This is a genomic window from Pseudomonas sp. NPDC086251 (genome assembly GCF_044746405.1).
Taxonomy (GTDB): domain Bacteria; phylum Pseudomonadota; class Gammaproteobacteria; order Pseudomonadales; family Pseudomonadaceae; genus Aquipseudomonas.
Genome location: NZ_JBIVBY010000028.1, coordinates 1 through 56041, shown reverse-complemented (window position 1 = coordinate 56041; position 56041 = coordinate 1). Strand labels below are relative to the sequence as shown.

General features: G+C 60.4%; 52 protein-coding genes and 2 pseudogenes (1 of these 54 cut by a window edge). 24 read left to right on the top strand and 30 right to left on the bottom strand.

What is annotated here, in order from left to right; all coding sequences use genetic code 11:
- From ACIPL2_RS26715 to ACIPL2_RS26695, 5 genes are all read left to right on the top strand, one after another.
- On the top strand, nt 1-830 hold the 3' portion of the coding sequence (locus ACIPL2_RS26715; RefSeq protein WP_401361431.1) for an LLM class flavin-dependent oxidoreductase. Its footprint begins 496 nt before the window's first position; 830 of the gene's 1326 nt are visible here — the last part of the coding sequence; its start codon lies off the left edge, out of view; the stop codon is at nt 828-830.
- A 29-nt stretch (nt 831-859) separates the two neighbouring features.
- Nucleotides 860-1933 carry an ABC transporter substrate-binding protein gene (locus ACIPL2_RS26710; RefSeq protein WP_401361429.1) on the top strand — a complete coding sequence of 358 codons (1074 nt, stop codon included), beginning with the start codon at nt 860-862 and terminating at the stop codon, nt 1931-1933.
- Complete coding sequence (locus tag ACIPL2_RS26705) at nt 1920-2918, top strand: ABC transporter permease (RefSeq protein ID WP_401361427.1); 999 nt, start codon at nt 1920-1922, stop codon at nt 2916-2918. The genes ACIPL2_RS26710 and ACIPL2_RS26705 overlap by 14 nt, the downstream gene beginning before the upstream one ends.
- A complete protein-coding gene (locus ACIPL2_RS26700; protein WP_401361425.1) occupies nt 2912-3706 on the top strand; it encodes an ABC transporter ATP-binding protein in 795 nt (264 codons plus the stop codon). The genes ACIPL2_RS26705 and ACIPL2_RS26700 overlap by 7 nt, the downstream gene beginning before the upstream one ends.
- A 187-nt stretch (nt 3707-3893) precedes the next feature.
- Nucleotides 3894-6164: a molybdopterin guanine dinucleotide-containing S/N-oxide reductase gene (locus ACIPL2_RS26695; protein WP_401361423.1), complete on the top strand. Its 2271-nt coding sequence runs from the start codon at nt 3894-3896 to the stop codon at nt 6162-6164.
- Nucleotides 6165-6318: 154 nt separating this feature from the next.
- Here ACIPL2_RS26695 and ACIPL2_RS26690 read toward each other — a convergent pair whose 3' ends face one another.
- The 14 genes from ACIPL2_RS26690 to ACIPL2_RS26625 form a co-directional block, all read right to left on the bottom strand.
- A complete protein-coding gene (locus ACIPL2_RS26690) occupies nt 6319-8814 on the bottom strand; it encodes a TonB-dependent receptor plug domain-containing protein (protein WP_401361421.1) in 2496 nt (831 codons plus the stop codon).
- A gap of 36 nt (nt 8815-8850) precedes the next feature.
- Complete coding sequence (locus ACIPL2_RS26685) at nt 8851-9348, bottom strand: RidA family protein (protein WP_401361419.1); 498 nt, start codon at nt 9346-9348, stop codon at nt 8851-8853.
- Between the two features lie 162 nt (nt 9349-9510).
- Complete coding sequence (locus ACIPL2_RS26680) at nt 9511-11085, bottom strand: flavin monoamine oxidase family protein (RefSeq protein WP_401361417.1); 1575 nt, start codon at nt 11083-11085, stop codon at nt 9511-9513.
- Nucleotides 11086-11119: 34 nt separating this feature from the next.
- A complete protein-coding gene (locus tag ACIPL2_RS26675; RefSeq protein ID WP_401361415.1) occupies nt 11120-13252 on the bottom strand; it encodes a TonB-dependent receptor in 2133 nt (710 codons plus the stop codon).
- Between the two features lie 447 nt (nt 13253-13699).
- A complete protein-coding gene (locus ACIPL2_RS26670) occupies nt 13700-14659 on the bottom strand; it encodes a D-isomer specific 2-hydroxyacid dehydrogenase family protein (RefSeq protein WP_401361413.1) in 960 nt (319 codons plus the stop codon).
- Entirely contained in the window at nt 14656-15855 is a 1200-nt protein-coding gene (locus tag ACIPL2_RS26665; RefSeq protein WP_401361411.1) for an acyl-CoA dehydrogenase family protein, read from the bottom strand. Before ACIPL2_RS26665 ends, ACIPL2_RS26670 begins: the two co-directional genes overlap by 4 nt.
- 34 nt (nt 15856-15889) lie before the next feature.
- The gene (locus tag ACIPL2_RS26660) at nt 15890-16900 is read right to left on the bottom strand and encodes an ABC transporter substrate-binding protein (RefSeq protein WP_401361409.1); all 1011 of its coding nucleotides are present in this window, start codon (nt 16898-16900) and stop codon (nt 15890-15892) included.
- A 13-nt stretch (nt 16901-16913) separates the two neighbouring features.
- Nucleotides 16914-17597 (bottom strand): peroxiredoxin-like family protein, encoded by a 684-nt coding sequence (locus ACIPL2_RS26655; protein WP_401361407.1) that lies wholly within the window; start codon nt 17595-17597, stop codon nt 16914-16916.
- Entirely contained in the window at nt 17594-18940 is a 1347-nt protein-coding gene (locus ACIPL2_RS26650; protein ID WP_401361405.1) for an LLM class flavin-dependent oxidoreductase, read from the bottom strand. Before ACIPL2_RS26650 ends, ACIPL2_RS26655 begins: the two co-directional genes overlap by 4 nt.
- Nucleotides 18941-18967: 27 nt before the next feature.
- Nucleotides 18968-19930, bottom strand: a complete 963-nt coding sequence (locus ACIPL2_RS26645) for an ABC transporter substrate-binding protein (protein WP_401361403.1) — start codon at nt 19928-19930, stop codon at nt 18968-18970.
- Between the two features lie 288 nt (nt 19931-20218).
- Complete coding sequence (locus tag ACIPL2_RS26640) at nt 20219-22693, bottom strand: TonB-dependent receptor plug domain-containing protein (protein ID WP_401361401.1); 2475 nt, start codon at nt 22691-22693, stop codon at nt 20219-20221.
- A 197-nt stretch (nt 22694-22890) separates the two neighbouring features.
- Nucleotides 22891-23760: a TauD/TfdA dioxygenase family protein gene (locus ACIPL2_RS26635; RefSeq protein ID WP_401361399.1), complete on the bottom strand. Its 870-nt coding sequence runs from the start codon at nt 23758-23760 to the stop codon at nt 22891-22893.
- A 175-nt stretch (nt 23761-23935) separates the two neighbouring features.
- A complete protein-coding gene (locus tag ACIPL2_RS26630) occupies nt 23936-25519 on the bottom strand; it encodes a rhodanese homology domain-containing protein (protein WP_401361397.1) in 1584 nt (527 codons plus the stop codon).
- Complete coding sequence (locus ACIPL2_RS26625; protein ID WP_401361395.1) at nt 25516-26124, bottom strand: cysteine dioxygenase; 609 nt, start codon at nt 26122-26124, stop codon at nt 25516-25518. The genes ACIPL2_RS26630 and ACIPL2_RS26625 overlap by 4 nt, the downstream gene beginning before the upstream one ends.
- A 319-nt stretch (nt 26125-26443) precedes the next feature.
- On the opposite strand from ACIPL2_RS26625, the gene ACIPL2_RS26620 reads away from it, so the two are divergent.
- Nucleotides 26444-27349 (top strand): LysR family transcriptional regulator, encoded by a 906-nt coding sequence (locus ACIPL2_RS26620; RefSeq protein ID WP_059404219.1) that lies wholly within the window; start codon nt 26444-26446, stop codon nt 27347-27349.
- 124 nt (nt 27350-27473) lie between these two features.
- The gene (locus tag ACIPL2_RS26615) at nt 27474-28268 is read left to right on the top strand and encodes a class II aldolase/adducin family protein (protein ID WP_401361393.1); all 795 of its coding nucleotides are present in this window, start codon (nt 27474-27476) and stop codon (nt 28266-28268) included.
- A gap of 706 nt (nt 28269-28974) precedes the next feature.
- On the opposite strand, the gene ACIPL2_RS26610 is transcribed toward ACIPL2_RS26615, so the two are convergent.
- Nucleotides 28975-30063 carry an LLM class flavin-dependent oxidoreductase gene (locus ACIPL2_RS26610; RefSeq protein WP_401361391.1) on the bottom strand — a complete coding sequence of 363 codons (1089 nt, stop codon included), beginning with the start codon at nt 30061-30063 and terminating at the stop codon, nt 28975-28977.
- 383 nt (nt 30064-30446) lie between these two features.
- On the opposite strand from ACIPL2_RS26610, the gene ACIPL2_RS26605 reads away from it, so the two are divergent.
- From ACIPL2_RS26605 to ACIPL2_RS26595, 3 genes are read left to right on the top strand one after another with little or no spacing between them, the layout of a single operon-like run.
- Nucleotides 30447-31331, top strand: a complete 885-nt coding sequence (locus ACIPL2_RS26605; protein ID WP_401361389.1) for an ABC transporter permease — start codon at nt 30447-30449, stop codon at nt 31329-31331.
- A gap of 1 nt (nt 31332) precedes the next feature.
- Nucleotides 31333-32133 (top strand): ABC transporter ATP-binding protein, encoded by an 801-nt coding sequence (locus tag ACIPL2_RS26600; protein ID WP_401361387.1) that lies wholly within the window; start codon nt 31333-31335, stop codon nt 32131-32133.
- A 37-nt stretch (nt 32134-32170) separates the two neighbouring features.
- Nucleotides 32171-33196 (top strand): ABC transporter substrate-binding protein, encoded by a 1026-nt coding sequence (locus ACIPL2_RS26595; RefSeq protein ID WP_401361385.1) that lies wholly within the window; start codon nt 32171-32173, stop codon nt 33194-33196.
- 173 nt (nt 33197-33369) lie between these two features.
- Here ACIPL2_RS26595 and ACIPL2_RS26590 read toward each other — a convergent pair.
- From ACIPL2_RS26590 to ACIPL2_RS26580, 3 genes and pseudogenes are all read right to left on the bottom strand, one after another.
- A pseudogene (locus ACIPL2_RS26590) lies at nt 33370-33567 on the bottom strand (phage infection protein); the annotation flags it as partial.
- 123 nt (nt 33568-33690) lie between these two features.
- Nucleotides 33691-34266 carry a chorismate mutase gene (locus ACIPL2_RS26585; protein WP_401361383.1) on the bottom strand — a complete coding sequence of 192 codons (576 nt, stop codon included), beginning with the start codon at nt 34264-34266 and terminating at the stop codon, nt 33691-33693.
- A gap of 197 nt (nt 34267-34463) precedes the next feature.
- Complete coding sequence (locus tag ACIPL2_RS26580; protein ID WP_401361381.1) at nt 34464-34766, bottom strand: hypothetical protein; 303 nt, start codon at nt 34764-34766, stop codon at nt 34464-34466.
- 114 nt (nt 34767-34880) lie between these two features.
- On the opposite strand from ACIPL2_RS26580, the gene ACIPL2_RS26575 reads away from it, so the two are divergent.
- Nucleotides 34881-35270 (top strand): c-type cytochrome, encoded by a 390-nt coding sequence (locus tag ACIPL2_RS26575; protein ID WP_401361379.1) that lies wholly within the window; start codon nt 34881-34883, stop codon nt 35268-35270.
- A gap of 123 nt (nt 35271-35393) precedes the next feature.
- On the opposite strand, the gene ACIPL2_RS26570 is transcribed toward ACIPL2_RS26575, so the two are convergent.
- Entirely contained in the window at nt 35394-35585 is a 192-nt protein-coding gene (locus tag ACIPL2_RS26570; protein WP_401361377.1) for a helix-turn-helix transcriptional regulator, read from the bottom strand.
- Nucleotides 35582-35956, bottom strand: coding sequence for a hypothetical protein (locus tag ACIPL2_RS26565; RefSeq protein WP_401361375.1), 375 nt, complete (start codon nt 35954-35956; stop codon nt 35582-35584). Before ACIPL2_RS26565 ends, ACIPL2_RS26570 begins: the two co-directional genes overlap by 4 nt.
- Before the next feature lie 177 nt (nt 35957-36133).
- Here ACIPL2_RS26565 and ACIPL2_RS26560 point away from each other — a divergent pair, with 177 nt between their 5' ends.
- Together ACIPL2_RS26560 and ACIPL2_RS26555 are read left to right on the top strand one after the other, a co-directional pair.
- The gene (locus tag ACIPL2_RS26560) at nt 36134-37147 is read left to right on the top strand and encodes a GlxA family transcriptional regulator (protein ID WP_401361373.1); all 1014 of its coding nucleotides are present in this window, start codon (nt 36134-36136) and stop codon (nt 37145-37147) included.
- Between the two features lie 105 nt (nt 37148-37252).
- The gene (locus tag ACIPL2_RS26555; protein WP_401361371.1) at nt 37253-38926 is read left to right on the top strand and encodes a hypothetical protein; all 1674 of its coding nucleotides are present in this window, start codon (nt 37253-37255) and stop codon (nt 38924-38926) included.
- Between the two features lie 75 nt (nt 38927-39001).
- Here the strand turns inward: ACIPL2_RS26555 and ACIPL2_RS26550 are convergent, their stop codons facing one another.
- The 6 genes from ACIPL2_RS26550 to ACIPL2_RS26525 all read right to left on the bottom strand — a co-directional run bounded on the left by ACIPL2_RS26550 (nt 39002) and on the right by ACIPL2_RS26525 (nt 43180).
- The gene (locus ACIPL2_RS26550) at nt 39002-39532 is read right to left on the bottom strand and encodes a glyoxalase superfamily protein (protein ID WP_401361498.1); all 531 of its coding nucleotides are present in this window, start codon (nt 39530-39532) and stop codon (nt 39002-39004) included.
- 201 nt (nt 39533-39733) lie between these two features.
- Nucleotides 39734-40228 carry a PaaI family thioesterase gene (locus ACIPL2_RS26545; protein ID WP_401361369.1) on the bottom strand — a complete coding sequence of 165 codons (495 nt, stop codon included), beginning with the start codon at nt 40226-40228 and terminating at the stop codon, nt 39734-39736.
- A 116-nt stretch (nt 40229-40344) separates the two neighbouring features.
- Nucleotides 40345-40863: an isochorismatase family protein gene (locus tag ACIPL2_RS26540; RefSeq protein WP_401361367.1), complete on the bottom strand. Its 519-nt coding sequence runs from the start codon at nt 40861-40863 to the stop codon at nt 40345-40347.
- A gap of 298 nt (nt 40864-41161) precedes the next feature.
- Nucleotides 41162-41485, bottom strand: coding sequence for a hypothetical protein (locus ACIPL2_RS26535; protein WP_401361365.1), 324 nt, complete (start codon nt 41483-41485; stop codon nt 41162-41164).
- A gap of 691 nt (nt 41486-42176) precedes the next feature.
- Nucleotides 42177-42542 carry a hypothetical protein gene (locus ACIPL2_RS26530; protein ID WP_401361363.1) on the bottom strand — a complete coding sequence of 122 codons (366 nt, stop codon included), beginning with the start codon at nt 42540-42542 and terminating at the stop codon, nt 42177-42179.
- Between the two features lie 275 nt (nt 42543-42817).
- Nucleotides 42818-43180 carry a hypothetical protein gene (locus tag ACIPL2_RS26525; RefSeq protein ID WP_401361361.1) on the bottom strand — a complete coding sequence of 121 codons (363 nt, stop codon included), beginning with the start codon at nt 43178-43180 and terminating at the stop codon, nt 42818-42820.
- A gap of 187 nt (nt 43181-43367) precedes the next feature.
- On the opposite strand from ACIPL2_RS26525, the gene ACIPL2_RS26520 reads away from it, so the two are divergent.
- Together ACIPL2_RS26520 and ACIPL2_RS26515 are read left to right on the top strand one after the other, a co-directional pair.
- On the top strand, nt 43368-43982 hold the full coding sequence (locus tag ACIPL2_RS26520) for a cupin domain-containing protein (protein ID WP_401361359.1): 615 nt from the start codon (nt 43368-43370) through the stop codon (nt 43980-43982).
- Nucleotides 43983-44088: 106 nt separating this feature from the next.
- Nucleotides 44089-44550, top strand: a complete 462-nt coding sequence (locus ACIPL2_RS26515; RefSeq protein WP_401361357.1) for an anti-virulence regulator CigR family protein — start codon at nt 44089-44091, stop codon at nt 44548-44550.
- 55 nt (nt 44551-44605) lie between these two features.
- Here the strand turns inward: ACIPL2_RS26515 and ACIPL2_RS26510 are convergent, their stop codons facing one another.
- Nucleotides 44606-45040, bottom strand: a complete 435-nt coding sequence (locus ACIPL2_RS26510; RefSeq protein ID WP_401361355.1) for a GFA family protein — start codon at nt 45038-45040, stop codon at nt 44606-44608.
- Between the two features lie 75 nt (nt 45041-45115).
- Nucleotides 45116-46057 carry a carbon-nitrogen hydrolase family protein gene (locus tag ACIPL2_RS26505; protein ID WP_401361353.1) on the bottom strand — a complete coding sequence of 314 codons (942 nt, stop codon included), beginning with the start codon at nt 46055-46057 and terminating at the stop codon, nt 45116-45118.
- 102 nt (nt 46058-46159) lie between these two features.
- On the opposite strand from ACIPL2_RS26505, the gene ACIPL2_RS26500 reads away from it, so the two are divergent.
- The 4 genes from ACIPL2_RS26500 (at nt 46160) to ACIPL2_RS26485 (ending at nt 50722) form a co-directional block, all read left to right on the top strand.
- Nucleotides 46160-46849: a winged helix-turn-helix transcriptional regulator gene (locus tag ACIPL2_RS26500; RefSeq protein ID WP_401361351.1), complete on the top strand. Its 690-nt coding sequence runs from the start codon at nt 46160-46162 to the stop codon at nt 46847-46849.
- Between the two features lie 90 nt (nt 46850-46939).
- Nucleotides 46940-47431 carry a hypothetical protein gene (locus ACIPL2_RS26495; RefSeq protein ID WP_401361349.1) on the top strand — a complete coding sequence of 164 codons (492 nt, stop codon included), beginning with the start codon at nt 46940-46942 and terminating at the stop codon, nt 47429-47431.
- 294 nt (nt 47432-47725) lie between these two features.
- Nucleotides 47726-49180, top strand: a complete 1455-nt coding sequence (locus ACIPL2_RS26490) for a DUF1254 domain-containing protein (RefSeq protein ID WP_401361347.1) — start codon at nt 47726-47728, stop codon at nt 49178-49180.
- Nucleotides 49181-49228: 48 nt separating this feature from the next.
- The gene (locus tag ACIPL2_RS26485; RefSeq protein ID WP_401361345.1) at nt 49229-50722 is read left to right on the top strand and encodes a DUF1254 domain-containing protein; all 1494 of its coding nucleotides are present in this window, start codon (nt 49229-49231) and stop codon (nt 50720-50722) included.
- 81 nt (nt 50723-50803) lie between these two features.
- Here the strand turns inward: ACIPL2_RS26485 and ACIPL2_RS26480 are convergent, their stop codons facing one another.
- On the bottom strand, nt 50804-51433 hold the full coding sequence (locus tag ACIPL2_RS26480; protein WP_401361343.1) for a LysE family translocator: 630 nt from the start codon (nt 51431-51433) through the stop codon (nt 50804-50806).
- A gap of 170 nt (nt 51434-51603) precedes the next feature.
- Here ACIPL2_RS26480 and ACIPL2_RS26475 point away from each other — a divergent pair, with 170 nt between their 5' ends.
- Nucleotides 51604-51939: a hypothetical protein gene (locus tag ACIPL2_RS26475; protein ID WP_401361341.1), complete on the top strand. Its 336-nt coding sequence runs from the start codon at nt 51604-51606 to the stop codon at nt 51937-51939.
- A 44-nt stretch (nt 51940-51983) separates the two neighbouring features.
- Nucleotides 51984-52064 (top strand): annotated as a pseudogene (locus tag ACIPL2_RS26470) (transposase); the annotation flags it as partial.
- Between the two features lie 28 nt (nt 52065-52092).
- Here the strand turns inward: ACIPL2_RS26470 and ACIPL2_RS26465 are convergent.
- Complete coding sequence (locus ACIPL2_RS26465) at nt 52093-52893, bottom strand: SDR family NAD(P)-dependent oxidoreductase (protein ID WP_401361339.1); 801 nt, start codon at nt 52891-52893, stop codon at nt 52093-52095.
- Nucleotides 52894-52999: 106 nt separating this feature from the next.
- Between ACIPL2_RS26465 and ACIPL2_RS26460 the strand changes: the two genes are divergently transcribed.
- From ACIPL2_RS26460 to ACIPL2_RS26450, 3 genes are all read left to right on the top strand, one after another.
- Complete coding sequence (locus ACIPL2_RS26460; RefSeq protein WP_401361337.1) at nt 53000-53524, top strand: MarR family winged helix-turn-helix transcriptional regulator; 525 nt, start codon at nt 53000-53002, stop codon at nt 53522-53524.
- 136 nt (nt 53525-53660) lie between these two features.
- Nucleotides 53661-54401: an SDR family NAD(P)-dependent oxidoreductase gene (locus tag ACIPL2_RS26455; RefSeq protein WP_401361335.1), complete on the top strand. Its 741-nt coding sequence runs from the start codon at nt 53661-53663 to the stop codon at nt 54399-54401.
- A gap of 86 nt (nt 54402-54487) precedes the next feature.
- Complete coding sequence (locus ACIPL2_RS26450; RefSeq protein ID WP_401361333.1) at nt 54488-55672, top strand: MFS transporter; 1185 nt, start codon at nt 54488-54490, stop codon at nt 55670-55672.
- The last annotated feature ends 369 nt before the right edge of the window (nt 55673-56041 follow it).

The following is a 56041-nucleotide window of genomic DNA, read 5'->3' as shown; positions in this document are numbered from 1 at the left end:
ACGTGGCGTTGAAGCTGTGGCGCAGCTGGGGAGCGGATGCGCTCAAGCTCGACCGCGAGCGCGGGGTGCTGGCCGACCCGTCGAAAATCCATTCGGTGCAGCACCACGGCGAGTGGTTCAAGGTCGAAGGGCCGCTGAACATTCCGCGCACACCGCAAGGTCGACCGGTGCTGATCCAGGCGGGTTCGTCCGGTCGTGGTCGGCGTTTCGGCGCGCGTTGGGCCGAGGCGATCTTCACCATTCACCCGCACTTGAGTGCCATGCGCGCCTTTCGCGACGACGTGCGTGCGCAGGTCGTGCAACAAGGGCGCGCGGCCGATAGCTGCAAAGTGCTGACGGCGGTCATGCCGTTCATTGGCGGCACCGAAGCCGAAGCGCGGGCCAAGCGTGATCGGCACAACGCACTGGCGCGTCCCGAATTGGGGCTGGTGACGCTGGCCTCTCAGTTGAATGTCGACCTCTCGCCGTTTCCGCTCTCGGCGACGCTGGCCGAGATCGCTCAATCGCCGCTGATCCATCCCGCTGCCGCCGAAAAACTGCTGATGCAAGGCGCCGAGACCACGTTGGAGCAACTGGGACGGATTTTCGCCAGCAGCGTGCGCGTGCCGCAACTGGTGGGCACCGGCGCACAAATCGCCGATCAACTCGCCGAGCTTTTCCTGGGCGAAGGCTGCGACGGTTTCGTGATTTCGCCGGGCTACCTGCCGGGCTCGTTCAGCGAATTCGTCGAAAGCGTGATTCCCCACCTGCAACGCAAAGGGTTGTTCCGTCGCGCCTACGAAGGTTCGACCTTGCGTGAGCATCTGGGGCTGGCCGAGCTGAAGGACTGAGCACCTCCACTAACCAAAGGGATATTTGAATGGCTGTTTTCAATCGATTGACCCGTCGTCGCTTGCTGGGGCTGGCCAGCGTTGCCTTGGCGAGCCCACTGCTGATGTCGTTGCCGCGCTCCAGTTGGGCGACGGATGAACACGCTGGGCACGCTGTCGATACCGGCGCCGAGCCCACCGGCACGGGCGAATTCATTCGGCTCGACACGCCGCGCGCGCTGAAGCTGGCGGTCAATCTCAACGCGGTGTGCCTGGCGCCGGTGGTCATTGCCCATGGCCAGGGTTTCTTCAAGAAGCACAACCTCGATGTCGAGCTGGTCAACTTTGGCAACTCCACCGAAGTGCTGCTCGAAGCCATCGCCACCGGCAAGGCCGATGCGGGCGTGGGCATGGCGTTGCGCTGGCTCAAGGCGCTGGAACAGGGCTTCGACGTCAAGCTCACGGCCGGTACGCATGGCGGTTGCCTGCGTTTGCTCAGTGCGGTCAACGGCAACGTGCATAAACTCGAAGACCTCAAGGGCAAGACCATCGGTGTCACCGACATGGCCAGCCCGGACCGCAACTTCTTCTCGATCCTGCTGAAAAAACACGGCATCGATCCGGTACGTGATGTCGAGTGGCGGCTGTACCCGGCCGACCTGCTGGGCACCGCGCTGGAACGCGGCGAAGTCCAGGCGGTCAGCGGCAGCGACCCGTTCATGTACCGCCTGATCAAGACCGGCAAGGCTCAGGAATTGTCGACCAACCTGGTCGAGGAATACGCCAATCTCAGCTGCTGCGTCGTCGGCGTCACCGGCAAATTGGTACGCGAGGAAAAACGCGTCGCGGCAGCACTGACCCAGGCGATTCTCGAAGCCCACGATTACTCGGTGAAAAATCCCCAGGCCGTGGCCAAGGGCTTCCAGGCTTACGCGTTGAATACCTCCGTCGAAGAAGTCGAGGCGATCCTGCACGACCATACCCACGGTCATCATGCGGTGGGCGCACTGCTGACCAAGGAAATCACCACCTACGTCACCGACCTGCAAACCGTGGAAGTCATTCGCCCAAGCACCCACGCCGGCGAGTTCGCCCAGGAGATCACCGCCGATGTCTTCAGCTGAGGTTTCGACACTGGCCACACCGGCGACGCCGTGGGCTTTCAAGGTGTGGCGCCAGGGCGCGCTCGCGGTAACGGTCTGGGTCGTGGTGGCGCTGTTGATCGCCTATTGGCCCAACGCCACGCGTGTTTGGCCGATGACCCTGGGCCTGGTCAATCTTTGCCTGGCAGTGGCGGCACTGATTGGTTTGTTGGGCATCGTCGGTCGCTGGTCGACGAAGGTCGCCACGCGCATTCGCGCAGCGGGCGCCTGGTTGATTGCATTGCCGATTCTGCTGGGCATCTGGGAGCTGCTGACCGCCAAACTGGGACTGCTGCCGGTGCCGTTCTTCGCACCGCCGCAAGCGTTGCTCGCGGTGTACGTCGAAGACTGGCCGCGCCTGGCCGACAGCTTGCTGCATTCGGCACTGTTGCTGGGCAGCGGCGTGGCACTGGGCGCGGCGACCGGGTTTGTTGCCGGGGTGGCCATCGGTTGGTCGAGCAGCATTGGCTACTGGCTGCATCCGGTGTTGCGCATTCTCGGGCCGGTGCCGTCGACGGCGTTGTTGCCGCTGTGCTTTTTTCTGTTTCCCTCCAGTTGGAGTGCCAGCGTTTTTCTGATCGCCCTGGCGACCTGGTTTCCGGTGACGGTGCTGACCTGGTCCGGCGTGGCCAGTGTCGATAAAGCCTATTACGACGTCGCGCGGACTCTGGGCGCGAAGCCGGGTTTTCTGATTTTCAAAGTGGCGATCCCGGCGGCGTTGCCCCATGTGTTCGTCGGTTTGTTCATGGGCTTGGGCGCTTCGTTCTCGACCTTGGTGGTTGCGGAAATGATGGGCGTCAAATCCGGCATCGGCTGGTACTTGCAATGGGCCCAGGGTTGGGCGGCCTACGCCAACATGTACGCGGCGTTGTTGATCATGGCGCTGGCCTGCTCGGGGCTGATTTCCGCGCTGTTCCTGGTCCGTGACCGACTGTTGGCCTGGCAAAAAGGAGCGATGAAATGGTAGCGCTGGCACCCACGACAACGGCTGCGGCGTCAGCAGGGTTGGCGCTGCGCATTGAGAGCCTGAGTCACGGCTTTGCCCTGGACGGCCAGCACTTGCCGGTGCTGGAGCGGGTTTCTCTCGATGTGGCGCCCGGTGAATTCGTCGCGTTGCTCGGGCCTTCGGGGTGCGGCAAGTCCACGCTGCTGCGGCTGGTGGCCGGGCTGGAGCCGGCCGACGCCGGCACGTTGCTGGCCGATGGCGTGCCGATTACCGGTCCGGACCCGAGCCGGGTCGTGGTGTTCCAGGACCCGACGCTGTACCCGTGGCGGCGCGTGTGGGACAACGTCGCCTTGGGTCTTGAAGCCCAAGGGCTGTTGAAAACCCATTCCGCCAAGGTCGATGTCGCACTGGAAAAAGTCGGCCTCAGTCAGTTTGCCCGCGCTTACCCACGACAGCTTTCAGGTGGCATGGCCCAGCGCGTTGCGTTGGCCCGAGCACTGGTCAACGAACCGCGCTTGCTGATTCTCGACGAGCCGTTGGGCAAGCTGGATTCGTTGACCCGCATCACCATGCAGAAAGAGCTGATCGACCTGTGGCAGCGCCAGGGCTATACGGCGTTGCTGGTGACTCACGATGTCGAAGAAGCCTTGCTGCTGGCCAATCGGGTGATCGTGTTCAGCGACCGACCGGCAGCGATCAAGGCACAGCTGACCATCGAACGGCCTTATCCGCGCCATCGCGACGATCCCTATCTGGTGGACCTGCGCCGCCAGATAATGGGCTTGCTCGGGTTGGGAGAAAGCTGGTAATCATCGGTTGAATGCCCACGCACTCACTGCGATACAACAAAGATCTAATGTGGGAGCGGGCTTGCTCGCGAAGGCGGTGTATCAGTTGACACATGCATAGACTGACACACCGCCTTCGCGAGCAAGCCCGCTCCCACATTAGATCAGCGGTGTGTTACTGATCTCATTCCATAAGGGGTATCGCGCCATGAGTTTCACTTCGTTGCATTGGGGCGCGTACCGTCCGCAGGTTGTCGATGGAAAACTGCAGGCCATGGTCCCCGTGGAATGGGACCCGGATCCGTCGCCCATCGGTGCCTCGATCCCTGAGGCCATTACCTCGCCGACGCGGATTCTGCGGCCGGCGGTGCGCCGCAGTTTTCTCGCCGAACCCGGCGCTCACCCCGAGCTGCGCGGTCAGGAACCTTTCGTCGAAGTGTCGTGGGACATCGCCCTGGACCTGGTCGCCCGGGAGCTGAAACGGGTCAAGACCGAGCAGGGCAATCAGGCGATTTTCGGCGGCAGCTACGGCTGGGGCAGTGCCGGGCGTTTCCACCATGCGCAGAGTCAGTTGCACCGCTTCCTCAATCTGTTCGGCGGCTATGTGTTCAGCATGGACAGCTACAGCCTTGGCGCCGGAAGGGTGCTGATGCCGCACATCGTCGGCAACATGGATTGGCTGCTGGCGGCGCATACCTCATGGAAAAACCTCGCCCAGCATTGCCAATTGTTCGTGGCCTTCGGCGGCCTGCCAGCGAAAAACGCCCAGACCAGCCCCGGTGGCGCCAGTGAGCATCTGTTGTCCCGCGCACTGCAAGACATGTCCGAGGCCGGCGTGCAGTTCGTCAACGTCAGCCCCTTGCGCGAGGACCTGACCGGGCCGAAAAACATTCAATGGTTGCCGGTTCGCCCCGGCAGTGACACCGCGCTGATGATGGCGTTGGCCTTCGTGCTGGTCAGCGAAGGTATGCACAACGAGGGCTTCGTTCAGCGCTACACGGTCGGCTATGAGCGGTTTCGCGAGTACCTGCTCGGTCAGGTCGATGGCCAGCCCAAAGACCCGGAGTGGGCCCAGGCACTGACCGATATTCCGGCACAGCAAATCACCGACCTGGCGCGACGCATGGCCAGTCAGCGGACCTTGATCAACATCGCCTATTCCCTGCAGCGTTCGGTGCACGGCGAACAGCCGTTCTGGATGACCGTGACCCTGGCCGCGCTGCTCGGCCAGATCGGCCTGCCGGGCGGTGGTTTCGGTTTGGGTTACGGCTGCATGAACAACACCGGCAGCGGTCGCAAAGCGTTTTCCGGGCCGCGCTTTTCCCAAGGGGTCAATCCGGTCAAGGATTTCATTCCGGTGGCGCGGGTGACCGACATGCTGCTCAACCCCGGCGCGCCGTTTGACTACAACGGCAAGCAACTGCATTACCCGGACATCCGCCTGGTGTATTGGGCGGGGGGCAACATCTTTCACCACCATCAGGACCTCAACCGTTTACTGGAAGCCTGGAAACGTCCGCAGACCATTATCGTTCACGAGCAATTCTGGACCGCCCAGGCGAAGTACGCGGACATCGTCCTGCCGGCAACCACGGCCCTGGAGCGCAACGACATCGGCAGCTCGGCGTCGGACCGTTTCATGATCGCGATGCAGCAAGCGATCGAGCCAGTGGGTGAGTCTCGGGATGACTATTCCATCCTCGCGGACATCGCCGAGCGCCTCGGTTTCGCCGAAGCCTTCACCGAAGGCCGCGATGCCGAGGCCTGGTTGCGCTTTACCTATGACGAGTCTCGGCGCAGGGCGCAGGAACACGGGATTGAACTGCCGGACTACGACACGTTCTGGCGCGATGGTTTGTTCGAAATTGCCTACCCCGAGACCGATACCGTCTTGCTCAAATCCTTCCGCGAAGACCCGGTTGCGAACCCGCTGCCAACCCCTTCGGGACGCATCGAAATCTTTTCCGAGCGCATCGCCAGTTTTGGCTACACCGACTGCCCCGGGCACCCGGTGTGGCTGGACAAACCGCCGGCAGCATTCCCGCTGCAGCTGATTTCCAACCAACCGAAAACCCGCCTGCACAGTCAGTACGACCACGGCGCCTACAGCCGTGCCTCGAAGATCCAGCAGCGTGAACCGTTGACCCTCAACCCCGACGACGCGCGGGCTCGGGGCATTGTCGAGGGCGACGTGGTCAAGGTATTCAATGAGCGCGGCGCCTTCCTGGCCGGGGTGATTGTCTCGGACGGAATCCGCCCCGGCGTGGTGCAAATCGCCACCGGGGCCTGGTTCGATCCGCTGGTGCATGGCGAGCGACACAGCCTGGAAAAACACGGTAACCCGAACATGGTCACCGCCGATATCGGCTCGTCGAGTCTGTCCCAAGGCTGCTCGGCGCAAACCGCGTCGGTGGAGATCGAGAAGTGGGATCAGGCGTTGCCAGCCGTTACGGCGTTCGAGCCACCGGCGATGGTTTGACTGTACCGGATGCATGCCATGGCGAAGACCTGTGGGAGCGGGCTTGCCCGCGATAAGGTCGTGTCGGTCGATAGAGATGTCGACTGAATGATCGCTATCGCGAGCAAGCTCGCTCCCACAGAATTTGCGTGAACCGGCCAACCTGGCGCAGCACTCAGAACGCGTATTGCACCCGACTGTAGTAATACCCACCCGTAAAACCGAACGGTGAATAGCTGCCCCAGTTGTCGCCAAACGACGAGTTGGGTACACCAATATGGTCGGGGTATTTGTCGAACAGGTTCTGCGCACCGACGGCGACGGTCAGTTGTTTGGTAAGCGCATACGCCACGTCCAGATCGGTAATCCACTTGGCCGAATATTCGCGGTCCAGGCTCGGATCGCTTGAACTGTTGACCTCGGTGTACGTGCCATAACGGGTCAGCCGCAGGTTCACGTCGAAGTCGTGGATCGCCCAGTCGGCGGAGAAGATCATCTTGCTGCTGGGCGAGGTCTTGGTGATCAGTGCTCGTGACTGGCGCCCGAGCAACTGGAAGTTGCTGCCCACGGCCGTGAGTTGCGAGGGGGTTTCGTTGACGCTGAGGATTTGCGTGTGGTTGTAGTTCAGCGCCGCGGTCCAGCGCACCGAGCCGAACTGGTTCAGGTTCTGCCGGTAATTGCCGACCACATCGACCCCTGAGGTGCGGGTGTTGGCGCCGTTGGTGAAGTACTGCGCCCCGGCCGTGGCGGGCACGCCGATGCTGTCGAGCAGCGCCGCGACGCCCGGCCCCTGGAAGCGTTCGCTGAGCACCAGGCGGTCGCGCAGGTTGATCACGTAGCCGTCGACGGTCAGGCTCAGGTCGTCACTGGGTGTCAGGGCGAAACCGAGGCTGAAGTTGGTCGAGCGTTCCGGTTTCAACGCGCTGGCACCGAGTGCCTGGGCGCCGGCCGAGTCCACCGGCAGGATCACGTAGTTGTAGGACTGGTAGACGCCATTGATGGTGTCGAACCCGGTCGAGCGCGCGGTGAAGATCTCGTTGGCCAGCGACGGTGCGCGAAAGCCATTGCTGATGGTGCCGCGCACCGAGAACACCGGGTTGAATTCGTAGCGGGTGCTGAGCTTGCCGCTGCGAGTCGCTCCGACGCCTTCGTTGTAATGCTCGTAACGCGCAGCGACGCCGAGGTACCACTGTTCGACGGGATAGAAACCCAGGTCGATGTAGCTGGCGACGCTGTTGCGACTGACTTTCTGCGCGTCGTCAGGGGTAATGCCGTTGGTGACCTGCGCCCCCGGATCAGGCCGTTGCCCGGCACGCGGATGGCCGGCCGGAAACACGTAGCCGCCATCGATGTACGAGGCTTCCGAGCCGGCGCGGGTCTCGTAGCTTTCACGCCGATGCTCGAAACCGAAGGCCACATCCAGCGGCTTGGCCAGACCGATCTCGTAGCTGTTTTTCAGGTCCAGGTTGCTGGTCAACTGGTCGGCGATGTAGATCCCGGAGGTGAACTTGTTCGGGGTGCTTTCCCCCAGTGACGGGTTCTGATTGTCGTAGGTGCGTTGCTTGGCGTAGTTGCGCCCGTAGGTGCTGCTCAGGTCCCAGGCCCAATCGCCGATGCCGATGTTGTCGCCCTTGGCGCCGAACGCGGACTGGAAGTCGGTTTCATTGACCAGCCAGTACGGGCTGTAACCATCAGGAAAACCATTGGGCCCGGTGGTGATGGTATTGCGGCCACTGGGCAGGCGGAAGTTCTGGCCGTCGTTGTTCTCCCGCGTGGCCACGGTTGAGAACGAGTACAGCGTGACGGCATCGTTCAGCGGCAGGTCGAGGTTGTAAGCGGCATCCGCCAACTGACTGCGCGGCAAGCCATAGCCTTTGTAGGTGTGATGGCTGGCGGTGGCCTCACGCGGATCGGGTGAACCGTCGGCCAGTGGATAGTAATGCGAGCTGTAGCCGTTGCTGCCGGCCTTGTTGTCCCGTTCCTGATAGCGGGTGTCGAGCGAGAGGTTGAGCACGCCGGCGTCGCCGACTTCAAAACCATAGTTGATCGCCTCTTGCCCGGTCCCGCGTTTGCCGTCGTAACCCTGGCCGAGGGTGGTGTCGGAGCTGCCGCCGGTGGTCTGTTTGAGGATGATGTTGATCACCCCGGAAATCGCGTCCGAACCGTACTGCGCGGCGGCGCCGTCACGCAGCACCTCGATGTGATCGATGGACGCCACCGGGATCAGGTCGAGGTCGCTGGGCGCGGCACCGCTGTTGATCCCGTTGATGTTCAGCGTGGCGCTGGTGTGTCGGCGTTTGCCGTTGACCAGCACCAACACGTGGGAGGCGGTCAGTCCGCGCAACGTGGCCGAACGCACCACGCCGCTGGCATCCCAGCCGGCGCGGTCGGGCAGGTTGAAGGACGGGATGAATTTACTCAGCGCCTCCAGCAGGCTCGGTTTGCCCACCGAGCGCAGCTGTTCGCCGGTGACCACGTCGATCGGTGTCGGGCTGGTGGTGACGGTGCGTTGCTCGGTGCCACGGTTGCCGGTGACGACTACCGTGTTGAGGGTCGGTGAGGTGGTTTCAGCGGCCTCGATGCTGAAGGAGGCGAGACCGCAGGCAATCGACAAGGGCAGTAATAGTGGGCGGTACGTCGGCGCTAAGCGGCGCTCTTGGTGATTGAACATAAACGTGAAGCTCCTGAAGGTCGGGTGATTTCCATGTCACTTCTTGCGCGCGGCGACGGCCTCGATTTCCACCAGGCCACCGGGCAGTGGCAGGGCCACGACTTGAATGGCGGTGCGCGCCGGTTTGTTCGGTTGCGCGCTGCTGCCGAAGAACGGCGTATAGCCTTCTTGCAGCCCGGCGAAGTCGAGCTTGCCGCCCTTGGCCGGATCACCCACCAGGAACACTCGAAGTTGCACCACATCGCCCAACCCCAGACCCTGGCTTTCCAGTACACCTTTGAGCTTGTTCAGAATCGAAGTGGTCTGGGTCGCGGTATCGCCGTAGGCGGCGAAGGAATCCTTCGCAGCTTTCGGGTCATGCAGGTCGGCGAGCAGGCCGCTGACAAACAGCAAGTCGGTTTGCGCCGGCACCGACACCGCCAGTGAAATCGGGAAGTTCGAGTTGGGCAGGGCGACGCGTTTGATCTCGTCGGCGTGGCTGCTGAGGGCGGTTGCGGTCATGAGGAGTCCTGTCAGTAAAGTGATGGCTTTCATCGTTCAGTCCTTTATGAAAAAAGTCGGGTGGTAACGCTAATGCCAGTTAGTTGAGATGAACCTGTGGGAGCGGGCTTGCTCGCGAAGGCGGCGGCACCGTCAACATTGATGTCGCCTGACACACCGCTTTCGCGAGCAAGCCCGCTCCCACATTGATCGCCATCAGGCGGCAACGCCCGGTTGCTGGCGTTCGGCATGCCGGCCAATCAGTGCAACGATGCGTCGCGCCGAGTCGGCGGCGCTGTTTTGCCAGATACCGACGCCGCCATGAGCGAGGGCATCGCTGGCCAGATACGTACGGCCCTGCGGTTCGTTGAGGATTTGATAGGCGCTCTCGCCGACCTCGTCGTTGACGATCCACGGGCCTTTGCTGAAGGGCACCTTGGCCCAGTTGATCGCCACCGGTTTTTGCAGCTTGGTGCTGTGGCCGGGGTGCAGCAGTTCCACGGCCTGGCGGGACGAGGCGAACTGTTCGGCGAGGGATTTTTTGCTGAAGGCCTGGGCTGATTCGCTGGTGTTGTACGCCGCGACCAAAATGCCCTGGGCACTGTTGAGGCGATCGCTGGGATACCACAACCCTTTGACTTCATGGTCGAGGTAAGAGAGCCCGCCGTAGATGTTGAAGTCGGTTTCCCAGAAGCGCGGCGACTGCCAGGCCACTTTGTTGGCCTGATCGCTTTGCGCGCTGAGAATCGCTTGCTTGAACGGCGCGCTGAAGTTGCTCGGCAACTTCGCCAGCAGCGGCAGGGGCACGGTGACGATGGCGTAATCGGCGTTCAGGGTTTGCGTGGTGCCGGTCTTGCGATCACGGTAGGTGATGCGGCTGCCTTGTTCCGAGGTCTGGATATCACTGACTTCAGCGTTGAAGCGCACCGCGTCCTTGAGCTTCTCGTAGAACGCATAGGGAATCCGGTCCATGCCACCGACCGGCTGGAACATGGTCGAGGAGAACTCCGGAATCTCATCGAACACCAACGCACCCCACAGCTTGGGATTGAGCAGGGTTTGCAGTTCCAGCGGCGCTCGCGTGACTCCGGTTTGATCGCCGGCGCCGGGCACGCGGTCGTAACCCGAGCGCACCGAACCCTTGTATTTGAAGTCGGCGTTGAGGTCGCCGTAGACCTTGAGGAAATTCAGCAGGGCCTGGCGATCGTCGGCGCTCAAATCCTGGTCGAGGGCTTTGCGGCTGACGGTGCGCGCCAGCAGTTCGGACAGTTGTCCGCGGGTGTCGTTGACCGCCTGGCGCAACTGGAACGCCGGTTTTTTCGGGTCAGGCAAGGCCAATGCATTGCGGCTGCTGTTGACCAGCACTTGCAACTCGACACCCAACTCACGGCAGTAACCGAGGATCGTCTGGTGATGGCTGGGAATGCGCGCGGGGCCGGCGTTGAAAAACTGCCCGTCATCGAAGTCGACGGTCTGGCTGACACCGTCGTCGAAATCGATTTTAGTCCCGCGACGCAACGTCCAGTTGCGCCCGCCAACCCGCTCGCGGGCTTCGAGAATGGTCACGGTGAAGCCGGCCTTGCGCAGCTCATAGGCACTGACCAGCCCGGAAATGCCGGCACCGACCACCACCACATTTTTACCTTTGCCACTGTTGCCCAGTTGCAGCGGGTTGAAACTCGACGCCACCGCCTGAGGTGTCAGCCCCAACGCGCCGAGGGCGCTGACTGCGGCGGAATAGCCACCGACGGCGGCAATACGGGAAATCAGTTCCCTGCGAGTGAAAGCCATAGTGATGCTCCTTGGCATGCTTGCCTGTATCGGGTTAGAGGTCGTAGCGCACCGACAACAGGACGGTGCGCGGATCGTTGATCGAGTAGAAACGGGCGCCACTGGAAGGCACGAAGCCGACCGATTGCGGGTAGGCGCGATCGAGCAGGTTTTTCACCGCGAGGGTGGTCGTCCAGTGACCGTCGCTGGAGAGGTAGCGGGTGTTGGCGTTCCAGAAGGTCTGCTGGGGGATTTCCTGGACATCGTCGTTCAGCGCATTGGCGTAGGACTTGGTCTGGAACTGCGCATCCGTGCCGGCCAGCCAGACGCCGGGCAATCCGGCCGGGATCGTGTAGTTGAGGCCGACGCTGGCGTTCCAGCGTGGCGAGAACACCAGCTGTTTGCCGTTGGCATCGACGCCGGCGCCGCTGGCGTTTTCGAAGTCGTCGTACTGGCTTTGCAGGTAGCCAACGTTGGCGGTCAGTTGCAGGTCGTTGGTCAGTGCGCTCAGGGTTTCCAGCTCGACACCGTAGGTGTGCGCTTGGCCGACGTTAGTCCGCAGGCTGACACCCAGCGCCGGGTCGTAGGCGTTGGTCTGCAGGTCCTTGTAGTCGTTGTAGAACAGCGCAAGGTTGGCGCGCAGGCGCTGGTCGAAGAAGTCGCCCTTGAAGCCGGTTTCCCAGGTGGTCACGTCCTCCGGCGAGAACGCCTGTTCAGCAGCGGCCTGGGTCGGCGCACGGTTGTCGAAGCCACCGGCCTTGAACCCTTTGGCCACGTAGGCGTACTGATTGAGGTGCGGGGTCCAGGCGTATTCGAAGCCGAGTTTGGGGCTGGTGGACTGCCAGGACTTGCTCGAATCGGCGCTGAAGTTGGTTCCGGTGATTTGCCGGTCGGTGGTGATGGCGTAGTTGGTGTAGTCGAAGTTCTTGTGCTCGCGGGTAAAGCGCAGCCCGGCGATCAGCGACAGTTGTGGGGTGATCTTGTAGCTGCCCTGGCCGTACAGCGCGTAGCTCTCGGTGTTGGTCGTGCTGTATTGGCCCTGGCCGATCACCCGATTGCGTGCGACGGAGAACGTCAGGTTGTCGCGGTCCGCCTCGAATTTTTCACGGTACAGGTACAGGCCGGTGCTGAAGCTGAACTTGTCGTAATCGCCGTTGAGCTGGAACTCCTGGGTGGCGTAGTCCTGCTTGTACAGAATCAGGTTTTGCTGGATCAGCGCCGCTTGCCCCGAGTTGTCGTAGTTCACCGGTTGATGGAACGCCGAATAGGCGGTCACCGATTTGAAGTTCAAGTGGTCGTCGATGGCGTAGATCGCGCGCAGCACCGAGCTGCCCTGATCGAGACGGTTCTTCGGGTTGAGGCTGCTGTAACTCTTGAACTTATCGAAGTGGCCGTCGGCATCAAACGGCGTGTAGCTGGTGGTGTCGCCACGGTCGAATGTGCCGGCCAGGGTCAACTGCACATCCCACGGCGAATCGTCGGGCTTGAAGCGCAGCTTTCCGCGGTAGGACTGGATGTCGACGTTGTTCACGTCCGAGCCGCGAGTCGGGTTTGAGACGGTGCCGTCACGGGTCAGGCGAATCGCCGAAAAGCTGCCGAACAACGCGTTGTCCACCAGCGGGCCGCTGATCAGCAGGCGGCCGTTCTGGGCGTTGTAATCGCCGGCACCGAGCTCGAAGAAACCACGGGTTTCCTGGGTCGGGTCGCGAGTGATCACACGGATCGCGCCGGCGCTGCTGTTGCGTCCGTACAGCGTGCCTTGCGGGCCGCGCAGGACTTCGACGCGCTCGACGTCGTTGAAGTCGAGCATCGAGGAAATGGCCCGTGGGATGTACAGGTCATCGGCGTAGACCGCGACGGCCGACTCCTGGATCGGATCGGTCTCACCGATGCCGCGAATCCCGTAGGTCTGCGCGCTGTAGGAGATCGACTGGCGACTGAGGGTCAGGTTCGGCACCTGCCCGGAGAGGTCGCGAATGCTTTTGATCTGTTTGTCGTCGAGGGCTTTTTCGTCGAACGCTGAAATCGCCAGCGGGGTTTTTTGCAGGTCTTCGCTGTGGTGTTCAGCGGTGACGGTCACAACAGGCAGGGCACCATCCTTGGTGTTTTCGTCGGCGTGGGCCGACAAGCCGAACATCGCCAGCGATACCGCCAGCGTCAGGCGGTTGGAACGGAAAGTGGTGTGCATGGTGAGCCCCAGGTGTGTCAGTGCGGCGTTGATGTCGTTATGTTTTTTTAGGCAAAGCGTTGCCGGGGCCAGGGTTCGAAAGCCATGGCGGGGCGGGCTTGAGCCGGTTTCAGGTTTAGGTATGGCGGTTGACCGTGGGGTGGTGTCGGCCGGAAAAACGAGCAGTTCCGTGGGCCTCCACCTGGTCAGGGGTCGGTGATGGTTGTAACAGTATTTGTATAAACAGAGGCTGTAAAAGTCCGATTAGTTATAAGGTAATTATAAGAAATAGGTATTAAATTAATAAAATAAATGCGTAAAGCTGATGTTGTGTTCTGCCGGATGCGCAGAACCAATGTGGGAGCGGGCTTGCTCGCGAAGGCGGTGTATCAGGCAACATTGATGTCGCCTGACACTCCCTCTTCGCGAGCAAGCCCGCTCCCACATTGGATTGCGTTTGACTGACGTTCAATACCCGCGCTGGACGTTCGCCGGATTCTCCAGCGTCAGGCCATTGAGGAAGCGCTCAAGGTTGGCCAGGAAACTGTCGGCAATCTCATGGCGACTGTTGCTGGAGATCGCCGAGGTATGCGGTGACAGGCGCACCCGTGGATGGGCATAGAGCGGGTGCCCATCCGGCAGCGGTTCGGGCTCGGTGACGTCCAGTGAGGCGAGGCCGATGTGGCCGGTGTCCAGCGCTTCAAGCAGGGCGCCATGATCGAGCAAGCCACCCCGGGCGATGTTGATCAGGTGCAGGCCGGGTTTGGCGCTGGCTAGCACTGCGCTGTCGACGATGTGCCGGGTCGAGTCGGTCAGGGGCGCGGCCAGCACCAGGTGATCGGCGCGGGCAAACAGGTCATGGATATCCGTCGCCGCTTCCACACCCTCAACCTCGAACGGCGTCTGACTCTGACGCAACGCCACCACCTTGATGCCCAACGCATGGGCCTTGGTCGCCAGGCTGCGGCCAATGGCACCGAAGCCGAGAATCCCCAGAGTGCTGCCCTTGAGCGGTGTCAGCGCGGTGAAATTCCATTGCGAGTCATGCACCCAGATGTCCGGCAGGCGCTTGGCCGCAGCGAAGATTGCCGCCAGGGCGAACTCGGCAATGTTCTCCGCCGCGCTGCCCCGCGACGTGCTCACGGGCGGACCGTTGAACAGCCACTTCGGGTAGAAGTCGATGCCCGAAGACACCACTTGAATCCATTGCAAGCCGTAGGGCCAGCCCGGTGGCGGTGTGTCCGGCGCCTGATAACCGCGCACATTGATCGGCCGCGCGAGCAGGATGCCGACTTCCGCCGGCAGGTCGCTGGGCACGCCGGCCGGCACGCCAATGACCCGGGCGCCGGGGTGCGATAGCGCGAGGCGTTGGCGGATCACTTCGTTGAAGTCTTCATCCAGTTGGCTGGCGATAACAAATTGGCTCATGGGCGTTCCCCAGATTGGAATGCAGACTGGCGCTGGGCGAAGACCGCTTTGCCGACGCCTTGCAGAACGGCGTCGTTTTGCGGCGTGTGAACGCGACTGCACAACACGTCGCGGTAATGCCGTTGCAGCGGATTGTGGCGTGACAGGCCGGGATTGCCGGACGCCTCGATGGCCAGCTCGACAGCGCGGATGGCGTTGCCGGTCACCAGGTATTTCAGTTGCGCCGCGTTACTCGCGGGCGTGTGACCTTCAGCGGCGGCATCGAGCAGGCTGCGGTTGGCGAACAGCAGGGTGTCGATGTGGCCGACGGTTTCCTGGAAGCGTGGCAGGGTCGACAACGCCGCGCCGAGGTTGGACGGCTTGCGTGTTTCCAGCCAGCCCACCAGCCAGTCGCGCGCGGCTTGGGCGACGCCGTCGTAGACCGATGACAGCAACACCGACATCCACAGAAACCCATCGCCATCGAGTTCGGGTTGCGGAGCGCTCCTCGGGCTGACGCTGACGGCGTGATCCAGCGGCACCAGCACATTGTCGAACACCACTTCATGGCTGCAGGTGGCGCGCATGCCCAGATGGTCCCAATCCTCGATGATGCTGATGCCGGGCGTGTCCTTGTGCACCAGCCAGGCACCGACCAGCGGGTCCTCATCGGTGCTGCGCGCCCAGACGCTGAACCAGGTCAGGCCATGACTGCCGGTGGAGTAGATTTTCCGGCCGCTGATGCGCCAGCCTGCGGCGGTGCGCCTGGCGATGGTCGCGGGCAGGCCGCCACGGGCCGGGGTGCCGAGGTCGGGTTCGACGCGCAAGGCGTTGATCAATGCGCCGTTCTGAACAGCGTCTTGAGCCACCTGCAAGCGCAGCGCTTCGGGCCAGTTTCTACTGTCTTGCAGGCGCGCGTGCTGGATGTATTGCATCACCAGAATCAACGCGGTCGACGGCTCACCTTTGGCGATCGCGCTGATGGCCTTGCGCGCCTGCGCCAGATTCGCGCCGCCACCGCCAAGGGCTTTGGGCACAGTCAGTGCGACCAGGCCGTGTTCATGCAACAGCGTGAAGTTGTCCTGCGGGAAGGCACCGCTCTCGTCATAAACGTGGGCGCTGGCGGCCAGTTGTTGACCAATGTTTTCCAGCAGTGCTTCGAAGTTGGCCGCTTCGATCGATCGCAGCAAGGGCGGGTGTTGAGAAGAAAGGCTCATGGTGAATTCACTCGATCAAAAAATGGAAGTCAGCTCATAGCGGCAATAACGGGAAGTTTTTGTCCCACAACGGACTGACATCGAGCCGTTCGCTCAACACGCCGGCGTCGAAGAACAAATCAGCCACTTCCTGCTGCGAGGCAACGGCCTGGTCGCTCACTTCGATGATTCTCGATGCCTGGCTGCGGTTGTTGTACATGTCGAGAAACACTGCTTTGTCGACGCCCAGCAGTTGCGCCGATTTCGCCGCCCAGGGTTCGGGGTTGTTGTTGATCCATTCCAGCGTGCGTGCCTGGCGTTGCAGGTAGTCCTGAATCGCTTGCTTGCGCAACGGGTCTTCCAGTGCGGCGGGGCGTGCGGCGATCAAATAATTGCCGGACAGATAACCCAGCGCGGTTTTCAAGACCCGGGCGCCACTGCGGAATTTCGCCAGTTGGATAAACACCCCGTAGATCACCCAGGCATCGAGCTGACCACTCTGGAAAGCGCTGAAACCATCCTGCGGCGTCAGCGCCACGGGCGTGATGTCCTTCATGGTCAAGCCTTGCTCCTTCAGGGCCTTGATCAGGAAATAGTGCGACGTGGTGGAGCGCACGTAGCCGACCCTTTTGCCGCGCAACTGCGCCACCGATTCCAGTGTCGAGTCCTTGGGGATCAGGAACACCTGGTTGTTCACGTCGCCTTGCAGCACCGCGATCAGCCGCGGTTGCCGATGGCTCTGGATCGAAAAGATCGGTGGGATCTCGCTCATCCCGCCCACGTCGAGGCTGCCCGAGGCCAATGCTTCGACGATCAGGTTGCCGCCGGCGAATTCCGAGTAATCGACTTTGTAGGGCGTGTTGGCGGTGCCGGCATCCTCGGTGAAATACGAGTCCTGGCCCCGGTAGGTGGCGACGCCCAGCGTCAGGTCCGAGAGCCTGGTATTTTGCGCGAACGCACGCGGAGTCAAGCCGAGCGATGACAGCCCCAACGCCCCAAGGGCGATGGAGCTGGCAGTCAGGAAGCCGCGACGATTGAACTGTCCCTGTGTGATCTTTTTCGTCATGGTCAGGCTCTTGTCAGATGGCAACGTGCAAGGCGGTTTGCCCGAGCAGCTGTTCGACCGCGCGCAACACCGGCGCGGCCTCGGTACGCACTAGCCAGTCCGGGCTGACTTCGGCAAAGGCCACCGTGCCGTCCTGGGCGATGACCACCACGGTCGGTTGCGGCAATTCCCAGGTGCCGGTGCCGGTGGTTTCGCCGATGCCCTTGCCCTTGGCCAGTGCGGCTTTGCGCGAGGCTTCGTCGAAGCTGTAGAGAATGCCCAGGCGTCGGCCGAGGTGATTGTCCGGGTCGCTGGCCACCTGCAAGTCGAGGTTGTGCCGGGTCTTGATCTCCACCAGCTTTTCCGGCACTTGCGGGCTGACCGCCACCAGCGGCACGCCCAGCGCATGCAGTTGCGGATAAAGCTGGCGTTGGTAATAGGGCAGGGCGATGTTGCACGCCGGGCAGCCAGCGAAGCGGAAGAAAATCAGCACCGCCGGACCGTTGGCGAGCAACTCGTCACGGCTCAGGCTGCCGCCTTCGACCTTCAACAAGGTGAACGGCTCAAGCGAGTCGCCGGCTCTGACGAAGTCGTCGATCCGGGCTTCATTCACCAGGCGCTGACGCTGATCGATATTGACTTGCAGGGCCGCCGGCTCCCAGGTCGCCAGACGCTCGGCATGCAAGTTCGCCAACAGGTGGTTGAGGGATTCGCTCATGCCAGTGCCTCGCTTTTCTCTTCAACTTGAGTGGTGGTGTGACGGTTGATGGGGACGTCGAGGCCGAGGTTGTCGCGCAGGGTTTTGCCGCTGTACTCGTCGCGAAACAGCCCGCGCTGTTGCAGGATCGGCACCACCAGTTCGGTGAAATACTGCAGGCCATCCGGCAACAACGAATTGATGATGAAACCGTCCGCAGCCCCTTGTTCAAACCATGTCTGAAGTGCATCGGCGACCTGCTCGGGCGTACCGACAAAATCGCGCCGTGGCCGGGAGAAACGCAGGGCGACTTCGCGCAAGGTCAGGCCTTCGTCCCTGGCCAGTTGCTTGATGCGGTCCGAGCCGCCTTTCTGGCTGTTCGAGCCCAGATCGCCGAGCTCTGGGAACGGTGCATCCAGCGGGTATTGGCTGAAGTCATGGTCATTGAACGGGCGGCCGAGGGCGACGATCGCGTCTTCAATGGTCACCAGCTCTACGGCTTGCTGGTAGCGGCTTTCAACTTCCGCTTCATCACGCCCGACGATGGGACGGATGCCCGGCAGGATCGACAGCTTCTGCGCCTCCCGACCGAAGCCGCTGGCGCGTTTTTTCAGGTCTTGATAGTAGGCGCGGGCCTCGTCGAAGCCTTCAGGGCTGACGAAAATCGCATCGGAGTTTTTGGCAGCGAAATTACGCCCGGCCTCCGAGGTGCCGGCCTGGAAAATCACCGGCTGACCTTGGCGCGAGCGGGCGATATTGAGCGGGCCTTTCACCGAGAAAAACTCACCCTTGTGTTCCAGGGCATGCAGTTTGCCGGGGGTGAAAAACTCGCCGCTTTGCTTGTCGTAGGCGAAGGCATCGTCTTCCCAGGAGTCCCACAAGCCTTTCACCACATTCACGTGTTCCTTGGCGATGCGGTAACGCACGGCGTGCGGTGGGTGTTCGGCCTTGCCGAAGTTATCGGCGGTGCCGCTGAGCCATGAGGTGACCACGTTCCAACCGGCGCGACCGCCGCTGATGTGATCCAGCGAAGCGAATTGGCGCGCGACCTGGAACGGTTCGGTGTAGCTGACGGTGACGGTCGCCACCAGGCCGATGTGCTGCGTAGTCGCGGCCAGGGCCGAGAGGATGGTCAGCGGTTCGAAGCGATTGAGGTAGTGCGGGCTGGATTTTTCGTGGATGTGCAGGCTGTCGGCGATGAACACGAAATCGAACTTCGCGCCCTCGGCCAATTGCGTCTGCTGCTTGTAAAAGTCGAAGTTCACACTGGCGTTGGCCAGGGCCTGTGGGTGGCGCCATTCGCCCCAGCCATGACCGACGCCATGGACCATCGCACCGAGTTTCAGTTGCCGTTGTTTGCTCATGGTTCTACTCCTGAGTCAGTCGCATCGTTATCGGGATGCCTGGTTTTGTTGGGCACGCTTGGCGTTAAAGCTCTTGTCGAAGCCTTGGGAGACGTCGATGTGTTGGGTGAGAATGCCTTCTTCCTGATAGATGTCCGCGGTGGTTTGCAGGCCGCCGATGACCGTGTCGTCGATCTCCACCGGTTCCATGTGCGTGCCTTTGGCCACGGCGACATGCACGGCCAGCGGCAAGCCGGTCACGCGGGCCTGGGCGGCGGCGTATTCCTCGGGATGGGCGTTGGTCCAGCGATAGGCGCGGTCGACCCGGGCGACGAAATCGTCGAGCTGCTGGCGTTTGCCGGCGATGGCCTGGCTGGTGGCGGCGAGGTACAAATGGTTGGTCAGCAGGGTTTCGCCGCTGGCCAAGACCTTGGCCTGATTCTGGGTGGTGGAAATCGTGGTGTACGGGTCCCAGGTCGACCAGGCGTCGGCACTGCCGTTGTCCAGGAGGATGCGCGACTCGCTCGGCAGCAGGTAGATGAACTGCACGTCGTGGGTGCTCAGGCCGGCGCTGCGCAAGGCTTTGATCGCCAGGAAATGGCCGATGGAGCCGCGAGTGGTGACGATGCGCTTGCCCTTGAGATCGCTGGCGTTGTTCAGCGGCGAATCCTTGGGTGCGAGGATGGCCGTGGTGTAGCGACCCTCGGCGTGGATGATGCTGACGACCTTGATCGGCGCGCCGGCCCCGAGGGCGAAGACGTAGGGCGCATCACCCAGGGCGCCGATGTCCACAGCGCCGGCATTCAGCGCTTCGCCGAGCGGCGCGGCGGCAGGGAATTCGGAGAACTGGATCTCGTAAGGCACGTTCTTCAGCTCGCCGGACACCTCCAGCAGCACCTTGATCGACGACTTTTGATTGGCCACCAGCAGCGGTTGAAGGTCGCTGGCCTGGCTGGATGCAGCGAAGCCCAGGGTGCAGAAGAGGCTTAACAGCAGAGGTTTGAGTGACATGGGAAACTCCAGGCGGTGGTTGCGTTTCGTGGGGCCTCCGCCTGGAGAAGGGGTCGGTCTGGAGTTGACGTTATATCTATAAAAAGTCTCTGTGAAATTCTTTATGGTTATAAGCTAATTATTAAGTTGTCTGATTTTAATATTAACTATTATTAAATAAATGCATTAAGTGATGCGTAACCTGTAGGAGCGAGGCTTGCCCGCGAAGAACGATAACGCGCAACGCCTGGCAAACCGTGGTGTCTGCTTCGCGGGCAAGCCTCGCTCCTACAGGGCAGCGGCATACCGTCAGAAGTTGTAGGCCAGACGTGTGTAGTAATAGGCCCCACCAAACCCGAAGGGCGAGAACTGCCCGTATTTGTAGCCTCCCGCCCAATCCTGGATGCCGTTCTTGTCCGGGTACACGTTGAACAGGTTGTTCGCCCCCAGTGCCACTGTCAGGTGCTGAGTCAGGTCGTAGGCGGCGTCCACGTCAGTGATCCACTTGGCGCTGAATTTGCGATCGTTCACCGGGTTGTTGTCACCCTCGATGTAACTGCCAAAACGCGTAACGGCCAGGTTCAGGTTGTAAGCGGTGACTTTCCAGTTCGCCGCCAGGATCAGTTTCGACTGCGGCGTGGCGACGGTCAGGTCCTTTTGCAGGCGCCGGTCGAACAGTTGATAGCTCGGCCCCAGGCCGCTGAGTGCGGGTGGGTTGTCCTGGAGTTTTTCGATCTTGGTCTGGTTCCAGTTATAGGCCGCGCTCCAGCGGATCTGGCCGTATTCGTCCAGTTGCTGGCGGTATTCGTTGACGATGTCGACGCCGCGAGTTCGGGTGTCGACCGCGTTGGTGTAGTACTGGGCAAACAGGCCCGGAGACAAGCCGTTGGCGACGAGAATTTGCGAGACCTCAGGGCCGCCCAGCAGGCTGGTGGAGACGATGCGGTCGCGAATGCCGATCTGATAGAAGTCGGTGGTCAGTCGATAGTTTTGCGTCGGCTCGTAGGTGAAGCCGAAGCTGTAGTTCAAGGATTTTTCAGGCTTGAGTTTTTCTGCGCCCAGGGCCTGGGCCTCGGTGGTGTCCACCGGCAACACCTTGACCGGCACCGAGACCTGCTGGCCGTTGACCACACCGCCGGAGGTGAACGTCGACGAGGCATAAATGGTCTGCGCCAGGGACGGTGCACGGAAGCCGTTATTGACCGTGCCGCGCAGGGCGAAGGCGTCGGTGATTTTATAGCGGGTGGAGAACTTGCCGCTCCAGGTGCTGCCGATGTCCTGGGTGTAGCGCTCGTAGCGAGCGGCCACGCCGACGTACCATTTATCGGTCACGTCGAGGCCCAGATCGAGGTAACTGGCGACGTTGCTGCGGCTGATTTCCCCGGCATCGGCGGGGCTGGTGCCGTTGTAGGAGGCGAGGCCGGGCAACGGCGTTCTGCCGGCAAACGGTCCGCTCGGGATGACGTAGTTGCCCGGGGTATAGGAGGCGAAATCGCCGGGTTCGATCTGGTATTTCTCCCAGCGATACTCGAAGCCGAAGGCGGTTTGCAGCGGGTTTTTAAAGCCAATGTCGAAGCCACGATGGAAGTCGAGGTTGTTGGTCCACTGATCGAAAATCTGCGAAGCGAGATGGAACGAGGTCGGGCTGGTCGGTCCCAAGGATGGATTAAGGGTATTGCTGGCATTGAGCGTCGAGTCGTCCTCGCCCCAGGTTGAACTGGCGTCGTAGCTCCAGCCACCGACCTCGCCCTTGAAGCCTCCGGCCACCTGAAAGTCTTTGGTGCGGTTGTGCCGTTGGGCATGGATGCCGTCGGGGTAGGGCGTATTCGGGTCGCCGGCCAGGGACGTGATGTCGTTGGGCCGATAGTTGCCGGTGACTTTGGTGGTCTCCATGTAGCTGGCGGTGGAAAAGGAATAGAACGTCAGGTCGTCCTGGATCGGCAGTTCGAGGTTGTAGCTGGCATTGGTGACCTTTTCCCGGCCCAGTCCATAGCTGGGGTTCCAGCCGTGGCGATTGACGGTCTGGTCGCGGCTGTCGGGGAAACCGGGCAATGAGTAGAGGTTGCCGGTGGCACTGCCGGTGCGGTCGAAGGGTTCCTGTTCCTTGCTGTCCAGCGCCAGGTTGGCGAAGCCGTCATTCGGCAGCGCCAGGCCGTAGTTGACCGTCTGGTGCACGGTGTCGCCATCGCCGCTGCCGTAGCGCCCGAATGACGTTTCAGCGCTGCCACCGCTGTCGTTTTCCTTGAGGATGATGTTGATCACCCCGGCGATCGCGTCCGATCCATATTGCGCAGAGGCACCGTCGCGCAGCACTTCGATGTGATCGATGGCCGAGACCGGAATCAGGTCGAGATTGACCGGTACCGCCGCCGTGCCAATACGCGCCAGGTTGTTGATCAGCGCGGTGTTGTGCCGCCGCTTGCCGTTGACCAGCACCAGCACTTGGTCCCCGGACAAGCCGCGCATGGTCACGCCGCGCACCGACCACGAAGTCCCGCCGCCATTGATCGCCGGCAGGTTGAAGGAGGGCAGCAGGCGGGCGAGCAGTTCCTTGAGGCCGACTTTGCCGCTGGCTTGCAATTGCTCGGCGCTGATCACATCGATCGGCGAGGGGCTGTCGGTGATGGTGCGGGGTTGACCGCCGCGATTACCGGTCACCACCACGGTGTTCAGGGTCTTGTCCGGTTCAGTGTTTTGCGCCTGGGCCTGGAGGCTGGCGGCGAGCAGGCTGAAGGCGGCGGCCGCGTAATAATCGTATTTCACTCGGGGGCTGGATGAGCTCATGACGCGAATTCCTGAAAGAGTGCACGCACAGGCAAACCCCTTCGCGCATGTTCGCGAATAAGGGTTAACCAATACCGATCTGTAGGAGCGACCTCGCTCGCGATGCACTCGACAGCGCCGCGTTCAGCCAGTCAACACGCGTTATCGTTGACGACCATCGCGAGCGAGCTCGCTCCTACGGGTTGGGGGGAGGGCGGTCAGGCCGCGTTGACGCGTTTTACCCGATGAGGAATGTCGTCATAAGCGATCAGTACTCGCTCCATGCGGCGCGGGTAATCGCCGTAGTTGTAGACCGGGTAATGCAGCGTCGAGCGGTTGTCCCAGAACGCCACCGAGTTTTCACGCCATTTGAAGCGCACCTGATGTTCAGGCTTGTTGAACTCCAGCAGCAGCCGATCAATCAGTTGCTTGCTCTTCTCGGGCGTCCAGCCGATCACCGAAGGGTTTTGCGAAAAGTTGATGAACAGGCCGTCCTCACCGGTTTCCGGGTGGGTGCGCACCAGCGGGTGGGCGAGAATCGGGTAGTCGTAGCCGACCTTGTCCAGCGAAGACTTGAAGTCGTGGACCACGTGCAGGTTATCGATTTCGGCGCGCAGCTCGTCGGGCAAGGCGCGATAGACCGCGCCGGTATCGGCCCACAGCGTATCGCCGCCCACCGGTGGCAAATCGACGGCGCGTAAGACGGCACCGAGGGTGGGGCGTAACTGCCAACTGGTGTCGGTGTGCCAACGGCCGCTGATCCTCGGGCCGTACAGCTTGCGTTCATCCTGCGCTTGAATCAGGTGCGCTTGCGGTTGCGTCGGGTCGTTTTGCTGGGTGGTCGGGTGGACGTAGAGTTCGCCGAATTCCCGTGCGAAAGCAATCTGCTGTTCAGTGGTGATGAGCTGGTCGCGGAAGAAAATCACTTTGTGTTCGAGCAGCAACTGGCGCAGTTCATCGCGCAGCGCCGGAGTCAGCGGCTGGCGCAAATCGATGCCGCTGATTTCTGCGCCGAGGGTCGGTTCCAGGCGGGTGACGTGAAGGGTTTCGGTGGGGTGTGAATCGGTACGGTGCAAGACAGCAGACATGATGTAAAACCTCTCGATTGTGGGTTCAGCCTCCGCCTGGAGAGGGGTCGGATGTTTGATGGGTGAAGCATTTTTGGTGCAGCACAATCCCTGTAGGAGCAGCCTCGCAAGCTCGACAGCTCCTACAGGGTCGAACACAGCCTCGCAGGCTCGACAGCTCCTACAGGGATTTTTGCTAGATTACATAGAAGCCATGCGTGCCATCGCGGGCCAGTTGGTCGACCAGGCCGAACTCCCAGTCCAGGTAGGCTTGCATGGCTTCGCGAGGGTTGTCGGTGCCTTCATAAGGGCGGCGATAGCGGTCGATGCGCGGTGAGGCCAGATGACTTTCGCCTTCCTCCAATGGCAGCTGCGCGGCGAGCCAGCTGGCCGTGCCATCCTTCAGCAGAAACACATCCTTGCCGGTCAACGCCGCGACCTCGGCGACGGCCAGTCGTGCCAACTGGCTGCTGCCGCAGGTCAGCACATAGCGTTGCGCGCTCGGTACCTGGGCCAGGGCTTCACGCAGTTGCCCACGCAGCACCCACCACGCACCGGGGATATGCCGCTTGACGTAATTGGCGCTGCTGGTGAAATCCAGCACCACGCTGTCGCCATGAGTCAGCCATTCGGCCAGGGTCTCGGGGCTGATTTCCTCGGCCTGCTGCGGCGCGGGGACCGGCGCCTTCCAGGCCCCTGTTTCGCTGAAGTGCGCAGGTTGCACATCATCCAGCACGTGCACTTCCCAGCCCAGTTGCGCGAGCCAGGAAGCCGACATGTTGGCGCGCACGCCATCGTCGTCGACCAGCACCAGACGTGCACCGCGCACACTGGCAAAGTGATCGGTTTCCTGCACCAGTTGGCCGCCGGGCGTCGAGCGGGCGAAGGGCAAGTGGCCGGCTTCGAATTCTTCCGGAGTGCGCACGTCGAACAGGTAAGTGCTGCGGGTCGGTTCCTGTTGCCAGCGTTGCAGGTCGGCCAGATTGGCGCGACCGACCAGGGCTTTATCGGCCACGCGGCGGGCATCCTGGGCAGCAATTTGCCGATGTTCTTCACTGGTCGGTGCGAATCGGCGCGACTGGCCGTGCTGCAGTTTTTGACCGGCCAGGGTCCAGCCGATGGTGCCGTTGCGCAAGGCTGAAACCGGGTTGGCGATACCGGAGTTGATCAGCGACTGAGTACCGATGATGCTACGCGTACGTCCGGCGCAGTTGACGATAATCCGCGTCGCCGGGTCGGGTGCCAGCTCTCGGGCGCGCAACACCAGTTCCGCCCCCGGTACGCTGATGCCGGTGGGAATGCTCATGGTCTGGTATTCGTCGAACCGCCGGGCGTCGAGCACCACCACGTCGGCCTCGCTGTCGAGCAGCGCCTGCACCTCTTCCGCCGCCAGTGACGGCGTGTGGCGCTGGCTTTCCACCAGTTCGCCAAAGGCTTTGCTCGGCACATTGACGTCGATGAAAAGTTCGCCACCGGCGCGACGCCACCCGTCCAGCCCGCCTTCGAGCAGGCTGACATTGACGTAACCCAGGTCTTGCAAACGCTGGGCAGCGATGCTCGCCAAGCCTTCGCCGTTGTCGTAGACGGTCACCTGAGTATCCAGCCTTGGAATCCGCGAATACACCTCAAGCTCAAGTTTTGACAAGGGAATGTTGGCCGCGAACAGCGGGTGCGCCTCGGCGAAAGGCGCTTCTTCGCGCACATCGACCAGCGCCAGTTCTTCATGTTTCAACAGTGCCTGACGAATCTCGGCGTAGGAGCGGGTAGGTGCAGTGCTCATAGGGCTTGGTTCTCTTTGGACAAATCCCAGATGTTGGGGAGATAGGCGTTGGAATAACCGGAGATAAACAGTTTCTCGCTGCCGTCGGGCTGGTACACCGCGCGGCGCACGGCACCGATGTTGGCGCCATAGACATGGATGCTGATGGAGACCTGATCATCGAACGCGTTGCTGACTTGATGAATGTCGCCGATCTTCGGTGACACGGCCTCGACCTGGCCTGGCAGCAGTTGTACCCGCTGGCCCTCGGGCACCAATGTGCCGTCAGGGTTGCGCGCGAAACCTTGCGCGAACTCCGCACCGCGCAACATGCCGATCAGGCCCCAGACTCGATGATCGTGGATCGGCGTGCTTTGCCCCGGCCCCCAGACAAAACTGACGATACTGAAGCGCTGCCGTGAATCGGCATGCAGCAGGAATTGCTGATAGCGCTCCGGGTCTGGCTGGGCAAAATCGTCCGGCAGCCAGTCGTCATGGCTGACCAATTGCGCAAGCAACTTGCCGCCGCGATGCAGCAGATCGCCCTCGCGCGGGTTGCCGTCGATCAATTCCGCCAGGGCGCCTATAAATGCTCTGAGTCTCTCCGGGTGTCGGGCCTGGGTCATGGCGATTCCATTGTTCGTTGTGAAAGATGACCCCTTGATTTAAGCATAATGTTTTAGATCAATATGCGATTGTTTAATGATTAGGTTATAGCTGAATGGAATTTGAAACCTTGATGCAGGACTAATGTGGGAGCGGGCTTGCTCGCGAAAGCGGTGTGTCAGTCGATGTTAATGTTGAATGTCAGTCTGCATTCGCGAGCAAGCCCGCTCCCACATTTGATCTCCATAGCGGCTCGCAAGCGCGGTGGGCTATCCAGATCCGAACAATAGAACTATGCTTTTCAGACATCTTATTGACTGTTCTCTATGTGCGGGCCAAATGAAAATTGACGATATCGATGCCTTTGTCGAAGTGATTCGTTGCCAGTCCATCAGCCATGCCGCCGAGTCGCTGCAGCTGACTCAGCCGGCGATCACGCGGCGCGTGCAGAACTTTGAGCAGGCGTTGGGCGTGGAGCTGTTCGACCGCAATACCAAACCGCTCAAGCCGACGCTGATTGGTACGCGGGTGTATGAACAGTGCCGTTTGATCCTGCGGGAAATGGATGCGCTGCGTGAACTGGTCGCCACCGACGCGCCGCCCACCGGGCTGTTGCGCCTGGGCGTTCCGCAAACCATCGGCGACGTGGTGCTGCTCGATGCACTCAAGCACCTGCGCATGGAATACCCGGATTTGCGTGCCCAGGTGGCCACGGGTTGGGGCAGCCAGTTGGTCGGCAAGATCGAGCGTGGAGAGCTGGACGCGGCAGCGGCGCTGTTCCCGGCCGGGAAGATTTTCCCCGACAACATTGTTGGCGAGTCGATCGGCAAGATGGAGTTGGTGGTGGTCTGCGCCAAGGCCCAATTGCCCAAGCGTCCGTGCAAACTGGCTGACGTTTACCAGAGCGGCTGGATTCTCAACCCCGATGGCTGCGGCTTCCGCGCCGGCTTGCAACGCACCCTGTCGGATCAAGGCCTGGCGCTGCGGGTCAACCTGGAAACGTTCGGTACCGAATTGCAGTTGGGCCTGGTCGCCGATGGTCTGGGCTTGGGCCTGGTGCCGCGTCCGTTGCTGGAGCGCAGCGCTCATTTCGAGCAGCTGGCGGTCATGCCCCTCAAGGATTTCAAACCGGTGATGGACCTGTGGCTGATCTACCCGCACTTTCTCGGCAACCTGCAAGGGCCGGTCGATGCCTTTGGCAAACTGGTCGCTGGGTCGCTGCAAAAGATCAAGAGTGCAGCGTGATGAGAGAGAGTGGGGATATCATGAAAAAAAATGATAATTAGCTTAGATTAAAATGTGCTTTTTATTATTTTTTGGCTTCCCATAGGCTGGCTGGAATTCTTAAGGCCATCCAGGAAGTTTTGCCATGAGTAGCGTCAGTCCGTTATCCAGCCCTTCGAAAACTGTTCGCCAGCGCGTCAGCCCGGAAGAATGGGAAGTGCGCGTCAAATTGGCCGCGGCCTACCGGTTGGCGGCCTTGTTCAAGTGGACCGATCACATCTACACGCATTTTTCCGCACGGGTGCCGGGGCCGGACGAGCATTTCCTGATCAACGCCTTCGGGCTGTTGTTCGATGAAATCACCGCCTCCAACCTGGTCAAGGTCGACATCGACGGCACCATTGTCGATGACCCGACCGGGCTGGGCATCAACTACGCCGGCTACGTAATTCACAGTGCAATTCACGGTGCGCGTCCCGACTTGCAAGCGGTGTTGCATACCCATACCCGTGACGGCATCGCGGTGTCGGCGCAGCGCGGTGGGTTGTTGCCGATTTCCCAGCATTCCATTGGTTTTTCCGGGCGCGTGGCCTATCACGGCTACGAAGGCGTGGCGCTGGACCTCGACGAGCGCGAGCGACTGGTGGCTGACCTGGGCGATAAGAGCGTGTTGATCCTGCGCAACCACGGACTGTTGACCGCCGGCATCAGCGTTGAACATGCCTTCCAGCAACTGCACGGCCTGGAGCGCGCCTGCAATATTCAGATCGCCGCCCAGGCGGGTGGCAACGCCGAATTGATCTTCCCGCCGGCCGACGTCGTGGCCAAGGTCGAGAAGCAGGCCGAGGTGTTCAAAAGCGGCGACGGGCCGGGTGTCGCACGGCACTGGAATGCGCTGATCCGGCAGCTGGAACGCACTGATATCGAGTACAAGAACTGAGGCACTCCCACAAAGATCCGTGGTGATCACGACCCCTGTGATCACCCGAAGCAAAATGTGGGAGCGGGCTTGCTCGCGAAAGCGGTGGGTCAGCTGGCAGGGATGTTGGCTGTGCTGCCGTCTTCGCGAGCAAGCCCGCTCCCACAGGGATTTGTAGTGGACACAAAATCTCTTGCACGACCGCGATCAAAAATGTGGGAGTGAGCCTGCTCGCGAAAGCGGTGGTTCAGCTGGCAGGGATGTTGGCTGTACGGCCGCCATCGCGAGCAGGCTCGCTCCCACAGGGGATCGGTGGTGGACACAAAATCCGTGCACAACCGCGATCAATGTGGGAGCGGGCTTGCTCGCGAAAGCGGTGGGTCAGCTGGCAGGGATGTTGGCTGTGCCGCCGCCATCGCGAGCAGGCTCGCTCCCACAGGGGATCGGTGGTGGACACAAAATCCCCTGCACGACCGCGATCAAATTGTGGGAGCGGGCTTGCTCGCGAAAGCGGTGGTTCAGCTGGCCGGGATGTTGGCTGTGCGGCCGCCATCGCGAGCAGGCTCGCTCCCACAGGAGGGCGGTGGTGGACACAAAATCCGTGCACAACAGCGATCAAATGTGGGAGCGGGCTTGCTCGCGAAAGCGGTGGTTCAGCTGGCAGGGATGTTGACTGTGCTGCCGTCTTCGCGAGCAAGCCCGCTCCCACATTGAATTGTTGGTGTGTCTATGCGACTTTCTCTGCCGCCTGCCGTTCACGCTCGGCCACCAGCTGTCGCGTCAGCGGGATCAAACGCTTGCCGTAGTCGATGGCATCCTCGAGCGGGTCGAAACCGCGGATCAGGAACGTGGTGATGCCCAGGTCGTAGTAATCGAGCAGGGCTTCGGCCACTTGTTCCGGGGTGCCGACCAGTGACGTCGAGTTGCCTTGTGCGCCCAGCAAACCGGCGATGCCGGTCCACAGTCGCTTGTCCAGGCGCGAGCCTTGGGCGGCGGCCGCCAACAAGCGGCGGGAACCTTCGTTTGGTGGTTCGCGACGGACAAAACCATTCTGCTCGGCCAGTGCGGTGGCCTGTTGCAGGATGCGCTCGGCGCGTTCCCACGCCTGGTCTTCGGTGTCCGCCAGAATCGGTCGCAACGACAAACTGAAGCGAATGCTGCGCCCGTGCTTGGCGGCCTCTGCACGCACCTGATTCACCACTTCGCGCACCTGCTCGTAGGTTTCACCCCACAGGGCATACACATCGGCGTGCTTGCCCGCGACCTCGATGGCTGCCGTCGACGAGCCACCGAAATACAGCGGAATGTGCGGCTGTTGCGGCGACTTCACGGTCGAGTGCGCGCCTTCGACCTGGTAATACTTGCCCTGATAATCGAAAGGTTTTTCGCTGGTCCATTCCTGACGCAGCACGTCGAGGTATTCGTCGGTGCGGGCATAGCGTTCGTCCTTGCCGATATGACTGCCATCGGCCCGCAACTCGCGGTCATCGCCGCCGGTGATGATGTGCACGGCCGTGCGCCCGCCATTGAACACATCGAGGGTGGTGAACTGGCGTGCGGCCAAAGTCGGCGCGGCAAAACCCGGCCGGTGGGCAATGAGGAACTTGAGTTTTTTTGTCACGCTGGCGGCGTGGGAGGCAATCAGGGTGCTGTCCGGACTGTTCGAATGGAACGCCACCAGGGCGCGGTCGAAACCCGCTTCTTCATGGGCGCGGGCGACTTTCTCGACATACTCAGGCTGCAAGGTCGGGCCGCTGCGGGGATGGATTTCCGAAGAGTGATGGCCGCCGATGTAGCCGATGAATTCAATACTCATGGTGAGTTCCTTTTCTTTAGATAGGCGTGATTGAAAGCCTCCACCGGGCGGGGGGTCGGTCTGTGGTGTCGAAAGTAGGCGGAGCAGGGTGGGCCTGTGAAATGCCGTTTTGTTCTAAGTTAATTATTAAATTAATGAATCACTACGGCAGGTTGATATCAGCAGCACGCATTTTAAACCATCGCAGCGTTACAGCCCCGAAAGGGTGGGGCCTGACCCTATTAATTATGCAAATAATTTATCTAGAACATTTTATATCTGAGTTTTAATCATATTAGGTTATTCCGAAAAAGAATTTCACTGTGGTTTTTTATGCGAATAGCATGAATCCGAAGCTGACGCATGGCGCCTCCGGCCATGTTCTTTAAAGGGAAGGAAGCCTGATGAGCGAAAAGACTTTCGATACGCAGAGCGCCAGTGGCTCGTTTTCCGTCGATAAGGCCGCACGCCTCACCGGTGATGTGCAGGGCGGGTCGAGGTTGATCCCCCACTGGCTGCGCAACTGGCGCACCCCCGAAGTATTGCTGCGCCTGATCAGCCCAATTGCGCTGCTGCTGTTATGGGAGCTGGCCTCTCAGGCGGGGCTGATTCCGCAACGAGTGATCGCGGCGCCGTCGCAGATTGGTGGCACGTTGTGGGCCATGATCGTTTCCGGGGAGTTGGGCAAGCATCTGTTGGTGTCACTGCAGCGAGCGCTGGTGGGCTTGAGTATCGGCGTCAGCGTCGGTGTCGTCGCGGCACTGATCACCGGCCTGTCGAAGCGCGGCGAGGTGATCCTCGATTCGCCGATGCAGATGCTGCGCACCATTCCTTCGCTGGCGCTGGTGCCGCTGTTCATTCTCTGGTTCGGCATTGGCGAGTTCACCAAGATCGCGCTGATCGTCACCGGCACCACCTTCCCGGTGTACCTGAACCTGTTCGCCGGCATTCGTAACATCGACCCCAAACTGATCGAAGCCGCCAACACCCTGGGCCTGAATCGTCGCGAGCTGATCTGGCACGTCATCCTGCCAGGCTCCTTGCCTTCCTTCTTTGTCGGCTTGCGTTACTCCCTGGGGATTTCCTGGCTGGCGCTGGTGTTCGTCGAGCAAATCAACACCACCGCCGGCATTGGTTTTCTCGCCAGTGATGCGCGGGACTTCATGCGCACTGACGTCATCGTGATCTGCCTGCTTATTTACAGCGTCCTCGGCTTATTGATCGACGGACTGATCCGCACGCTGGAGCGTTTTGCCCTGGCCTGGCGCCCATCCTTTGTGAGGAATTGATATGTCGAGCATCAATATTTTTGACGCGGCTAAACCTGCCCAATCAACAGCTCCGGTCCAACTGCGCAATGTGGTGCGCCAGTTTGGCCAGCAACGGGTCATCGACGGTCTGGACCTGGACATCGCACCGGGCGAATTCGTGGCGCTGCTCGGCGCCAGCGGTTCGGGCAAGACCACATTGCTACGCAGTCTGGCGGGCCTCGACAGTATCGACAGCGGCCAGTTATTGGTGCCAAAGGCGCGGGCGGCCGTGTTTCAGGAGCCTCGCTTGATGCCCTGGAAACGCGCCTGGAAAAACGTGATTCTCGGCCTGCACATCCCGGACGCCAAGGCGCGCGCAGTGCAGGCGCTGACGGAAGTGGGGTTGGCGCATCGGCTTGAAGCCTACCCGGCGACACTCTCCGGCGGCGAGGCGCAACGGGTGGCACTGGCCCGTGGCCTGGTGCGCGAGCCCAAACTGCTGCTGCTCGACGAACCGTTCGCCGCGCTCGATGCCCTGACGCGGATTCGCATGCATCGGCTGATCATCGAGTTATGGCGTAAACACAATCCGGCCGTGCTGCTGGTCACCCATGACGTCGATGAAGCGATCCTGCTCGCCGATCGGGTCATCGTGCTGGCCAACGGCAAGATCGCCGAACAATTGTCCATCGACTTGCCACGGGCTCGAGATACCGGGCAGCAGGGTTTTCAGGAAATCCGTGCGCGCCTGCTGAGTTTGCTGGGCGTTGAAGTGGAAACCGTTGCCGCGACTGAGCGTCAGGCATCGAACAGTACTGTCCGGCGTTTTGCCCATGCCTGATGCAGGCTCAACATTTTTGCCACAGGGACGTTCCGCCATGCCGATACGCGTCTGGAAATCATCGATCGTGTTGCTGTCTGCCGCCGCGCTGTTGCTCAGCGGTTGCAGTGACTCGGTCGAGAACAAAACCTCATCCGCTACGAAGTCTGACTTGTCCGGCGTCACGCTCATCCTGGGCGATCAAGCCAAGGGATTGCGTACGGTGGTCGAGGCGTCGAACGCCTTCGACGGCATCGACTACAAGGTTGAATGGGCGAACTTCCAGGGCGCCGCGCCGCTGTTTGAAGCCTTGCGCGCCGGTGCCGTCGATCTGGCACCGGCCGGCGATACGCCGGTACTCGCCGCCGCGACCGGAGGCACGCCGTTGCGCATCGTCGCGGTACGACGCAGTCAATCAAGGGGGATTGCGATCCTGGTGCCGGCTGACTCGGCGATCCACAGCGTCGCGGATCTGAAGGGCAAAAATGTCGTGGTGTCCTCGGCCCGAGGCAGCATTGCCCAGTACCTGTTGATTCGCGCACTGGCCAATGCCGGGGTCGATGAGAAGGACGTCAACGTCGGCTTCGTCCTGCCGACCGATGCCTTGTCCGCATTCAATGCCGGTAAGATCGAGGCCTGGGCCACGTTCGGTATCTATCAGGCCTTCGCGGAACAGCAGGGCGCGCGGGTGCTGATCAGCGGCGAGGGCATCAACACCGGGCTGACGTTTATTACCGCCTCCGATGAAGTCCTGACCGACCCGCTCAAGCGCAAAGTGCTCAGCGACGTGTTGCAGCGTTTCGCCAAGGCGTTCGAATGGGCCCAGAAGAACCCGGACGAGTACGCGCGGGTGTTTGCCACGGTCAACGACATTCCGCTGGACGTCTCGCAGCGGCTGCGCAGTTGGGGCGACGAATCGCTTCTGCCGGTGGAGGAACGGGATGTTCAGGCGTTGCAGCAAGTCGATGACTTGTTCGTGGAAAAGAAGATCTTTCCCCATCGCGTCGATGTGCAAAAGCTGACGGACACTCAAGTGTTTTCGGCGGAGTCGTTGGTGTTGAGCCAGGCAGCTTCCACGAAGTAGACCTCTGCAGGGTTGTCCCGCTCCCTTGCGGTAGCACACGGCGAGCCGAAAACGAGAAAAGCCCTGCAAGCGTAAACCTGCAGGGCTTCTCGGTCAGGCTGAATGACTCATTAAACCCGGCTGATCAGGCCGGGTTTTTTGCTGAGTACGGTCTAGCCATTTATTCAGACGGCGCGGCTTTCGATCAGACGATCCGAACCACCTTCAGCGACGCGGCTTTCGATCAGACGATCCGAACCACCTTCAGCCACACGACTTTCAATCAGACGATCCGAGCCGCCTTCAGCGACAACCGGGTGAGTCGAGGTCGCGGCGAACGCGTTAACTGCAAAAACCGAGAAAGCGATGCTGAGGAGGGTTTGGCGTTTCATGATCGTGTGCTCCGGGGTGTAGTTGTTTGGTATGGAGGCGATGTTACGCCCCGGAGTTTTTAAGAGAACTTCATTGAGTTAATGGTGACTATTGATGCAGTCAATGGCTGCCTGAAACGGGGTTTACCGGTCATTGTTGGCGATACAGAGCTCCCCGGTGGCGCGTATCAGCGCCTGACCATGCAGTTGATCCTTGATCAGGTCGGAACGTGCCGTGGCGAGCCAGTCTGCGCAGTTCGGATCCTTGCGATAGGGCGCGAAGGCGGCGTATTGCTGCAACAGAAGGGTTTGCAGCTCATCCAGCCGTGGCCTGATTTGCTTGGCCAGGTCCGGCCGTGGCGTGTCAGGCGCCTTGCCCGCGGCTTTCCACTGAGCGAGCAGTCCATATTGCACCAGCTTGTTGGCTTCAATCTGCGCAGCGATCAATTCGGCGACTTCTGTCGGATTCAGCTTGCGGTCAACAGCCATCTTCCTGGCATTGGCGATGACTTGCGCCTCCCGGTCGGAGTCCTGAATCGGCTTGCCACTGTCCCACTTGGTCAACGCCACGAGATCAGCAATGCTCAGGCGTTCGTTCATCGTCACCAGCAGCGGTTGCAAACTATCGGGCACCGGAGAGGGCGTGCTGGCCTGCGCGCCGCCAGCGAGTAAACCGAACAGGGCGCAAGTCAGCAACGGCAGGCGTGGAAAGTGAAACATGGGGCAAACCTCAATGAGCGCGGGATTCACAATCACGATGTGTATCACAAGTGAGCCAAATCGAAGAAGAGCGGCTTGGGGTAACTGCTGAAAACAGTAGCGTCTTTGCGGGGCTGATCCGTGGATAATCAGACTGCAGGAGCGCGGCCACCCTGTACCCACTGGCGTTTTCGTTGAAGCGCTTTGACGGGGTGAATTCAGCCGCGTGTCTCTGCCAGCAAACGCTCAACCTGCGCCAGTTCCCAGGTGCTGAGCAAACTGACCGGGTCAGTGCCGTAACGTTGCCAGCTGTCCAACTCACCCTCGCGCCCGTCCGGGCTCTGGCAGCGTTGGCAGTGGCGCAGGTGGTCGCCGTCGACATCGAGCGTCAGGTGCCAACCTTCGATATTGACGTGTACCTGGCCGGGGTCGGACTGTGTGTCGAGGCGCTGCAAACGGCGAACGCCCAGGGCGGCGTCGCGCAATTGCTGGTAAACCTCGCGGGTGGTCAGGGGTGGCACGGATGTCTCCATTGAGGCCATGGCCTGCGTAGAATCGGGGTGCACAGGATAGCCGATCATGGTGAAATCGCCGCCGGGCTTGTGCTGTGAACACCCTTTGATTTGGAACCCGATATGAAGAAAGCCGCGTTATTCACCTTCGCCGTGCTGCTCAACGGCGGAGTGTTCAGCATGCCAGCCAACGCGGCCGGCGATGCTGAGGCGGGTGCAACACTGTTCAAGCGGATTTGCGGCGGTTGCCATCAAGTCGGGGAGTCAGCGCGCGGTGGATTTGGTCCGCAGCTCAATGGCATTTTCGGGCGCCTTTCCGGGAGCGCGGCGGACTACCAGTATTCCGCTGCGATGAAATCGGCCGGCATCGTCTGGACCCGCGAAACACTGACCGCGTACCTCGAAGATCCCAAAGCCGTCGTCCCCGGTACCCGCATGATTTTCTGGGGCCTGAGCGATCCGGAAAAGATCGAAAACCTGCTGGCCTACCTCCAGACATTCCAGCCGCAATAACCCAAACCCTGTAGGAGCGAGCTTGCTCGCGATGGACGTTAACGATAACGCGTGTTCACGGGAAAAACCTGGCGCCCTCGGGCTCATCGCGAGCGAGCTCGCTCCTACAACAGGAATGGTTTTTCACTCATCCTCAAAAATCGCCTCAATGGGCAATTGAAAAGCCCGGGCAATCTGAAACGCCAATGGCAGGCTCGGATCGTACCGGCCGTTTTCAATCGCGTTGATCGTCTGGCGTGAGACATTCAGCCGTGCGGCCAGGTCCACCTGCGACCACTTGAGCTCGGCGCGCAGTTCTTTCAGTCGGTTTTTCATTGATAGCGGCGTCGGGCAACCATCAGCCCGATGATCCACATCAAGCCCATCACCGGCCACACCATCAGCCACGAGAGATGTGGGAAACCGACATTCTCCAGAAAGCCGTAGCTGAAAGTCAGCAACGCAGAGGCGGCAAACGCAAAACCGAGGGCCTCGAACTGGATGCGCAAATGCATTTCATCCATGCGCCGAAGGTTGCGCACGATGGCCCAGCACATCAGGCCGGCCGGTATCACCGGCGCCAGCGTAATGGCAATGCGCAGCGGCAGGCCGAAGTTTTCCTGATGCTGCAGCAGCGTCAGCGACACCACCAGAAAAACCGCATACAAGGCCAAAGCTGCGCCCAACTCGTAGTAGTACCGTCGCATTTTTCATCATCCTTATGTAAAACGTCCTTTACATATTCGTCGATGAAATCGAGGATGTAAAGGACGCTTTACGTAGGGCTTGCAGGCAACGCTGTGGTTTTGAAAGATCTGCAGTTAGCATTGCACTTATCAACGCACCAACGACACGTTGGTTAACGTCACGGAGTGGGTCAAACATTGATCGAACGACGCCAATTCAGCGGAGGGATGAAAGGGAAAAATCTCCGCTATCTGAATGAAAACCCTGACCAGCCCGCGCAAATGACTCGCGCCGGTTTTTTGCTGCTCGAGCATTTCTCGCTGCCGGCGTTCACCCAGGCACTGGATACGATCGTCACCGCGAACCTGCTGCGCCCCGGGTTGTTTTCTTCCCGGACATTCGGCCTGAATGACGGCGAGGTCATCAGTGATTTGGGTCTGGTTATTCGGCCAGACGCACGTCTCGAGTGTTCAGCCATTAAAGATCTGGATTTGCTGGTCATTTGCGGCGGCTACCGGACAGAACTGAAGGCAACTGACGAGCTCATCAACCTGCTCCGGACGGCGGCAGAGCGGGGTGTCATTCTGGCGGGGTTGTGGAATGGCGCCTGGTTCCTCGGCAGCGCCGGCTTGCTTGACGGCTACCGCTGCGCCATTCACCCCGAACATCGCCCCGCACTCTCGGAAATTTCCAAGGCCACGCATGTCACCAGTGAGCCCTACGTCATCGATCGGGACCGGCTGACCGCGTCCAGTCCTTCGGGGGCGTTCCATATGGCGTTGGACTGGATCAAGGGACTGCACGACAAAGCCCTGGTCGAGGGCATCGAGGACATTCTGGCGTTCGAGGAGTCGCGCTACCGGCGCATCAAGCCGACTGAAAATATCTGCGTGAGCGCGCCCTTGCGAGAGGTGGTGAAGTTGATGGATGCCAACCTCGAAGAGCCGTTGGAACTGGAACAACTGGCGGTCTACGCCGGCCGTTCTCGTCGACAACTCGAGCGCTTGTTCAAGGAGCAACTGGGCACCACGCCGCAACGCTATTACATGGAGTTGCGCATCACCGAGGCGCGGCGGTTGCTGCAGCACACGGAGCTGTCGCAGGTGGACGTGTTGGTGGCCTGTGGGTTCGTTTCGCCCAGCCATTTCAGCAAGTGCTACAGCTCGTATTTCGGCTACAGGCCTTCCAAGGAAACGCGACTTATCAAGTAACAATTTTTGCCAGGGGCTGGTTTCCGCCTGTCGGCGGCTGCACTGTCCAGCCAAAAAAGTCGGGGTATGCTGGTTCTCTTGAGCTCTGGTCGAGAGGATAAACCGATGCCTGACTATTACGATTTGGGCACTTACAGCCGCCCGGTGACGACCCGTTCGCCACAGGCGCAGCGCTGGTTCGATCGTGGATTGTTATGGTGTTACGGCTACAACCACGACGAATCCATCCGCTGTTTCCGCAAGGCCCTCGAACACGACCCCGATTGCGCGATGGCCTACTGGGGCATCGCCTACGCCTCGGGCCCGAACTACAACAAACGCTGGGACGCCTTCATCGAGCAGGAGTTGAAAGAGGCCGTGACCCAGGCCCGACAGGCGACGCACACCGCGCTGGCGCATCTCGACGGCGCGACAGCGGTGGAGCAAGCGCTGATCCGCGCGCTGGACCAACGTTACCAGGCCAACGAGGCCGCCAGCGTTGAACAGCTCTTCAGCTGGAACGATGCCTACGCGGCGTCCATGCGCGATGTCTACACAGCCTGGCCCGACGATCCCGACGTGGTTGCGCTGTTTGCCGAAGCGCTGATCGACCGCACGCCGTGGCAACTGTGGGACCTGAAAACCGCTCAACCGGCACCGGGTGCCGACACCCTCGAGGCCGTCGCCGTGCTGGAGCGGGCCCTGCAACGCATGGAGCAACACGGCGATGCGCCGCACCCCGGCGTGCTGCACATGTACGTCCACACCATGGAAATGTCGCCCTATCCGGAGCGGGCATTGCGCGCCGGCGATGTCCTGCGCGACCTGGTGCCGGACGCCGGGCATCTGCGCCACATGCCGTCGCACATCGACGTGCTGTGTGGCGATTACCGAGGGGCCTTGATCACCAACAGCCGGGCGATCCTGGCCGACAGCAAGTACCTGGAACAAGAAGGGCCCATCAACTTCTACACCCTGTACCGATGCCACAACTACCACTTCAAACTCTACGCGGCGATGTTCCTCGGCCAGTACCAACCGGCGCTGGAAGCCGCCGATCAACTGATCGCCACCATCAAGGAAGAGCTGCTGCGCGTGGAGCAACCGCCCATGGCCGACTGGCTGGAAGGCTTCGTCTCGATGAAGGTCCACGTGCAGATCCGCTTCGGCAAATGGCAGGACATCCTCGCCACGCCGTTGCCGAACGATCAGGCGTTGTACTGCGTGACCACCGCGATGCTGCATTACGCCCGAGGCGTGGCGCACGCGGCCACCGGATATATCGCCGGGGCAGAAGCCGAACAGCGTCTGTTCCTCGAAGCCTGGACCCGAGTGCCGGACACCCGCTACCTCTTCAACAACACCTGCAACGACATTCTGGCGGTCGCCGCCGGCATGCTGCGAGGGGAAATCGAGTACCGCAAAGGCAATTACGACGAGGCTTTCACCCACTTGCGCGAAGCACGCGCGCTGGACGACAACCTGCCTTACGACGAGCCATGGGGCTGGATGCAACCGGTTCGGCATGCGCTGGGCGCGTTGCTTTTGGAACAGGGCAGGGTAGAAGAAGCCTTGCAGGCCTACCGAGCCGACCTGGGACTGGACAACACCCTCAGCCGTGCGGCCTGGCATCTGGACAACGTGTGGAGCCTGCACGGTTATGTGGAATGCCTGAAACGCCTGGGCCGGGACGCCGAAGCCGCCGCCGCGAAAATCCGCCTCGACCTGGCTATGGCCCGGGCCGACGTGGAGATCACAGCCTCGTGTTTTTGCCGTGTGGGCGCGCGTTGTTGCAACTGACTTCAGCCGTAACGCAAACCCTTGTAGCCGCTGGCGCAGCCTACGGCTACAAGGGTTGCGTTGTGGCATATCGGCTCAGCTTTGGCAGAACCGCAGTCGATTACCGAAAGGGTCATAGACTTCCAGAACTTGCCCCCAGCCCTGCTCAACGATATCCGGACGTCCGTAGCCGTAGCGCTTGGCCAGTAACTCATCCCGAAGCAGCTCGATATTTTGCATCGGGATAAACACCGTCGACCCCGGGCTGGCATCGCCATGATGTTCGGAAAGATGCAGCTGCAGACCGTTTCGGCTGATGCCCAGGTACAACGGTAGATCGGCTTCGAACCGGTGCTCGAATTCGACGCTGAAGCCTAGGAAATCAAGATAAAACTCGCGCGCCTTGGCTTCGTCAAACATCCGCAAGATTGGAATGGGTTTGTCGAACGTCACCGTGGGTTGGGGGTTTTCCTGGGGCAGCATCGCGGACGCGGTGTTCCAGTCCTTGTAGCCCAGTTGCTGCGCGACCAGTTCCAGCGCGGTTGAGTGCGGCACCGCTTGATCACGCGCCGCTAGCGAGGCACGCAACCGCTTGGCCATTTGCTTGGCTTGCTCGTTTGAAAACATGACTACTCCTGTAGTCGAGGCATCGTGGTGCTCGCGTTGCCAAACCTCGACCGTCAAGAGAAGCGACAGGATTTGGTAAAGAAGAAATGCTTTCACCTTTCCTTTCGGAAGCGAGCGGCGGGCAGCATCGGCCCGCGCTGATCATACACAGCCGCGAATGAGTGCGGAAGTTTTTGCCAGCAGCTCGCGGTGTCAGGCGACCTACCGACTGTGCGCGACGGCGGCCAGTTGCTCGGTATCGACGCGAACAAAAATCGAGTCGCCAACAGCCGTCAGCACGTCGCCTGCGTAGACCTCGCAGATGACACGGGTTTTGCGCCCGACGTCGCCTTCAACTTTTGCCCGCAGCGTCAGCGGTACACCCATCGGGCTCGGCTTGATGAACTTGATGCCAAGGTTGCCGGTGACGCAGTTGATCCGGGGCAGACTGGCCGGTTCGCGCTGTTCCAGGCGGTAGTGATAGGCCATTGCCGTCCAGTTTGAATGACAGTCGACCAGCATCGCGATCAATCCGCCGTACACCAGCTCCGGCCAGCCGCAATACCGGGCATCAGGCAGATGCTCGGCCATGACATGCACGCCGTCCTCATGCCAGAAACTCTTGATGTGCAGCCCATGCGGATTACCGCTGCCGCAGCCGTAGCACACGCCGTCAGGCGCGGCTGTGTCTTGCAGGGAAGTGTCGAGCCTGGACATACCTTGGTCATCCTCAGCAATGTGAACCAAACCTGGCGGATTTTAACTCTGAACGGATGAAGTACAACCCAGAGCCGACAGATCGACCCTTACTCGAGCCGATCTCTCGATATTGGTTAGAAGCGCCAATCCTCAGCCTGAATGACACGACAGAAGGGACCCGCCAGGGTCGCATTGTGATGAGCGACGATATGCTCAGCGTTCAGCGCAGGGGTGTCGCTGCAAGTATGGCCGTCGGCGATCAGCACGCCATCGAACCCAAGATCTCGTGCGGCACGGCAGGTGCTGTCGACACAATACTGGGTCTTCATTCCTGCAATGATCACACCTTGAGCGCCACAGGCCTGTAGCCGCTCGGCCAGGTCAGTCATGACGAAGGCATTGGGTCGGCTTTTTTCGAAGATCACTTCGTCGCCACGTAGCACCAGTTCCTGTACCAGTTGAGTCAGCGGGCTTCCTTGTTCGAAAGGAGAGCCGGGCGGACCGATATGGCGAGCAAGAAAAATGGGTGCACCTGCCTGCCGGGCTTTGCTCAGTAGATTGTTCAATGTATTTAGCAGCGCTTCGCCAGCCCAGGGTTTATCCGGGCCATGAAACAACCCAATCTGCATATCGAGAATCAACAGTGCGTGCATCGTGCTTTCCTTGCGTGTGGGCCAGCGACACAAGGGCAAAAGAAAAGGCCCTGTCCATCGCTGGCGGGCCTTTTGAAGTTCGTGCGTTATTGGCTCACGACACTTCTCACGACCCGCCTTGGGCGGTCGTGGTCGTGGTGGTCGAGGCAATACGTGGTTGAGTCATGCGGTTGACAGTATCTGTGCGGTACCGGATTGGCAAGTGGGCCCAGCGCTGCCGCCCGGATTACCGCAGGCATAAAAAAACCCGGTTGATGAGACCGGGTTTTTTATCGAGTCGTACGGTAAAACCATTCATTCACGCAGCGCGGCTTTCGATCAGACGATCCGAACCACCTTCGGCGACGCGGTTTTCGAGCAGACGATCCGAACCACCTTCGGCGACGCGGTTTTCGAGCAGACGATCCGAACCACCTTCGGCGACGCGGTTTTCGAGCAGACGGTCAGAGCCACCTTCAGCGACGCGGTTCTCGATCAGACGATCCGAACCACCTTCAGCGACGCGGCTTTCGATCAGACGATCCGAACCGCCCTCAGCGACAACCGGGTGAGCAGAGGTAGCGGCGAAAGCGTTCACTGCGAAAACCGAGAAAGCGATGCTGAGGAGGATTTGGCGTTTCATGATGGTGTGCTCCGGGGTGTAGTTGTTTGGTATGGAGCCGATGTTACGCCCCGGAGTTTTTAAGAGAACTTCATTGGGATGATGGTGACTATCGATGCCGGCAATGGATGGATGAACCGGATGTCAGGAGGAAATAGCCGCCCCATTCTCTTGATGAAACGTACGTTCCAACGCATCCAGGCGAATGGTGCTCAGGCCCAGCGTCTCCACATCGTGCGCCGTGTTCTGCGCGATAGCCTGCACAGACTGAATGACTCCAATGCCGATCGACTGACCCTGTGGAGAGGGAGCTTGCTCCTGTTGCGCGAGCACGGAACGCTCAACGGAAGCAAACTCCCTCGCCACAGGGTCAGTGGTCATTTTTGGTTGGGTAGAGATGTACAGGAGAAACCGGGGAGAGAGTAGCTGTTGGCCATCACTCTGGTGTGTACGACGTCGCTGCTGGAGAACAATGTCAGATTTAGAGGCAAGATATGCAGAATTGGCGGGGTAGTAGATGAAAGTCTGACAGCAGAGAAGGAAGTTTCAGCCGCAACGCACACCCATAGCAGCTGCCGAAGGCTGCGTTCGACTGCGAAGCCGTCGCCAGACCCGACACCGCAGCATGTCTGATAAGCGGCGGCGTCCCGATTCACGACGGCTGCGCCAGCTGTTACGGATCGCGTTATGGCTTGACTGATTGCTTTAACCGCTAGGCGACAAGCTCGACATAGCTGGACTCCCCACCTCCCGTCGCGCCCGACAACCAACCCCATACGAAGCTCAGTGTCGTGCGACCGGCGTGATCGACGCCTACCGTGCCACGCGACCACCCGGCAAGCATCTCGCCCTCCGTGGTCAAACACTGAAAAAGAAGTTCGATGGTGTCGGCGCCCGTCACGCGCCCGACTTGCTGACCCAGACGGATCCGGCCGCCTTGGTAAGTGCCCGAAATGGCACCGTCCTCGACCTGGTAATGAAAGACGGTGCCTGTACCGGATAGCCCGTGGGTATTGTCCGCTACGGTAAATCGGCGATTGTTCAAACGCTCGCTGATTTGAGAGAAGGTGGTTTCCATAATGTCGCTTCCTTTGGTCGAGATGATCCATTCCAGCGATGATCGTATCGGATGAAAGCAGTGCCGTGAATGAAACCTGTAGGAGCGAGCTTGCTCGCGATGGACGTTAACGATACCGCGTGTTTGCTGGATAAACGCATCGTCCTCAGGTCCATCGCGAGCAAGCTCGCTCCTACAGGGGCTGCGGCCACTTCATCGATTTTGGCGACGTATTCGAACACGAAAAAGCCCGGCTGATCAGGCCGGGCTTTTTAGCTATTACGGTGATGCGATGTTTATACAGCGCGGCTTTCGATCAGACGGTCAGAACCACCTTCGGCGACGCGGTTTTCAATCAAACGATCCGAACCACCTTCAGCAACGCGGCTTTCGATCAAACGATCCGAACCACCTTCAGCCACACGATTTTCGATCAGACGATCCGAACCACCTTCAGCCACACGGCTTTCAATCAAACGATCCGAACCACCTTCAGCAACGCGGCTTTCGATCAAACGATCCGAACCACCTTCAGCCACACGACTTTCAATCAGTCTATCCGAGCCGCCTTCAGCGACAACCGGGTGAGTCGAAGTAGCGGCGAATGCGTTAACTGCAAAAACCGAGAAAGCGATGCTGAGGAGGGTTTGGCGTTTCATGATCGTGTACTCCGGGGTGTTGTTGGTTGGTATGGGGCTGATGTTACGCCCCGGAGTTTTTAAGAGAACTTCATTGACGTGATGGTGAACATCGATGGCGTTGATAGGGCGAACGGGCTACTTCCGGTGAGCGTGATGATGGGCAGCAGCCCATGCAGCGCACTGATTACATTGCGTATCAACTGTAATGCGCGCCAACGCCATTTTCATCAATGCCAATGGCAAATACAGTAAACAGCCGATTGTATTGAGCGGCGACTCGCCACAATTTACCTACCGAATTTACAGCGCGATTAAGGTGCCTTTCATGTTTCAGAATTTTATGAAGCCTGCTTGTCTGGCCGTTCTTCTTGCCGCCAGTGCAGCCATGCCGTTCGTCCAGGCACAACCCTTGCCACTCGATAAAGTCGGCGCCCTACATAATGAAGACGTGGAGTGGCGCAGCTTTCCGGCGTTCCCCAAAGAAGTGAAACTGGCGGTATTGGCCGGCGATCCCAGTAAACCCGCACCGTACGTGGTAAGGGTCAAAGTGCCCAATGGCACCCAATTAATGCCCCATACACATCCCGAAGACCGCATCTACACCGTCATGTCCGGTGTTTTCTATATTGGTTTCGGTTCTGTTTTTGATCCGGCCAAGCTGGTTGCTTATGGTCCCGGCAGCGTCGTCATACTCCCGGCGAATACACCCCATTTCCACTGGGCCAAATCAGGAGAATACATCTCGCAAGTTTACGGCACAGGCCCGTTGGGCCTTGAGTACATTGATAGCCATGATGATCCTCGTAATGCATCGAAATAAGAGGATCTCGGGTAGCGCTTGAGTGTCGATGGGAGAACATGGAACCTACATCATCAATCGCGTCTAAATTACACAGAGATGTCCCGCCACTGCGAAGGAACGAATCATGCTCAGATCCCGCTCATTGATCGCTGCAATGACATGCCTTGCGCTGGTCTCCGGTTCAGCGCCTGCATGGGCCGATCCTGGTAATGGCAAGGGCCAGGGAAACGGCAAGGGAAATCCACAAACCACTCAGGCTCATGGCAACCAGGGTGGCAAGGGCAAAAATGCCGGGGGCGGCGATTGGGATAATGGCCCAAGCATCAATCGCGGCAGCGTTCTCGGGATTGTTGGCGGTTATCGGGACTACTGGAGCCCAGGACCTGCATTGCCACCCGGCATTCAAAAGAACCTCGCGCGAGGCAAGCCGCTCCCGCCGGGGATTGCCAAAAAACTGGACGGCCGGTTAATCGGCCGGTTGCCTCATTACGATGGCTATGAATGGCAGCAAGCGGGCACCGACTTGATACTGGTCGCGCTGGCGACCGGGCTCATCTACGAAGTTCTCAACGGTGCTTTTGATTAATAATTGAGTGGCCCGGGCAATGGGCATGATCCGTATGCCCGTTTTGCCCGTAGCGTTATTCTTCCACACTGATGCCCGAGCCCCCTATTTCGTTGGGAACATCCTTCAGCTTGGGTAACCCATCCTTGATGCGCAGCACGGTCTCTTGATAGTGGACGTGGGCGCCTGGCGAATACGCGAGATCCGGAATCACCGCAGCGTAAACGTCGATGAGCCCCATTTCCGGATGCTCGGTAAAAATGTGTCCACCGCAGGTTTTGCACCACTTGCGCAGGCTCCGCGGTGTCTTGTTATAGGTGCCAATGTTGTCAGCGCCCCGAGTGATTTGCAGCGCTTCGGGTTTCCACAGGGTGAAGGCATTGACCGGGCCTGCTGACCAATGCCGACACGACTCGCAATGGCAATAGCCCATCGCGGCAGGCTCGCCGCTGACGGTGAACTCGACTGCGCCGCAAAAACAACGGCCCTTGTAAGAGCGTTCGATACTCATGGCATGACTCCTTGATCAGTTGTCAGGCGATATCGCCGGGCATGGCAGGGATCGCCAGAACGTTGCGTGCCGCCATCACCCATCGATGTGGCGCACCGCTGTCGCCGGCGTGCGCCGGACCTGCAGTTGGAAAATGTCCGGGCGCGCGTAATGCCCGGTGACGTCGAGCGCCCGCCGCGCGGGTGCTACGAGTGCGACGTCGATGTCGGCATACAGAATGCCTGCCTCACGGTGTAGCGGGCCGGCCACGACCCGGCCTTGAGGATTGACCACCACCGAGTCGCCGTCGTTGATCCATTCTTCCGGGTCGGGGAACAGTTGCGCGCGCGCCGGGAAGTCGTCGGGGATGTCGCTGCCGCGCAGCGCGGTGCCACTGCCGAGCACCCAACAGCGGCCTTCAAGGGCAATGTGACGCATCGTGCTGATCCAGCCATCGCCAGTGTCGTAGGTGGGGGCGACGTAGATTTCCACCCCTTGGGCATACAGTGAATAACGGGCCAGTGGCATGTAGTTTTCCCAGCAGATAAGCGCGCCCACGCGGCCGACCGGTGTGTCGACCGTACGCAACCCGGATGCATCACCGAAGCCATGCATCATCCGCTCGGGATTCGTTGGCATGAGCTTGCGGTGTCGGTTGAGCACCTCACCGCTCGCGCCGATAACGACTACGCTGTTATAGAGCGTGCCGCCGCCATTGCGTCGGTCGCGTTCATTGAGGCCGCACACGATTGTTACGGCGTGAGCCCTGGCTGCCTCGCACAATGGGTTCAAGTCACCGTTCGCGATATCGACGGCGTTGGCCAACAGCCGCGTGTGCAACTGGCCCATGACAGCTCCGTCCTTTCCCGCCGCCAGCCGCCAGATCCACGACGGGTAACCCGGAATGAACGATTCGGGCAAAACGATCAGCGCCGCTCCCGCCGCCGCCGCCTCGCCGACCGATTGCACGGCTCGGGCGAGGGTAGCGCTGCGATCGAGCAGCACGGGCGGGCGCTGAATAATGGCTACCTGGGTCATGGCGTTCTCCTTTGGCGGTTGCTTTGGAGGTTTCAGCGTGCGCGTGGCGAAGGGGCGGGGCTAGTTCAAAATCTGAAGCGTTGCAGTAGCGGAGCCCAGGCGATGGAAGACAGCTACGGTCAGTTCTGCACGGTTGCGCGCGGTGCCGAAGCACTGTGCGAGCGCTGGACACCGTTAGTGGTGCGCGAGCTGCTGTGCGGCAGTAAACGGTTCAATGAACTGCATCGCGGCGTCCCACGGATGTCCACGAACCTGCTGACGCAGCGGCTGCGCCATCTGGAAGAGATCGGTGTCGTGCATCGCACGGCCGTGGGCAAAGTCTGGGAGTACGGCCTGACCGAGGCGGGCGAGGAATTGCGCCCCATCATCATGGCGCTCGGCCATTGGGGCGCGCGCTGGATCGGCAGTCGCCTTCGCGATGACGAACTCGACGCGGGTTTGCTGATGTGGGACGTGCGCCGGTTCGCGCGCGTCGATGAGTTCCCGTCCCGGCCGGTGGTCATCCACTTCAAGTTCCGCGACGCACGGCCCGGCGAGCAAGCGTGGTGGCTGGTGGTTGAACAGGGCGTGGCCGACCTGTGTCGCGACGACCCGGGGCGCGAACTGACGCTTATCGTCGACGCCAGCGTGCGGGCGTTGACCGAGGTGTGGACGGGCGACCGCACACCGAAAGAAGTGCTTCTATCGCGGGAGCTGCGTGTAGACGGCGCCGCGCAGGATGCGCACAACCTGTGGCGCTGGCTCGGCACGAGCGCGTTCGCCGGGACCCGGATTGCGGCAGCCGCTCGGTAATCTCACGGGGCATTCCACCTGTCGCAGCACTTGAACTGCCGAGGGGTTATCAGGTCATAAAGACCGCGATATCACCCCTTGGAAGCCATCATGTTATTGAAAAATAAAAGTCTCATCGCTGTCATGTCATGCGCCCTGATGCTTGCAGCCGCGCCATTGCTCCCTACTGAACTGTCTGCCATGAATTCCGCCTATGCGAAAGACGGTGGTGGTGGTGGTGGTGGTAACGGCGGTGGGAATGGTGGAGGCAACGGCGGTGGCCATGGTGGCGGTACAGGTGGCACAGCCGGCGGTCACAGTGGTTCGGATCACTCTGGCGGCGCTAACAGCAACGGCCGGGGCAATGGCCTGGCCAGCGATCACGCGGGCAAGGCGGTTCGCGACCATGGTGAAAGCGGAAACCACTTCGGCAGTGAGCGCAATGGTGATCGCGGTCATGGCTCCACAACTTCAGGCATAGCCCATTCCAAAGATACCCGTGGCGTGACCAAAGCGGGTGCAATCGCAGCCTCGACACCTGGAGATCACAACTCGAAAGGGTTGAGCAAAGCCGGGTCGTCAGCCGCCAAAAAATCGCACTGATCGCAGAGGGTTTGAGCCTCGCGTCATAAAAATCCGATTAAGAAGCCCGCTATAAAGCGGGCTTTTTTTGCCTTCGGCATCGGGCAGTCATCCGGTCAAAATCGGCAATCGCCAAGAGCGGCTCGACCAAAGCTGGCTTTCGGGAGGTAGCGCTGGCCTAGTGAAAAAAGAAATAAGCAGCCCATGTGCTCATGCCCTTTTCTGGATGATTCAGATTCCTCTGCTAGATTTTCTATCGAAGTGTTTACTGCCAAGAACACGTCTTACGAAAACTCCAAGCAAGGAAGCGCCTTCATGACCAAACCCCCTCTATTCACCCTTTGCCTGCTCGCGACGGCGATGTTTCTCGGTGCGACTGCCGTGCAGGCACAGAGCGAGCCGGTGGCTTCGGTGCCCGGGCCTGAAACGGACGTGAAGGTGACCGAAACCTATGTGCGCATGATGGCGCGCGAGGCGTATTTCTGGGGTTGGCCGATGGCCAACATCTATAATCGGCGGCTGAAATTCAAGGATCTGCCGGAAGCCGGCCTGATGGGCGGCATCGTGCCGGTGGCGCCGATCAATCATCTGTCGATGCTCACCGATTACATCTCGCCAGGGGAACGCCTGGTAGCGTGCCCGAACCAGGACGTGGTCTACGGCGCCGGCAGCATTGCGCTGGATCTGGAACCGGTGGTGCTCCAGGTGCCGGATTTTGCTGATCGTTTCTGGGTGTACCAAGTGGTGGACCTGCGCTCCGACAGCTTCGCCGAGCTGGGCAAGATGTACGGCACCAAACCCGGTTTCTACCTGTTGGTGGGCCCGGATTGGAACGGCAAGGTGCCTGATGGCATCACCCAGGTATTCCGCGCTAAAACCAACACCGGTTTCGTGATTCCACGAGTGTTCCAGGACGATACCGCCGAGGATCGTAAAGCGATTCAGCCGTACTTGTCCGGCATCGATATGTACCCGGTGTCCCAGTACGACGGCAAACTCAAACAGCGTGACTGGAGCAAGTCGCCGAAATTCCCGGCAGAAGCCGCAGGTGCCGAAGAAACCCGCTGGGTGCTCCCGGAAAAATTCTTCGATGAACTGCCGGCGCTTCTCAAGGACGCCAAGCCGCTGCCTGGCGAAGAAGCCCGTTATGCGCAATTGTCGGTGCTGGCGCAGATCGCTCAGCGTGATCCCGAGCTGAAAAAGGCCATGATCGACGAGGCGCAAAAGTCGGATGCCGAGGTGGTCAAGCCGCTGTTGCAGTTCCGCAACTATGGCAAGCAGTTGCCCAATCACTGGAGCACTATCGACAACGGCGCAGCGTTCGGCACCGATTACTTCCTGCGCACGGCGGTGGCCCGTTCGAACATCTTCGTCAACAAGCAGATCGAGACCAAGTACTTCTACCAGGACCTGGATCAGTCCGGTGCGCGGCTCAATGGCGGGCAGCGCTACAGCGTGACGTTCGCTAAAGATGCCTTGCCACCGGTAAAGGGTTTCTGGTCACTGACCTTGTATAACGAACAGCATTTCTTCGCGGAAAACCCGCTGGGCCGTTATTCCCTGGGCACCAAGAACAAATCGCTCAAACCCAATGCCGACGGTTCGCTGACGCTGTACGTGCAGAGCGATTCCCCGGGTGCCGACAAGGAAAGCAATTGGCTGCCCGCGCCGAAGGGCGCCGACTTTTCGCTGTACGTTCGCGCCTATTGGCCTGAAGCCGCCGCAATGAACGGCCACTGGGCGCCGCCAGCGGTGGTCAAGGTCAACTGAAAGCCGTGCCAAGCCTCACCTTCAAACTGCGCCACATAAGGACATCCCATGAGCAGCTTGCGTAATACCCTGACCGCCCTGGCAGTGGCGGTCTCCCTGAGCGGTGTCGCCGATGCCGCTTCGCGTTACGAAGAACTGGCCAGCCAGCCTTTCGAAAACGGCTTCCCGACCGAGGCCACCGCCCGCAGCCTGATCGACGAGCTGATTTTCCAGCGCGCTGTGCAGTCGTATCTCTGGTCGTTGCCGGCCATCAACATCTGGTCGATGAAGGAAGCGTCGGAGAAGCAGTTCGGTGCCGGCTACAACATCCTGCCGACCTGGAAGAAACGCATCAACGCCAAGACGTTGGTGACCACGCCGAACTCCGATCTGGTCTACGCCATGAGCTATCTGGACCTGGCGAAATACGGTCCGCTGGTGGTCGAAGCACCGCCCGGCGTGCAGGGCATGTTCGATGATTTCTTCCAGCGTCCCATCGTCGGGCCGACCATCGATGGCAAAACCTGGCGCGGTGACGTCGGCCTGGCCGGCCCCGACAAGGGCAAGGGCGGCACCTATGTGTTGCTGCCGCCAGGCTACACCGGCCCGGAACCCACCGAGGGTTTCGTCTACCGCTCGCGCACTAACAATGTGTTCCTGTTCTGGCGCACCTTCTTCAAGGACCCGAAAGACCTGAGCGTGCCGGTGGCCGAAGTCGAACGCACGAAAATCTATCCGCTGGGCAAGAAGGAGTCGGCGCTGCCGATGCAATTCCCCGATGCCACCGGCGCGCCGATCAACATGCTGTTCCCCGAGGACGGTCGTTACTTCGATCTGCTGTCGCGCTTCATTGAAGCCGAAGCGGTCGACCCGGCGGACATGGACATGCGCGGCTTCCTGCACACCCTCGGCATCGAAAAGGGCAAGGCGTTTGCCCCGGATGCCGAGCGACGCAAGCTGCTGGATGAAGCGGCACGCACCGCGTTCAAAATGAGCAAGGTGGTCACCAGTCATCTGTTGATGAAAGAGCCGGGCGGTCTGTACTACACGGACCGCCAGTACGTGAACACCTTCGCCGGGGAAAACACCGAGTTCCAGTCCAGCGGCACCTTCACCAACCTTGAGCAGCGTGTGGCGTTCTTCACCTCTGCCTATTCGGACAGTCCGGGCATGGTGATGAACATGGTCGGCGCCGGCGCCAAGTATCCCGCCACCACACGTGATGCCGACGGCAAGTTCCTCGACGGCGCCCACACCTACAAGCTCAACCTGCCCGCCAACGTTCCGGCCGCGTTGTTCTGGTCGGTGACCGCTTACGACAACCTGACGGCCTCGGGACTCGACAACGGCCAGCCGTTCCCGTCGCTCAATCAGATGGACAAACCGGTGCAGAACAGCGACGGCTCGACCGACCTCTACTTTGGCCCCGAATCACCGGGCGAAGGCAAGAACTGGATCAAGACCGTTCCGGGCAAAGGCTTCCTGGTGATTGTGCGTTTGTACGGTCCCAAGCAAGCGTTTTTCGACCAGAGCTGGAAGCCCAGTGATTTGATCAAACAGTAACGATGAACTTGCGTTGCCCCCGTTAAACGGGGCAACGCAAACCAACGGGTGAGAGACACGTCGAGTCGTCCTGGTCCGCCTTCAAACCGGCCGATTGAGCACCAGCAAGCGTGCCGCCAGAACGGTCATGACCGCCGCGAAGCTATAAGCACCCAGGCGTTTAGACACGATGCCTTCGCGAAGACGCCCATGCAGCCGTCCGGCGCCTAATCCGAGCAGGGAATGGAAGATCAATGCAATCAGCGCAAGCAGCAACCCCAGGAACATCAATTGCGAGGTGACGCTGCCGCCACCCACAGAGACGAACTGCGGCAGGAATACCATGAAGAACAACAACGCCTTGGGGTTTAACAGGCTGTTGAGCGTGGCGCGGGCAAAGATCTGGCGCATCGAAGCCTGTATAGCTTGAGTAGCCGTATCCGCAGGCGGAGCCTTCAATGCCTGCCAGGCCAACCCCATCAGATAGCAAGCACCGGCCCACCGCAGCAAGTCAAACGCCGGAGCCCAACTCATGACCAGCGCACCCAGTCCCGTGCTCACCGTGACGGTCATCACCACATCGGCCAGGGTTATTCCCAGCGCGGCAGCGAGGCCGGCGCGCCAGCCGTGGGCGACTGCATGGCTGGTGACGATAGCCATGTTAGGGCCGGGCACGATCAGCAACAGCAAGGCGGCAACAATGAACAGGTAGAGGTTAGTGGCGTCCGGCATAAGGTAATACCTCCTCGGGGGAGGCGTCATGCTAACTGGCGGTAGCCAGGCAGAAGCAGATACAGTGGGGATGGATTTGGCCGCTACAGTCAGGGTGTGGAGAGGTAAACGACTGTCCGAGACTGTGCATAATGCCGTCATCGCACTTCCACCGACTTGATTGGCCCCTCATGACACTGACACTTTTCGTCTTCGCCTTTCAGTTCATTGCCGGAGTCGTGGGCACTTGTATCGTGCTACCCCGTCCTGGCGTTATCCCGCGATCTACGAGGAACATCGACCACCCCTCCAAGCCTTGGCGAATTTTTTACCGGGTCATGGCCCTCTGCATGTGCAACCTGGGGGCGTGGCTGATGATCATGATTCCACTGGCCAGCCTCAATACCGGCGACCTATCGGACGTCACTCGCGCATTGCTACTGCTGGTTCTACCCATTCCCTTGCTCATCGTCTTCTATTGGCTGCTTGCTAAAGCAGTGCGCAGGCAGGTCAGGGATTCAAAATAAGCCTGTCTCATGAAAAGGGGGGGTGAGGCGATATCGCCTATTCGCTAATCGCGGATTATTGCCACGGCATTCGCTCAGAGCGGCGGTTATGCGAAGAGGCACACTTGAACCTGGCGTATCGCTGGGTGGCGTAACGTGTGACGGGTCAGGTTTTCAAGACACCTTGTAGCGCGGTGCCGGAATACCGGTCTGGGTCGCGCCGAACAGTTCTGCCCGGGCTGCGTCGTATTTGTCCCACAGTGAAAAGTCCGCCACCGACGGCCAGGTGATGCTTTCGCCTTGATCGAACCCGGCCAGCGCCGCGTCGACCAGGTTTTCCGTGGTCATGACGGCTTCTTTGCGCAGTGCGGACAGCGGGATGCCGGACTCATCCCAGATTTCCGTGGCGGTGGAGGCGGGCAGGACTACCTGGACCTTGACGCCTGTTTCCGCCAGTTCAGCCTGCAAGCCACGACTGAACGCCAGCACGAAACTCTTGGAGCCGCTGTAGACGGAACTCACCGGCAGCGAGTGCAATGCCAGCACCGAGGCGACGTTGATGATCACCCCTTTGTTGCGGCTGAGCATGGCCGGCAGCGCCGCATGGGTCAGGCGGGTCAGGGCGGTGATATTGAGGGCGATCTGGGTCATGGAATCGCCGACGGATGACTCGGCGATCGGGTGCAGCCTGGCGAGGCCGGCGTTGTTCACCAGCACGCGGATCGCCGGGTTGGTGGCGAGGATCTTTTCCACCTGGGCCAGATCGTCCGGGTTGACCAGGTCGGCACGAATCGTCTTGACCAGCCGGCCATGGCCGGCGGAAATTTTTTCGGCCAGGGCATCGAGGCGATCCTGGCGTCGCGCCACGAGGATCAAGTCGTAGCCACGGGCAGCCAGCCGATCGGCATACACCGCGCCGATTCCGGAAGAAGCGCCGGTGATGAGGGCAATTTTCTGAGTGTCATTTGTGGACATGGGCATCTCCGATGCATGAGTACTCAATCAATATGATTGAGGGCTCAAGTATAGAGGCCGGGACGTTCCGCTTGTCAATGGTTTTGCCCTCAATCATTCTAGGAGGATGAAGAACTCAAAAACCTCCTCCCGAGATACCGCCGACGCCTCCGACCTCGACCTGCTGGGCGAAGTGGCGTGTACCAATACCGCGTTGCGCCGCGCCGCCAGGCGCCTTGGCAACCTGTATGACGAAGCGCTCGCGCCCATTTCCCTGAAGGCCACGCAAATCGGAATGCTCGCCCAGATCAGCCGCTTTCCGAGCGCCGACGGGCATGACGGGCCCACCTTGCAGGAGTTGGCAGGGCTGCTGGCGATCCAGATGTCTGCTATCTCCCATGCCATGAAACCCCTGGTGCGCGACGGCATTGTCGAGTTGCAGCAAGACGCGCTGGACAAGCGGACCAAACATTGCGTGCTCACCCCTAAGGGCGACCAGCTTCTGGCCGAAGCGCTGGTGCTGTGGCACGCCGCCAACGAACGGGTCGAAACCGTGCTGGGGCCGTCGTCGGCGGCGTTGCTGCGCCAGTTGGCGGATGAGATTGCCTCCGATGAATTCCTCAGCGAGTTCAACCATCTGACTGCCGAGTAAAACCTCGGCTTTTTGCTGCGTAGGGCTGTTTTTTTCATTCCTGATCATCATGCTAACTGGTTGCATTATAGAACCGATATTGATACAACTGCTGTGGTTTCATAAATAAACCACTTGCATGGGAAGGAGGTTCGCTATGCAGCAGCCAACAGCATTGATAGTCGGGGTGGGTTCTGAGCAGGGGCTGGGCGCGGCGATCAGTCGGCGTTTTGCCCGTGAAGGCTTTCATGTCCTGTCCGTCGGCCGCACGGGGGCGAAACTCGACGTGGTGGTGAATACCATCAAACAACGAGGCGGCAGCTCAGAGGCGGTGGTCTGCGACGCAACGGAAGAGCGCGAAGTGCTGCGGCTTTTCGAGTATGCGATGCGGCCGGTGGCCGGTCGTGAAGCGCCCAGCGTCGTGGTCTTTAACGCGGGTAATAACGCGCATATTCCCCTGCGCGAATTGAGCGCGTCGCAGTTCGAGGCGTTCTGGCGCATCGGCTGTTATGCAGGCTTTCTGGTCGGTCGCGAGGCTGCGCGTTATCTGGTCCCCAGGGGCGCCGGCACCCTCCTGTTCACGGGGGCATCGGGCAGCCTGCGGGGCAGGTCCGGTTTCGGCCATTTCGCCGCGGCGAAATCCGGGCTGCGGATGCTCAGCCAGAGCATGGCCCGGGAGTTTGGACCGCAGGGCATCCACGTTGCGCATGTGGTGGTCGACGGCGGGATCAATGGCGAGCGCCTGCGGGTGCTCAGGCCTGAGGTGGTCGCCCAGCGCGGCGAGGACGGTCTGCTGGACGTCGATGCCATCGCCGAAAACTATTGGCACCTGCATCGGCAGCCGTTGACGGCATGGACGCAGGAACTCGATTTAAGACCGTTCAAAGAACACTTCTGAATTCACCACACGCTTTGGTTTAGCCGACGGCAGGGGCAGGGTCCCCGGCCTCGCCGTGGCCGCTCAAAAAGACATAGGTAAGACTCATGGTTTCAAGCACGTTAGACAGTGAAGGCGTCACCCCCTATTCGTGGTTCGGCGTACTGGCCATCGCGCTCGGCGCGTTCGCCCTGGTGGTCACGGAGTTTCTCCCGGTGGGATTGCTGCCGGGCATTAGCCGGGATCTGGGGATCTCCGAAGGCACGGCCGGCCTTGCGGTCACGGCCACCGCGCTGCTGGGGTTTCTCGCGGCACCCATCACCGCCATGTCGATCGGCAAAACCGACCGGCGTCTGGTGCTGTTGGCGCTGACGGTTTTGCTGGTCATCTCCAGCCTCATGTCCGCCCTCGCCAGGAACTTCGAAATGCTGCTGATCGCGCGGGTCATCCTGGGGGTGGGCGTCGGTGGTTTCTGGGCGATTTCGATCACGGCGGCGGCGCGGCTGGTGCCGGACGAGAAAGTGCATGCCGCCTCGTCGATCGTGTTTGCCGGCATCTCCATCGGCTCGGTGGTGAGCGTCCCGGCTGGCTCCTACATCGGCGCGCATTATGATTGGCGCATCGCGTTCATGGCTGCCAGTGTGCTGGCTGTGGTGGTGTTGCTGATTCAACTGGTCGCGCTGCCGAAAATCCTCATCGACCACGGCATCAAGCTGAGCAATTTTTTCGGCCTGCTGAAGTCGGCGAAAGTCAGGGGCATTTTCCTGGCGGTGATCTTCATCGTCGCCGGGCAGTATTTCGGGTACACCTTCGTCACGCCGTATCTGGAACAGGTCACCGGGGTCGATACCAATGTGCTGAGTACGTTGTTGTTCATCTATGGCGTGGGGGCAGTGGCTGGTAATTTTCTGGGTGGATCTTTCGCTGGCAGAAATCTGCAATTGACGGTGATGGCGACCGTGGTCATTTTCCTGATTGCGCTGATCTGCATGGCGGCGTTCGCCAGTCATGTGGTCATCGTCACCCTCAGCCTGATCGTCTGGGCGATCTCCTGGGGTATGGCGCCGGTCGGCACGCAATTGTGGCTGTACAACGCCACCCGAAATGACCCCGAAGCCGCGCAGGCGGTCAATACCAGCGTATTCCAGTTGTCCATCGGACTGGGCTCACTGATGGGCGGCGCAGCCGTCAATACCATGGGACTGCACAGCTCGATGTGGCTCGGGGCGCTGGTGCTTGTGTTGGCGGTGGCAACGGTGTTGAAGGTGGGGCGTATGGATCGGCGGGGGTGAGGGGGAAACTGTGGGCGAGCCTGGTTGCGGTAATGCGGGCATTCAGGTAGCCAGCGTTATCGTTGACGACCGTCGCGAGCCTGCTTGCTTCTACAGTGGTGGGTGGTGTTCATACAATTTGGGTACGCCACAACACCTGTGGGAGCTGGCTTGCCAGGGTAGAAACCGGAGAGATCCTTTACGTTTTAAACCTGAGACATCGTTTACAGGTACGAAATACGGTCAGGAGGTGCCTGACCATGTCCTGGAATCGAGAGTCCCCAATGGATCAACGGGGAGTGTCATAAATTTTGTGTTCGGGCATAACATGTTGCAGAGGTGCATGTATGCCGACCAAAAAGAAACCGGCCAGTAAGGCCCAGCGTGACC

Bases quoted from the DNA above. Each gene is read 5' to 3' on its own strand.
- ACIPL2_RS26710 (WP_401361429.1), top strand. From the start codon at position 860: ATGGCTGTTTTCAATCGATTGACCCGTCGTCGCTTGCTGGGGCTGGCC.
- ACIPL2_RS26705 (WP_401361427.1), top strand. From the start codon at position 1,920: ATGTCTTCAGCTGAGGTTTCGACACTGGCCACACCGGCGACGCCGTGG.
- ACIPL2_RS26700 (WP_401361425.1), top strand. From the start codon at position 2,912: ATGGTAGCGCTGGCACCCACGACAACGGCTGCGGCGTCAGCAGGGTTG.
- ACIPL2_RS26695 (WP_401361423.1), top strand. From the start codon at position 3,894: ATGAGTTTCACTTCGTTGCATTGGGGCGCGTACCGTCCGCAGGTTGTC.
- ACIPL2_RS26690 (WP_401361421.1), bottom strand. From the start codon at position 8,814: ATGTTCAATCACCAAGAGCGCCGCTTAGCGCCGACGTACCGCCCACTA.
- ACIPL2_RS26685 (WP_401361419.1), bottom strand. From the start codon at position 9,348: ATGAAAGCCATCACTTTACTGACAGGACTCCTCATGACCGCAACCGCC.
- ACIPL2_RS26680 (WP_401361417.1), bottom strand. From the start codon at position 11,085: ATGGCTTTCACTCGCAGGGAACTGATTTCCCGTATTGCCGCCGTCGGT.
- ACIPL2_RS26675 (WP_401361415.1), bottom strand. From the start codon at position 13,252: ATGCACACCACTTTCCGTTCCAACCGCCTGACGCTGGCGGTATCGCTG.
- ACIPL2_RS26670 (WP_401361413.1), bottom strand. From the start codon at position 14,659: ATGAGCCAATTTGTTATCGCCAGCCAACTGGATGAAGACTTCAACGAA.
- ACIPL2_RS26665 (WP_401361411.1), bottom strand. From the start codon at position 15,855: ATGAGCCTTTCTTCTCAACACCCGCCCTTGCTGCGATCGATCGAAGCG.
- ACIPL2_RS26660 (WP_401361409.1), bottom strand. From the start codon at position 16,900: ATGACGAAAAAGATCACACAGGGACAGTTCAATCGTCGCGGCTTCCTG.
- ACIPL2_RS26655 (WP_401361407.1), bottom strand. From the start codon at position 17,597: ATGAGCGAATCCCTCAACCACCTGTTGGCGAACTTGCATGCCGAGCGT.
- ACIPL2_RS26650 (WP_401361405.1), bottom strand. From the start codon at position 18,940: ATGAGCAAACAACGGCAACTGAAACTCGGTGCGATGGTCCATGGCGTC.
- ACIPL2_RS26645 (WP_401361403.1), bottom strand. From the start codon at position 19,930: ATGTCACTCAAACCTCTGCTGTTAAGCCTCTTCTGCACCCTGGGCTTC.
- ACIPL2_RS26640 (WP_401361401.1), bottom strand. From the start codon at position 22,693: ATGAGCTCATCCAGCCCCCGAGTGAAATACGATTATTACGCGGCCGCC.
- ACIPL2_RS26635 (WP_401361399.1), bottom strand. From the start codon at position 23,760: ATGTCTGCTGTCTTGCACCGTACCGATTCACACCCCACCGAAACCCTT.
- ACIPL2_RS26630 (WP_401361397.1), bottom strand. From the start codon at position 25,519: ATGAGCACTGCACCTACCCGCTCCTACGCCGAGATTCGTCAGGCACTG.
- ACIPL2_RS26625 (WP_401361395.1), bottom strand. From the start codon at position 26,124: ATGACCCAGGCCCGACACCCGGAGAGACTCAGAGCATTTATAGGCGCC.
- ACIPL2_RS26620 (WP_059404219.1), top strand. From the start codon at position 26,444: ATGAAAATTGACGATATCGATGCCTTTGTCGAAGTGATTCGTTGCCAG.
- ACIPL2_RS26615 (WP_401361393.1), top strand. From the start codon at position 27,474: ATGAGTAGCGTCAGTCCGTTATCCAGCCCTTCGAAAACTGTTCGCCAG.
- ACIPL2_RS26610 (WP_401361391.1), bottom strand. From the start codon at position 30,063: ATGAGTATTGAATTCATCGGCTACATCGGCGGCCATCACTCTTCGGAA.
- ACIPL2_RS26605 (WP_401361389.1), top strand. From the start codon at position 30,447: ATGAGCGAAAAGACTTTCGATACGCAGAGCGCCAGTGGCTCGTTTTCC.
- ACIPL2_RS26600 (WP_401361387.1), top strand. From the start codon at position 31,333: ATGTCGAGCATCAATATTTTTGACGCGGCTAAACCTGCCCAATCAACA.
- ACIPL2_RS26595 (WP_401361385.1), top strand. From the start codon at position 32,171: ATGCCGATACGCGTCTGGAAATCATCGATCGTGTTGCTGTCTGCCGCC.
- ACIPL2_RS26585 (WP_401361383.1), bottom strand. From the start codon at position 34,266: ATGTTTCACTTTCCACGCCTGCCGTTGCTGACTTGCGCCCTGTTCGGT.
- ACIPL2_RS26575 (WP_401361379.1), top strand. From the start codon at position 34,881: ATGAAGAAAGCCGCGTTATTCACCTTCGCCGTGCTGCTCAACGGCGGA.
- ACIPL2_RS26570 (WP_401361377.1), bottom strand. From the start codon at position 35,585: ATGAAAAACCGACTGAAAGAACTGCGCGCCGAGCTCAAGTGGTCGCAG.
- ACIPL2_RS26565 (WP_401361375.1), bottom strand. From the start codon at position 35,956: ATGCGACGGTACTACTACGAGTTGGGCGCAGCTTTGGCCTTGTATGCG.
- ACIPL2_RS26555 (WP_401361371.1), top strand. From the start codon at position 37,253: ATGCCTGACTATTACGATTTGGGCACTTACAGCCGCCCGGTGACGACC.
- ACIPL2_RS26550 (WP_401361498.1), bottom strand. From the start codon at position 39,532: ATGTTTTCAAACGAGCAAGCCAAGCAAATGGCCAAGCGGTTGCGTGCC.
- ACIPL2_RS26545 (WP_401361369.1), bottom strand. From the start codon at position 40,228: ATGTCCAGGCTCGACACTTCCCTGCAAGACACAGCCGCGCCTGACGGC.
- ACIPL2_RS26540 (WP_401361367.1), bottom strand. From the start codon at position 40,863: ATGCACGCACTGTTGATTCTCGATATGCAGATTGGGTTGTTTCATGGC.
- ACIPL2_RS26535 (WP_401361365.1), bottom strand. From the start codon at position 41,485: ATGAAACGCCAAATCCTCCTCAGCATCGCTTTCTCGGTTTTCGCAGTG.
- ACIPL2_RS26530 (WP_401361363.1), bottom strand. From the start codon at position 42,542: ATGGAAACCACCTTCTCTCAAATCAGCGAGCGTTTGAACAATCGCCGA.
- ACIPL2_RS26525 (WP_401361361.1), bottom strand. From the start codon at position 43,180: ATGAAACGCCAAACCCTCCTCAGCATCGCTTTCTCGGTTTTTGCAGTT.
- ACIPL2_RS26520 (WP_401361359.1), top strand. From the start codon at position 43,368: ATGCGCGCCAACGCCATTTTCATCAATGCCAATGGCAAATACAGTAAA.
- ACIPL2_RS26515 (WP_401361357.1), top strand. From the start codon at position 44,089: ATGCTCAGATCCCGCTCATTGATCGCTGCAATGACATGCCTTGCGCTG.
- ACIPL2_RS26510 (WP_401361355.1), bottom strand. From the start codon at position 45,040: ATGAGTATCGAACGCTCTTACAAGGGCCGTTGTTTTTGCGGCGCAGTC.
- ACIPL2_RS26505 (WP_401361353.1), bottom strand. From the start codon at position 46,057: ATGACCCAGGTAGCCATTATTCAGCGCCCGCCCGTGCTGCTCGATCGC.
- ACIPL2_RS26500 (WP_401361351.1), top strand. From the start codon at position 46,160: ATGGAAGACAGCTACGGTCAGTTCTGCACGGTTGCGCGCGGTGCCGAA.
- ACIPL2_RS26495 (WP_401361349.1), top strand. From the start codon at position 46,940: ATGTTATTGAAAAATAAAAGTCTCATCGCTGTCATGTCATGCGCCCTG.
- ACIPL2_RS26490 (WP_401361347.1), top strand. From the start codon at position 47,726: ATGACCAAACCCCCTCTATTCACCCTTTGCCTGCTCGCGACGGCGATG.
- ACIPL2_RS26485 (WP_401361345.1), top strand. From the start codon at position 49,229: ATGAGCAGCTTGCGTAATACCCTGACCGCCCTGGCAGTGGCGGTCTCC.
- ACIPL2_RS26480 (WP_401361343.1), bottom strand. From the start codon at position 51,433: ATGCCGGACGCCACTAACCTCTACCTGTTCATTGTTGCCGCCTTGCTG.
- ACIPL2_RS26475 (WP_401361341.1), top strand. From the start codon at position 51,604: ATGACACTGACACTTTTCGTCTTCGCCTTTCAGTTCATTGCCGGAGTC.
- ACIPL2_RS26465 (WP_401361339.1), bottom strand. From the start codon at position 52,893: ATGTCCACAAATGACACTCAGAAAATTGCCCTCATCACCGGCGCTTCT.
- ACIPL2_RS26460 (WP_401361337.1), top strand. From the start codon at position 53,000: ATGAAGAACTCAAAAACCTCCTCCCGAGATACCGCCGACGCCTCCGAC.
- ACIPL2_RS26455 (WP_401361335.1), top strand. From the start codon at position 53,661: ATGCAGCAGCCAACAGCATTGATAGTCGGGGTGGGTTCTGAGCAGGGG.
- ACIPL2_RS26450 (WP_401361333.1), top strand. From the start codon at position 54,488: ATGGTTTCAAGCACGTTAGACAGTGAAGGCGTCACCCCCTATTCGTGG.